At 55.0% G+C, this 57,671-nt stretch carries 35 protein-coding genes (2 of these 35 cut by a window edge); 19 read left to right on the plus strand and 16 right to left on the minus strand.

The genetic code is table 11. From position 1 onward, the window contains the following. From R3C20_05925 to R3C20_05955, 7 genes are all read right to left on the minus strand, one after another. Positions 1-541, minus strand: partial view of a hypothetical protein gene (locus R3C20_05925; protein ID MEZ6040022.1) — the 5' end (the start) only. The gene continues 1,304 nt to the left of window position 1, outside the view; only the first 541 of its 1,845 coding nucleotides appear in the window; it begins with the start codon at positions 539-541; its stop codon lies off the left edge, out of view. 83 nt (positions 542-624) lie between these two features. Further along, positions 625-2,244 (minus strand): hypothetical protein, encoded by a 1,620-nt coding sequence (locus tag R3C20_05930; protein ID MEZ6040023.1) that lies wholly within the window; start codon positions 2,242-2,244, stop codon positions 625-627. After that, on the minus strand, positions 2,213-2,725 hold the full coding sequence (locus R3C20_05935) for a hypothetical protein (protein MEZ6040024.1): 513 nt from the start codon (positions 2,723-2,725) through the stop codon (positions 2,213-2,215). The genes R3C20_05930 and R3C20_05935 overlap by 32 nt, the downstream gene beginning before the upstream one ends. Continuing rightward, positions 2,689-3,423: a hypothetical protein gene (locus R3C20_05940; GenBank protein MEZ6040025.1), complete on the minus strand. Its 735-nt coding sequence runs from the start codon at positions 3,421-3,423 to the stop codon at positions 2,689-2,691. The genes R3C20_05935 and R3C20_05940 overlap by 37 nt, the downstream gene beginning before the upstream one ends. A 52-nt stretch (positions 3,424-3,475) precedes the next feature. Next, positions 3,476-4,420 (minus strand): hypothetical protein, encoded by a 945-nt coding sequence (locus R3C20_05945; GenBank protein ID MEZ6040026.1) that lies wholly within the window; start codon positions 4,418-4,420, stop codon positions 3,476-3,478. Positions 4,421-4,908: 488 nt separating this feature from the next. Beyond that, positions 4,909-6,252, minus strand: a complete 1,344-nt coding sequence (locus R3C20_05950; GenBank protein ID MEZ6040027.1) for a hypothetical protein — start codon at positions 6,250-6,252, stop codon at positions 4,909-4,911. Between the two features lie 1,491 nt (positions 6,253-7,743). Next, a complete protein-coding gene (locus tag R3C20_05955; GenBank protein MEZ6040028.1) occupies positions 7,744-8,547 on the minus strand; it encodes a DUF3050 domain-containing protein in 804 nt (267 codons plus the stop codon). Between the two features lie 271 nt (positions 8,548-8,818). On the opposite strand from R3C20_05955, the gene R3C20_05960 reads away from it, so the two are divergent. Both R3C20_05960 and R3C20_05965 read left to right on the plus strand, forming a co-directional pair. Next, positions 8,819-9,364: a hypothetical protein gene (locus R3C20_05960; GenBank protein ID MEZ6040029.1), complete on the plus strand. Its 546-nt coding sequence runs from the start codon at positions 8,819-8,821 to the stop codon at positions 9,362-9,364. Positions 9,365-9,500: 136 nt separating this feature from the next. Continuing rightward, positions 9,501-9,851, plus strand: a complete 351-nt coding sequence (locus tag R3C20_05965; GenBank protein MEZ6040030.1) for a hypothetical protein — start codon at positions 9,501-9,503, stop codon at positions 9,849-9,851. A gap of 516 nt (positions 9,852-10,367) precedes the next feature. Here the strand turns inward: R3C20_05965 and R3C20_05970 are convergent. Beyond that, on the minus strand, positions 10,368-12,089 hold the full coding sequence (locus R3C20_05970) for a FecR domain-containing protein (GenBank protein MEZ6040031.1): 1,722 nt from the start codon (positions 12,087-12,089) through the stop codon (positions 10,368-10,370). Then, a complete protein-coding gene (locus R3C20_05975; protein ID MEZ6040032.1) occupies positions 12,082-12,681 on the minus strand; it encodes a sigma-70 family RNA polymerase sigma factor in 600 nt (199 codons plus the stop codon). Before R3C20_05975 ends, R3C20_05970 begins: the two co-directional genes overlap by 8 nt. A 332-nt stretch (positions 12,682-13,013) precedes the next feature. On the opposite strand from R3C20_05975, the gene R3C20_05980 reads away from it, so the two are divergent. From R3C20_05980 to R3C20_06035, 12 genes are all read left to right on the plus strand, one after another. After that, entirely contained in the window at positions 13,014-14,237 is a 1,224-nt protein-coding gene (locus R3C20_05980) for a MoxR family ATPase (protein ID MEZ6040033.1), read from the plus strand. A 173-nt stretch (positions 14,238-14,410) separates the two neighbouring features. Continuing rightward, positions 14,411-15,349, plus strand: coding sequence for a DUF58 domain-containing protein (locus tag R3C20_05985; protein MEZ6040034.1), 939 nt, complete (start codon positions 14,411-14,413; stop codon positions 15,347-15,349). Continuing rightward, positions 15,346-16,800, plus strand: a complete 1,455-nt coding sequence (locus R3C20_05990; GenBank protein ID MEZ6040035.1) for a BatA domain-containing protein — start codon at positions 15,346-15,348, stop codon at positions 16,798-16,800. The genes R3C20_05985 and R3C20_05990 overlap by 4 nt, the downstream gene beginning before the upstream one ends. Beyond that, positions 16,719-18,110: a hypothetical protein gene (locus R3C20_05995; protein MEZ6040036.1), complete on the plus strand. Its 1,392-nt coding sequence runs from the start codon at positions 16,719-16,721 to the stop codon at positions 18,108-18,110. Before R3C20_05990 ends, R3C20_05995 begins: the two co-directional genes overlap by 82 nt. Then, complete coding sequence (locus tag R3C20_06000) at positions 18,107-20,692, plus strand: hypothetical protein (GenBank protein ID MEZ6040037.1); 2,586 nt, start codon at positions 18,107-18,109, stop codon at positions 20,690-20,692. The genes R3C20_05995 and R3C20_06000 overlap by 4 nt, the downstream gene beginning before the upstream one ends. A 119-nt stretch (positions 20,693-20,811) precedes the next feature. After that, entirely contained in the window at positions 20,812-24,996 is a 4,185-nt protein-coding gene (locus R3C20_06005; protein ID MEZ6040038.1) for a DUF4175 family protein, read from the plus strand. Beyond that, entirely contained in the window at positions 24,993-26,114 is a 1,122-nt protein-coding gene (locus tag R3C20_06010) for a prenyltransferase/squalene oxidase repeat-containing protein (protein MEZ6040039.1), read from the plus strand. Before R3C20_06005 ends, R3C20_06010 begins: the two co-directional genes overlap by 4 nt. A gap of 192 nt (positions 26,115-26,306) precedes the next feature. Next, positions 26,307-27,296 carry a hypothetical protein gene (locus R3C20_06015; protein MEZ6040040.1) on the plus strand — a complete coding sequence of 330 codons (990 nt, stop codon included), beginning with the start codon at positions 26,307-26,309 and terminating at the stop codon, positions 27,294-27,296. 501 nt (positions 27,297-27,797) lie between these two features. Then, positions 27,798-28,403: a sigma-70 family RNA polymerase sigma factor gene (locus R3C20_06020; GenBank protein MEZ6040041.1), complete on the plus strand. Its 606-nt coding sequence runs from the start codon at positions 27,798-27,800 to the stop codon at positions 28,401-28,403. Further along, positions 28,400-30,973: a protein kinase gene (locus tag R3C20_06025; protein MEZ6040042.1), complete on the plus strand. Its 2,574-nt coding sequence runs from the start codon at positions 28,400-28,402 to the stop codon at positions 30,971-30,973. Before R3C20_06020 ends, R3C20_06025 begins: the two co-directional genes overlap by 4 nt. Positions 30,974-31,165: 192 nt before the next feature. Then, positions 31,166-34,903: a DUF1559 domain-containing protein gene (locus R3C20_06030; protein ID MEZ6040043.1), complete on the plus strand. Its 3,738-nt coding sequence runs from the start codon at positions 31,166-31,168 to the stop codon at positions 34,901-34,903. Between the two features lie 265 nt (positions 34,904-35,168). Next, positions 35,169-35,735, plus strand: coding sequence for a hypothetical protein (locus R3C20_06035; GenBank protein ID MEZ6040044.1), 567 nt, complete (start codon positions 35,169-35,171; stop codon positions 35,733-35,735). A gap of 33 nt (positions 35,736-35,768) precedes the next feature. On the opposite strand, the gene R3C20_06040 is transcribed toward R3C20_06035, so the two are convergent. After that, positions 35,769-37,094, minus strand: coding sequence for an alpha/beta hydrolase (locus tag R3C20_06040; GenBank protein MEZ6040045.1), 1,326 nt, complete (start codon positions 37,092-37,094; stop codon positions 35,769-35,771). Between the two features lie 439 nt (positions 37,095-37,533). On the opposite strand from R3C20_06040, the gene R3C20_06045 reads away from it, so the two are divergent. From R3C20_06045 to R3C20_06055, 3 genes are all read left to right on the plus strand, one after another. Then, on the plus strand, positions 37,534-38,811 hold the full coding sequence (locus R3C20_06045) for a metallophosphoesterase (protein ID MEZ6040046.1): 1,278 nt from the start codon (positions 37,534-37,536) through the stop codon (positions 38,809-38,811). A 66-nt stretch (positions 38,812-38,877) separates the two neighbouring features. Beyond that, entirely contained in the window at positions 38,878-40,494 is a 1,617-nt protein-coding gene (locus tag R3C20_06050; GenBank protein MEZ6040047.1) for an FAD-dependent oxidoreductase, read from the plus strand. Between the two features lie 662 nt (positions 40,495-41,156). Beyond that, the gene (locus R3C20_06055) at positions 41,157-42,725 is read left to right on the plus strand and encodes a hypothetical protein (protein MEZ6040048.1); all 1,569 of its coding nucleotides are present in this window, start codon (positions 41,157-41,159) and stop codon (positions 42,723-42,725) included. Positions 42,726-44,030: 1,305 nt separating this feature from the next. Here R3C20_06055 and R3C20_06060 read toward each other — a convergent pair. Next, positions 44,031-44,501, minus strand: a complete 471-nt coding sequence (locus R3C20_06060; protein ID MEZ6040049.1) for a hypothetical protein — start codon at positions 44,499-44,501, stop codon at positions 44,031-44,033. Positions 44,502-44,614: 113 nt separating this feature from the next. Between R3C20_06060 and R3C20_06065 the strand changes: the two genes are divergently transcribed. Next, entirely contained in the window at positions 44,615-45,241 is a 627-nt protein-coding gene (locus R3C20_06065; GenBank protein MEZ6040050.1) for a sigma-70 family RNA polymerase sigma factor, read from the plus strand. Further along, positions 45,241-49,629, plus strand: coding sequence for a DUF4159 domain-containing protein (locus R3C20_06070; GenBank protein MEZ6040051.1), 4,389 nt, complete (start codon positions 45,241-45,243; stop codon positions 49,627-49,629). The genes R3C20_06065 and R3C20_06070 overlap by 1 nt, the downstream gene beginning before the upstream one ends. 112 nt (positions 49,630-49,741) lie before the next feature. Here the strand turns inward: R3C20_06070 and R3C20_06075 are convergent, their stop codons facing one another. The 5 genes from R3C20_06075 to R3C20_06095 all read right to left on the minus strand — a co-directional run. Continuing rightward, a complete protein-coding gene (locus tag R3C20_06075; GenBank protein ID MEZ6040052.1) occupies positions 49,742-51,418 on the minus strand; it encodes a sulfatase in 1,677 nt (558 codons plus the stop codon). Between the two features lie 43 nt (positions 51,419-51,461). After that, on the minus strand, positions 51,462-52,799 hold the full coding sequence (locus tag R3C20_06080) for a DUF1501 domain-containing protein (GenBank protein MEZ6040053.1): 1,338 nt from the start codon (positions 52,797-52,799) through the stop codon (positions 51,462-51,464). Positions 52,800-52,866: 67 nt separating this feature from the next. Continuing rightward, positions 52,867-53,232, minus strand: a complete 366-nt coding sequence (locus tag R3C20_06085) for a four helix bundle protein (protein MEZ6040054.1) — start codon at positions 53,230-53,232, stop codon at positions 52,867-52,869. A 34-nt stretch (positions 53,233-53,266) separates the two neighbouring features. Then, positions 53,267-56,239, minus strand: a complete 2,973-nt coding sequence (locus tag R3C20_06090; protein ID MEZ6040055.1) for a PSD1 and planctomycete cytochrome C domain-containing protein — start codon at positions 56,237-56,239, stop codon at positions 53,267-53,269. A gap of 69 nt (positions 56,240-56,308) precedes the next feature. Then, on the minus strand, positions 56,309-57,671 hold the 3' portion of the coding sequence (locus R3C20_06095; protein ID MEZ6040056.1) for a LamG-like jellyroll fold domain-containing protein. It continues 320 nt past the right edge of the window; only the last 1,363 of its 1,683 coding nucleotides appear in the window; its start codon lies off the right edge, out of view; its stop codon occupies positions 56,309-56,311.

Raw genomic sequence — 57,671 nt, forward strand, 5'->3', positions numbered from 1 at the left:
CTCGGACGGCCTGCTCCAGCTGAGACTTGAGTTCTTCCAAGCGAGTCCGTTCAAATTCCAGTAGGTCTTTTTCCCATACCGGATTGTCCGGGTCTTTGGCGCCCAATAACCGTAACGTCTTGATACGCTCGGCCATCGGAGCACGGGATAATGACTGCACCCGAAATCGATTCAACAGGCCTTCGACAGATGAAACCGCTGAATAAGCATCATTCAGTTCAGCGGCCAGATCTGACGGCAACGATCTAACGGGACTGATTTCCGACTGCTCAAGACGCTCGTTCCATGCTTCGAATTCCGGAAAATCCAGGGCCGTAATCAGTTCGTTCAGATTTGGTTCGCGTTCTGCAAGGTCAATGGCTTCGGATCGCAGCCCCTGGCTTAGCAGCAACTCGACCTGCCTCAATCGCTTGCTGACGCCCGACACAGCCTCCTCCAGACGCGCAGCAAGATCCATCAACTCTTCTTCAGGCACCTGAGTTTCACTGGAGAGGATTTGCTGAATCTCTTCGACCAGGTCGTTGATATCGTCAAGCATCATTCCTGTACCTCCTCTCGTCGATCCTCAAGGATGAGTACAAGTTGCTCCAGCGGATTGGATGTATTTGATTCAGATGCAAACGGCTATGAAATCTTGACGCGTACACGAGTTGGTGTCAGATTCTCCTCAATCAACTGGTTCAACTCATTTTTCAAGAAAGAATTCGTCTCTTCTAACCTAGCGAGTGCATCTTTCAACCCGGCCTTTGCCTGAATGAGACCGTCTTCAAGGGTATTTGAAGGCTTCTGCGGCTCCGAATTGGAAGCTGGATCCTCATCGACGATCAACGAATTCTTGGCATTATGTTTCTGCCATGTATCCAGCAGTTTCTGACGGGATTCGATTGCTTCGGCGGCTGATCTTGTTTGTTTCATTATTCGCCGCAGGCTGCCGTTGTCAGGGATGACTTGCAGCGATTCCTTTGAACGCTGTGTTAGTTCATTCAAAAGTGTGCCCAGATCTTGTGCCCAGAGCGTGGTGGTGCCGTGAGCCTTGAAGCGATACTTCGGGGGCCGTGCTATAACCGTTTGAGTGTATTTCAATCCCCATTTGCTGTTCTCATATTTTTCGGTATTGGGATTAAAGTTCAAAGGAGCATCTTTCTCCATCGCGGCGTGTATCGCGTAGGAGTTGAAATGAACTGTCACCGTCTGGTCTAAGCTAAGTTCCTGATCGTTCACGCTCACCACGACGTGATATTGCCATTCAGGCTGAAATGCATCCTCGTTGCCATCTTTCAGTTTCCATGTGGTACGTCCTTCAAAACGATGACGTGTATCGGGTTGGAGATTGAGCGATAGTGTCTGGAATTCACTCCCGTCGTCGTGTTCGAGTTCTACGTCAACTCTTATCGACGTGTCACTTGAAACCGCGTTGATCACTGTGGAAATGGACTCTGGAATGGCCACACGCTCAGTATCTGATGCGCCATTCCTAATGTGGCGCCAATCTAACAACCGTTCAGTGTGAATGCTTTGTGGTTTTGACAAGGAGAACTGCTCATGCACATCGCCAATACGGACATCCAACGGCACAAATAGGATAAGATGTCGAACTGTATCTGAAGCATCCCGTTGCCAGCGAAAGGACAAGTCATACATGCTTCTGTCCTTTTCGCCGCGTCGAGCTTTTAGCGTCATTTTGCCAAAGGTCTGTTCCGGACCACCATTCGACACATCTCTGCCAACCTTCACGTTCCACTCGCGCTGCTCTTCGCTTCCGGCTCCATTCTCGGAAGTGAGTTCTTCGTATTTCACGGTTAGTTCGCTCGGGTGGATAATTTCGAGGAATTGAGGGGACGCCGTAACCGTTAAATTTCGGAATTCAGAGTCAGTCAAGACCAGCGGCAAGGTCCGTTCACCACTTGCATTCGAAGCACTTGTCTCATCGGGGAATCCGAGATGCCCTGATTGGGTTCTGAACGAATTGTCATTACGGATAAGTTGAAATGGATCTCGAACGACTTCCGCCTCTGGAGCCGCTGCGTCTGTGATTAGCATTGAAGACTTTGGGATGTCTTGGGGTGGAGGCGTCGAATTCCCTTCGTCTTTCGATGGCCCGCTCGCCGGATCTGGTTCTATTAGTGGTGCGAGGTGAGCATCAGGGGCGGAGGAAGCCAGTTCTGTTCGCTTTGCAGGAATTTCCTCAGCAGGAGTTTCATTAATGCCCTTCTCATTCTTTGAAGCTGTCGGCGTCGTTGCCACCTGAGGTCTCTTTACGCTGCAGCCACTGAGGGTTTTTCTTTACGAGCCATACTGCTCCGGCAATGCCACAAAGAATGAAAACGACCAACGTAACGGCAAGCAATGCACCTGCGAGTTGACCATGAACTGCACGACGCGGTTGCATTAGATCATCAATTCGCTGTTCTGCGTTTCGCCGCTCTCGAAGACCTTCGATCGGAGGTGGGGATGATGGCGATGGCGACGAAATTGGATACGTCATCGGTTCGTTCGGTGCGTCCTGCGCATCAGACGCAAGATCGTTCCAGTCGGATTCCGTTACTGGTACTAAGTTTGGTTTTGTCGCTTCGGCCCCTGGCAGTTTCGGCTTAGCAGGTCGAGTGACGGCGGGAGTGGATTGCGTTACGCATCCGCTTCGAGCCAGTTGAACTAGTGAGCCACCGGTGGCGGCTGGCAGGGGCTGTGTCAGATCGACAACGCGAGCCTTGGCGTTATTGCGCAACGTGGTTGCCTCAGGCGTTCCGTCCAGTACAAATCGTAACTGACATTCAATCCCCGCCAACAGTCGCGTGAAGTACGTACTAAATGTAATGTTCCAGCGTTGCGGCACAGCGGTAGCACGTCCAGCACTTCCCTCACCAGTCCCAGCGTGTCCATTCCTGGTCGAAAAATGACAGACACAGGAGAGGGGTCCTGCAACAACATTTCTGCGATTGCCCCTGCCCAGCCACCATCGCCAACCTGTGAATTCCAGATTTTCAGGACTACCGATTTCGGCAAGGCGGGCGACGCGATCGTTCGCGGTGGCACATTGCGAACGCTCCCATCCCATTTGTTCACCACTGTCCCCGATTCCGCCAGCAACCTAGCTGGCCCCACTGTCATCACCACCGGATTATTAATCACGACATGATGAGCCAGCTTGTTACTACGTCCGGTGTAATCCTGACCGGCATCAGCCACACGAGAAATCACATTCAACTTCCTGCCAGCCAGACGAAAGGTCACATGAGCGTAGTTGACTGGATTCAGTTTTGCATTGGGATCGTTCAGAGGAAACACATGCCGATATCCGCTCATCGCTTCAAGTCGTTCGGCCAGATTCAAACCCATTCCAGCTGTGCTGACGACCGTACAGAATCCTCGACTCCCACTCTTTAACCCCTTTTCAGCTGACGTGTAGATGATCTCTTCAACCATGTCGTTTCTCCGCGTTCATCTGACGATTCAGATCAGGACGGCAAGTTCCGTACTAATGGACGTCAGGAGCCTGAGCGATCAATCCTGGGATGGTACGTTGAATTGCATAAAGCAGCGGGATTTCAGCCCAGGCGGGTTTGATGTCGGCTGGCCGCACTCCCAGTGCCATCCGGCCTGTTTCGGAGTCAATCTGAGAATCCGGCATCGACTGTGGCGAGCAGCCCAAAGCGCTGACCGGGATATATGTGACGTCCTCGGAAAACGCCTCCGCTGAAGAGACAATCTCGGGTGCAAGCTTCATCATCAGCTTTCGAAACGACTCCGAAATCTTCTTCAGTTGACGCACATCAAACTGATACAGCCCGTCAGCTCTTTGCTGCATCACCCACTCCTGCTTCAGTGGTTTACCGTTGGCGATCGGCGACCATGCGTCGTACTTGGACAACACTACGATGAGCGGACGCTTGTCTCGCTGATCCTGGCCAAGCCCCAACTCAGCACGAATCCGTCGCGTGGCTTCCGTCAAAATGTGATCCTGTCGATACGCGTTCGCAAGATCCTGCAGTTGTGGATCACTGGATTTGCCGCCAAACATTTTGCGAACCTGTGTGTGCTGCGTTGGATCAAACACAAACAACAAGGCACGGGCGACGGCCAGATGCCGAGTACCGGGCGTGTTGGCGTTTTGCCCTCCTGGCAGAAAATGTTCGCCAGCATTGTCATACAGACAAATGGCTCGTCCGTTCTTGCGAACTTCTTTGGCTTTCGGGTGCGAGGGCATTAGTCGTAGCCGAAACACAAAGGGCCGCGGCAGAAGCATGATGCGGTCCCGTTCAATCTCAATCTGCTCGTATAGATCACCATCCAGTTCAGTTTTGGGGAGGGCGGCTAGCTTGTCGCGGCGAGAATTGAGGAACAACGTCTCTTCATACTCGTGGAGTTTATGATTGGCTTCAGGATCTGAGTCCTCAAAACTGATTGAGAAGTTTCGCGACAATGTGGTACGCAATTGCCAGAGAGACGAGGAGAGGAAGTAGGACTTACCTGAGCTCGGTGACCCTAGAATCGAAAAGAAAGATGAAGGCAACTCGATCACATCTCGAGGAATAACCAGATGGCACCTAGGACACGCCAATTCACTACACTTCTCGCCCAGCGAATCAATGGCCTGACCTGTCACGCTAAATCGCGTGGGCAGGAACCGGCGTTGCCCTTCCGGGACCTTTGGATCGTCTCGCAAGGATGGATGGGACGAAATCCACTTAATCTCTTGCGGCTTGAATGTTAGCCAGCAATGCGGGCAGGTGATTTTTGCAAGCAAAGACTGTTGCTGAACGTTGGTCATGGTGGAATCGGAGGTTCGTTAGGATTAGGCAAGTCCCTGGCCGGAGAGTCTGCAGAACAGAAAACCGAGCCCCGGCAGTCTTCAGAGTCGACGAAGGCAACTTGTCGCGTCGTCTTCCACCAAGCCGCGAATGCCTGAGGTTATTCAATGGTGGCAGATTGATCTTCCACCGACTCATCGTCTTCTGTGACGCCTCTCGCAGCTTCGAAGATGTCCTCGATCGAAATCTGCAAAGATGCGGCGACTTCCATCGCAGTCGCCCCTTTGTCGATCCACGTTTCCGGTAATTTCGGCACCCGACTCGCGTGAGACGCTACTTTCCGTTCGGCATCAGCCATTGCCGCTTGAGCACCTCTGTCCTTTGCCAACGCTTCCGCGTATTGCTCCTTCGCGGCAGTTAATTGATCTCTGGCAGCTTGTGCTGCCCCGGACATTCGGATGACAGCCGTCTTCATTACCGATTGTTGCCGGGAGTATGCGTTGGCAGCAGCTCTCATCTGATTTTCAGCCTGAGCGACGGCCCCTTTTGAAGCCATCGCTGCCGCAAGCTGACTGGCATTCCCTTGACGCGATGCGCTAACCTGTTGAGAGACGGCGGTAGCATGCGCACTTCTGGCACTATCGTACGCAGATCTGATTGATGGAAGGCGGGCATTCGCTGCGTCGTAGGCCTGCCGCAGCGACATCATATTCGCATCGACCCTTCCAACAATTAGTTCAATCGCGCGTTTCGCTTGTTCTGGGTCTTTGTTTTGTTCGGCAAGCTGTTCGTTCTTCTTTTCTCGTTCGGCTGCCAACTGCTGCTTGAAAGCCTCGACATTGGCAAGTTGAGCCAACATTCGCTCGGCCTCTTCGCTTTTTACAATCGACTCGACCCAGAGTTCACTTGCGTCCTCCAGATCTTCCATTTGGTGACAAGCATCACGAATCCAGAAGATCTCCCTCACAAGATCCTGATTCTCTGAATTGGCCTCGCGTTCGACAAAGATCTTCAGCACTTTTTTATGGTAGTTCTGCAGCGCTGTCATTGCCTGTTTCTGACTGTCGAACAGCAGTGACGCGGTGACATAACTACGCCATGCTGGCCAGAATTCCGGATCGCGATTTGTGATAGCTCTGATCTCACGAACGACGTCAATGCCCCGATCTGCTTTGATCACCGCGATCAGCAAGGACACATGCTTATCCCGCTTAACGGAAGGCGACAAAGGCCTCACAATCTGCGTTAGCTGATCCGTGAAATCTTCCGTTGTCTTAGCTGCCGAGGACGAGTCCAACTGAAGATTGTAAAACTCTTCCAGTTGTGACAACGCATTCAACACCTTTGCGTCGGCAATCGCTGATTCTTCTGACGTTGAGGCTGACGCCACGGAAGCTGATAACGACTTCGCCGCCATGACAGCTACGAATCCAGCAAGGACGCACCTAAGCAGCCAATCAAAACGCATTCGACCCTTTGTTACCTCGAGACTGAGATTTGACATCAAAGTCATCCCCTAAGACTAAACAGCCCTGATATGCGAGTATAGCTTTTACGCATTCGTCGTGATGCAGGAAAGCACGTAGTTAGAGAGTACCAAAACGGCCATTGGGCATCAACGGACTACATGTTTAACTCGACCGATGTTCCTGTCAACGAGTTCCGAACAATCCCTGACTTCACCATTGCGTCGCGGACCCGCTTCAGCGGGCGGAATTTGAAGACTTTCATGTGGCTGTAAAGCTGATCGGCGGTCTCTGCGCAGAATGCACAGCGCTGACTCCCGAAGTTTGCTACCCATCTTTGCGATATTAAACCTGACAGTGTTCCAGATAAGCGAGGCACAACTGGGCAACCGTTAGTTGCTCTTGAGTCGGATTCTTCTGTCGCGCCCTGAAGGCGGCAATCGGCTTGTCGTATCGCTGCCGAGATTCCTTCGATGTCTTTCTTCAGTGCATCCGCGTTCATGGGAGTCTCGTCAAAATGAGATTCTCTTCCCTGATCCGGCAACCAAGCCAATCAGAGTACGAATGCAGATGGTACCCCCTAAGGGAGGTCTGTTCAAATCAACGGCAAACTCTATTCACCTCAACTAATGGATATGCCAATGACCGCAATCGTCTCGCAACGCGGTGGAATTATCTGTGGCTTCTCAGGCCAAAGCCGGAAAGCTCCTCACCGTACCTGAAACCGTACCTACTTCCCGTTGACCGCTTTGCCCCTCAGTCGAACACAATATCGAGAACACCGAGAAAAGCAGACATTCAAACCCCATTCACACCCAAACAAAACCCAACAAAACCCAACAACAAGACTGGCGGTCAAGAGGTCGCAGGTTCAAATCCTGTCAGCCTGACTATCTTTCTGAAGAAGCCCTTTGGCCAAAAGGTCGAAGGGCTCGCTCATTATGGGCCCGAGAGTTACGTCATCGAGATCGCGTCCCCGAGTGTTTGTCTGTGTGCCCGTACTTGTCAAAGATGCGTCGTATGGTCCGGGCATTCTCGGGGTGAACCTCAATGCTGCGGCCATCGATCCGGATATTGTGGTAGCCGTAGGGTGGTCGGCTCGGGAACAGGCCATTTTCGACCTGACGGTTGAGTTGATACCTTCAGATCAATCGACTGCTCTTCCGCATAGACGACGCCATGCTCGCCAGCATCCGCCGCTGCTTCCGACCGGCTGGCTTGTTCAAAGTGGGCTGAGCCACGGCGAATGCCGAACGCAATCGGAGGGCCTGTTGGTCGATCACGGGGAATCAGATGTGCATACAGTTATTCGTTATCAATCTTCCCGATCGAAAACGTCCCGGCGTCCGGCTGCTTCGGGGAACCAGAGACTTATGCCACAGTCGCGATCAACACGGCAAACACCTTGCCAGTGCGCATTGCAGGGCAATTGAAAATGGGCAAATGCCGTTCGTGCTTGTCGGCTCATCCTTTTCATCCGCTCCGTGAGCGCTTCGATTTCGTGAGGTGGTACAGGTTTCAGGGACAGGTCATTCCCGTGGTTTCAGCGATCCTGCTATCGTAGCTTCCCTGCTGATCGCATCGTAGATTCCATTCCAAAGTTCTTGCCGAGCAAGTAAGCAGTCAACCGCTGCTTGTTCAGCGGTTTCCCAAAGTGCATCGTCGGCTGCGCAAAGGGACTGAAGCAGACGGGTAGCCATTGGACCATGTTCGTCGCCATCCAATCCGATATGGCGATCAAGGTAATACTTGAAGTCGTCCAGTTGCCCGCCAGCTCGCGTATTCAACTCATCCACGATGCATTGAAACACGTCTGGCAGCAAATCTTCCCGACCAAACGTGAAAGCTGAAGCAACCGTACAGAGGTCGCCAGTCTCGATAATCCTGAAGGTCTGCTCAACAAAACGACGAGCCGCTTTGGGGACTGCGGGTGATGCAAGGGCCTTCAGCACTGGAACGCCCCCGCGAAGATCACTGAGGAATCCATCAATGCCAGCGGTGTTGGCCCCGCATTGTTTCATCGAGCGATAATAAAGTTCAAAATGGCTGGCGAACCCGCCTCGGCCATCATGGTCCGATTCCTCGGCAAGCACGATCTCGTTGATGAAGCGGCACGCCTGCGAATCAACGGGGACCACCCACGGCACTTCGACGCAGCAGAGTCGCTGTTGCAACACCTTGAGTAAAGACATGAAATCCCAAACAGCGAAGACGTGGTGTTCCATGAACAATCGCAACACATCAAGGCGTTCCATTTCGCCGTAAATGCGGTGGTTGAGCAGAGCCTTTCTCAACGGGTTCAGCCGTTCTTCAAATCTGGGTCGGTGGAGCAAGTTGTTTCTCTTTCCTGAAAACTGCACGAATCGCCAACCCGAAAAGTTGTGGGTTGGTTAAGGCACCATTTTGGACATTTAACCGCACGGAGCGTGAATCTTTAACATCAACAACCGCCGCTGGCCACTCCAGGACGGTCACCGGTGAGATCCATACAAGAAAGAACTCTACAGTTCCGGGTAGCGGATTGGGCGGAAACTGAAATCCGAGCCGCCGCCATACGCCGCTGTTTATGGTTGTTATGTCAATGATTAGGCATCGGGGTGAAGGATGAGATGGCTAAGAAATCTGCGTATGACGCCAAAGCCACAGCACTGTGTTACTTCGGTTCCAGATCCACGAATTCGAGCCACTGTCCCCACCTCGATGCTGCTGGGGCGAATACTCGTATCGCTCTGGGGCTCTCACTGGAACAGCGTTACGTGCAATCAGGCCCGGTTTGCGTACGGACTTGACGACGGCGCATTCGTGATCTTCCCTGTGGTACCCACGGAAAGTGCTTTTCTCGAATGCTGCCTGATCGACTTAGATGAATCATTTGCTCCTATCTCTCAAGTCATTTATGGCAACCTTAATGACACTCGTTTGATCGGTTGTGAGATCACGGATCTGTTAGTGCCACGTGATCCGACAGCTCGATTCCCTGATTCGCAGATCGTACAGATGGCATCGGGATTTGGTATCGTTCAGGAATCGGACGCACCTGTCGGAATCCTGCCTTCCCTTTACCTCACTCATGGATCTGTGGAAGGTATGGTCAGCTTATTCGCGACGACCGAGTGGGATCATTATCAAAAGAATGGCAAGCTGGCGTAACCATCGCAACAAAGTCAGCGGTTGGACTGGTTCCCAGGTCAACGCATCTCGTACCTGCCAGCGGATGCGTGTGGTTGGCTGGCATATTGCGAAGCAACCTGGCTTCAAATGTTGTTCAAGGTATTAACAGGATTCGATGGCAAAGAACTCTGACAAAAATCGTATGCTTGAACGACGCCGTGTCCAGTTGCTTCAGGCGATTCGGATCGGAGCAGATCACGACATCCTGGAGAAACGCGTCAGCGAATTGCTGCGGGCGGTTTTAAGCGTGGTAAAGAAACACCATACGCGTTACTACCCCTTTCAGGACTTCGATGAGAACGCCGAATGGAAAGCGGTGGTTGACCACTGGACCACAATGAAGACAGACGACATCATTGCCGTTGTTTCCGCATGGCGCGAAGGGCCTTGTTATACGCAAGTCCTTCATGCTTGTGACGTTGACGGTCCGTTGAAAAACCGGGACAGTCACGTTGGACGGCTGTAAACCGTCCAGCCAGCCTGATGGCAGTCAAGAGGTTATCTGACCCAGCAGCTTTCAACTTGTTGGCCCGGTCTGTGGGCTGTAAGCTGACAGCATCCCTGACCAACACCTTTCCCGTTTGTGGATCACCATCAGGTGCCGATCACCCAGTTGCGAAAGGATAGCCATCTGGCAGCTCGGACACCGCAATTCGTTATGCACCAACAGTATCGTGATAGAGTTTCCCACTGACGTCCGAAACTGGCTTGCTGGGCACTGGCGAATCGCTTGGCAGTGAGAGACGGATTCGACGAAGCGTCTTCGATCTCTTCGACATGGATACGAATGCAACCGAGCGGTGAAAGCGTAATATGGATTGATCAATCAGAAATCATTAAGGAGTCAAATCGACGCCTATTCGGTGCTCGTGGCTGATTGCAAACAACGAGATGAATGGGGGTAGAAAGAGTCTGCTGCGTGCCTGTCTCGGGTTTTCAAGAGACAGTCAGATGCAGCCCGATTGAGAACTTCCCTGGAAACTTAATGCTTTGTTCGGTCTTCTTCGAACACGTCTCCGATGCCGAAGGTGGCGGCGGGGCCGAAGGCGGTTTGGCGGGCGGCTTCGTATTCTTCGCGCGTTTTGAAAGTGATGACCTTACCGTTCACGTTGATCGAACCAGTGAAGTTCGGCTGGCCCGAGTTACCTCCAGCCTTCTGTACGTTCTCCAGCATCTGACGTTGCATTCGCATGACATCCTGAAGGCTGCCGAAAGGCATTTCCTGTCCGTTGAAATTCATGGTTCCCTGCATGTTCTTCTGCATCGAATCCACGAACTCTTTCCATTGCCTTAATGCTGTCTGCTGAGACCGTGCCAGTTCTGTGACAGCGCGGCGGCGGACATTGTTGAAGGCTTCCGGGGAAGAAAATTCGGCCGTTTGTCCGTTCAGCGAAACAAACCCCTGAAACTGACCACGTGGACCTCGAAGTGAAGCCGAGATCGGCGTTGGTCCCTGCATTTGGGGCCGTGCGTAAAACGAGGCTCGATCAAACTTGCCGGGCAGCAGTCGCCACTTCTGGAATTCTTCGCCGTCCGCGATGACCGGGCCGACCTCAATTTCTCCTCTCAGAACCTGAACGTCCGACTGACCCTCGTCATTGACGGCCACTTCAAACTCGGTGCCAAGATCAACGACTTGCGAAGTCGGTGTTGAGACCGTGAAACCGATGGCCTGTTGAGGAACGCTGGCGAGAAGTCGGCCGCGTCTGAGTTCGAGCTGGCCCGTTGACAAGGGGCGGAATTCCACAGGACCATCCACAGTCACAACTGCGCCCTGATCGAATGTCAGTTCGACCGATCCTGCAAACAGCCGAACGATCTCGTCACCCAGTCGATCGCCGATTGTGCTCGTTCGTTCCCAGACGGGATCTTCGACTTTTGTGAATGTTACAAACTGCAGCGGCGATTTCGCATCGGGAAGATTCACGATTGCTTGCTGTGGAACATCCGGAATCATCTGCGGAGTTTCAGCGTGAGCCGGCGTCTGCACTTCCATCGCATTCCGCGGCTGTTGATTCGCATCGCGCGCGTTCGAGGCGATGGAATCGGGCGACGCCGAATTCTTAATTGCCGGATCTTCACTGGCGGGACCTTCAAACGACGACGAGGCAACGTCGTGATTGGTGGCGACTGCTTCCGGTTGCTGCGACTGCTCTGGATCTGGTGCCTGCACAACGTCCGTTGCTGATTCATTGCCAGTTTGGCGTACAGGAGAACCCAACTGCGTCCAGACAATCACGCAGAGACAGGCGAATACGGCGACCGTGGTAGCGATTGCCGACCATGCCGAGGATTTTCGCCGCTTTCGATAGTCCGTGCCGCGTTGTCCGGAACGATTCGCGACGAGTAGCGGCGATGTCTGGTTGACCAACGTTGTCTCCGGAATGGTGTTGGCAGCAGCGACTTCGAGGGCGACTGTGTCCACTTCGCTTTCAACTGGGTTTCTTTCCGCGCTTTGCCCGGCATTAGCCTGAAGGGAATGGCAGCGCTCAAGGACACTCCGCGCGAACTGATCTTCTGTTTGCCGAATTTCCTTCATGGATCGCAGCAGCGCGTGCAGGGTTGCATCCGCTTCGATTTCTTTTCGCAGCGAGGGATCGTGTTGCGTCAGATCGATGAGTCGCCGCAACTCGACTTCTTCGAGCGTTTCGCCTGAAATCAGGCGGCTCCAAAGTGTGAGTGCGGCAGTCCGAGGTTCAGTCATGAGTTTCCCCGTTCCTGAGGCTAAGCTTGCTTCGAATGCATTTGCCCAGTTGTTTTCTGATTCTCATTAGCATCATGCGGATGGCCCCTGCATTCTTTTCTGTTTCTTCAGCAATTGACTCCGCAGACTGTCCCAGAAAATAGAAGGCTTCCACCAGAGCTCGCGGCTGGTTGTCGAGACGCTGCAGGCAGTCCTGAAGTGCGCTGAGTTCCGCGTCCGCCGATTCGTGTTGAAACGGATCGGCATCGCCCGTTGTGGCCTCGACTTCCAGTAGTTCCGGCGGAATCACGCTGCCCGTCAGACGTCGGCGCCGGGATTCATTCCGAAAATGCAGCAGGATTTGATTCCTCGCGATCGCCAGAACCCAGGCGCGAAGGCTCCCTTCCTGTCGGAATTTGGCCATGCTCTGATACACCTGCACAAACACCTCCTGAGCCACCTCATCGGCTTCTGCGGAATTGCCGAAGTGCCGCCGCATCAACACACGAACATCAGCCTGATACAGGCGCAAAATGTCTTCGAAGGCTTCGCTGAGGTTCTCGCGAGCCTTTTCTGAGTGTTCGGTTTCGATCGCGTTGCTGTCAGCGGTCAATTCTCAGCCATTCCTGTTCCGCCATTGAGAGTGATGGGCGAGGACTCTTGTTGGTTGCTCCTCAGGCCGGAGCGTCACTCAGTTTTTGGCATATTTCTAAATCTTTCTGTTTTCTCCGAAATCCGCGTGACGCTTTGGTTCGGGAGGAAACAACACATCGAGTGCTCTGTCCAAATGGCTCAGAAAAGGGGCTCAGAAAAGGGGTCAGGAACCAATAGCCAAATGGCCCGGAGGGTGCTTCGCACTATTGGTTCCTGACCCCTTTTCTGAGCACCGTTTTCTGAGCCTGAGCCCTGGCCCCATAACATTCTATCTATGGCGAGTGGATGCCTGTGAATAATTCTGTGATCTCTCCCGAAGCGGGAATGCAGTGTATCGCCTGCGGTCGAGTCAGAAGGGTAAATCATGACCATTTGGGTCGCCGCCTGAAATGTAAGTGCGGCAATATCGCTGTCGCTCAGCAGCAGGATCTGATTCCGCTCACGGCCAGAACCCTTCGATCAAAATCCCCAGGACAGCTTGTATCTCAAGTTGAAAGCGGACGATCCCCGCTTCCCGTCGATCAACTTGCCGTCATTGAGTCGCTTCGTGATTCGTTCCGCGAAATTACGACACAGTTATCGACTGTCATCGTGGGGCAGCAGGACGTCATTGAAGAAGTGCTGATTTCGATTTTCTGTCGCGGTCACGTGTTACTCACGGGCGTTCCGGTTCTGGCAAAGACGCTGTTGATTGACAGTATTTCCAAAGTTCTGGACCTGGACTTCCGTCGGATTCAGTTTACGCCCGATCTGATGCCGGCGGACATCACCGGGACAGAGGTTCTTCAGGAAGATCGCACGACCGGAACTCGCAACTTTCAGTTTGTCGAGGGCCCGATCTTCAGCAATATGGTTCTGGCCGATGAAATTAACCGAGCCCCGCCGAAGACTCAATCGGCGCTGCTGGAAGCCATGCAGGAACGGCATGTCACTGTTGCAGGTCAGACGATGGAGTTGCCGAAACCATTCTTCGTGATGGCCACTCAGAACCCGATTGAGCAGGAAGGAACGTATCCGTTGCCCGAAGCGCAGCTCGACCGTTTCCTGTTCAATTGTGTGGTCGACTACCCCGAAGCAGCGGACGAATTTCAAATTATCAAACAAGCAACTTCCGGCCACACGCCGACGCTGTCCAGGCTGCTCGATGCCGAACAAATCCAGACGCTGCAGGAAACGGTGAGAAATGTTCCGGCCGCCGATCATGTCATCACTTATGCCCGAGATCTCGTTCAGGCAACTCGGCCGGGTGGTGGCGTTGCGCCTGGGTTCATTAAAGAGATGGTCGGCTGGGGCGCTGGTCCTCGCGCGGGGATCGCGCTGATCATCGCGGCGAAAGCTCGTGCCGTTCTGCACGGTCGCCTGCATGCGACGACCTCCGATGTCGCATCTGTCGCGTTGCCGGTTCTGCGACATCGGATGGTGACCACGTTCCATGCGGAAGCCGCGGGAATAAAGCGCGATGACGTGATCCAAAAACTGATCGAAGTGATTCGCCCGCAAAAACCTCGAGCTTGAATGGACCGAGCCTGAGGCGTGCCGGACGCAGATGGCGTTGTTGTTGAACGAGGTAAAACGCAAACCCTTTCAACGAACGGAAAAAACGTAGTGGATCTCGCCAGAGATCCCTGTGGTTTGAGGGAAGTCTGGCGACTCCCACTACATTTGAACGGGACCGGAGATTTTTCCTGATGTTGACTCTTCAAATCCCTGATTACATGAAGTTGCTGCCGGCTGAAGCTCAGGCTCAACTTGCGCGGATGACGTTTCCTGCGCGGGGGCGTGTTGAGGGCTTCAAGTCGGGAAGTCATCGCAGTCCGTATCTCGGATCGTCGACAGAGTTTGCTGAGCATCGCGAATACAGCCCCGGCGATGATCCTCGCAATCTGGACTGGCGAGTGTTCGCCCGGCAGGACAGGTACTGTGTGAAGCAGTATGTCGAAGAAACGAACCTGCGTGCCACCATTCTGCTCGATTCTTCTGCCTCAATGCGATTTCAGGGGAATGCCGCCAGCGCTCTGGATGGATTCCAACTCTCGAAGTTCGACTATGCAAAACACATTGCTGCCATGCTGTCGTTTCTGTTTGTGCGACAAGGTGACGCTGTTGGGTTGATTCAGTTTGATTCCGAAGTCCGGTCTCATCTTCCAGCGCGAGGAAGTGCCAGCCACTTGCGAAGAATGCTGCAAGAGTTGGATGCGGCGATTCCGGAAAACTCTTCCGATGCGCCGTCGGCACTGCATGAGGCTGCGGAACGAATTCCTCGTCGCGGGATTGTGATTCTGTTGAGTGACCTGTTGTTGGATACGCAGAAGCTCATGCAGGCACTGCATCACCTGCGTTACCGAAAGCACGAAGTGGTGGTGTTTCAGATTCTGACCGAAGAGGAACTGACCTTCCCCTACAACGATGCCGTTCAGTTTCGAGATCTGGAAGGGGCTGTTGATGATATCGATCTGGATCCCGCGTCGATTCGGGCCGAGTACCTGCGTCAGTTCACAAGCTTCGTCAATGACCTCGAACAAAACTGCCGGCGAATCCCGGTCGACTATATTCGACTGAATACGAAGGACTCGTACGTCAGTGCCTTGAGCAACTATCTCGGACAACGAAATGGAGGTCGCCGATGACGCTCCTCAATGGTGCTGCGATGTTCGCCGCCATTGCGGTGATCGTGCCGATCCTTGTCCATCTGCAGAAGCGCCGCAAATCCAAAGTGGTCGACTGGCCCGCCATGCAGTTCCTGCAGCGAACAGTGACCAGCCGCCGTCGCGGATTGACGCTGGAAAATCTGCTGCTTTTACTGCTGCGTTGTCTGCTGGTATTGTTGTTCGTGCTTGCCATGGCACGACCGGCCATCGAATCGGGGCGGATGTTTTCGTGGATCTTGTTTTCACTGTTGGCTGGTTGCGGCCTGCTGTTGTTGACTGCGGCGGTCGTCGGCAGATGGCGACTTCGCAGCCGATGGATCGCAGTCTTCGCTGCTGTAATTCTGTTTGGAACTGCAGGTGCCATGCTTTCCACGAGCCCCGAGTCGCTCGTCGATTCCGGAGCGGATCGCGACGTTGCGATTGTGATTGACCGCTCTTTGACGATGACTCTGGGAGACGATGAATCATCCCACTTCGACAAATCGATTTCGCAGGCGCGATTGCTGATCGAATCACTGTCGGGGAATTCCACCGTCTCGATTGTGCTGGCTGGCCCAATCCCCGAAACAGTCGACGGTTCCCCCTTCCGCAATCTCCGGAGGGCCGAAGAAGTTCTCGACACGATTGAGCAAGTTGCTGGCGGGTCGGATTTGGAATCAGCCGTCCGAAAGGCCACGTCGCTGGTCAGGAAGGCTCCCAATACTCACAAGCAGGTTCTGCTGCTGACAGACGATCAGCTCTGCACGTGGGAATCGATCGATGAGATGCGACTGGCCCGTCATGCGTTCCTCACGAGCCAGGCCACAGACGAGTCTCGTTCAGATTCCGGAACGACCAGTGAAATTGACCGTGTTGACGTCGCGGAGAACGGAACAGACTCATCACCTGAGATCGCCTGCGGGGCCATCGTTTCGAGTTTGCCTGAAAAGAAGGAGAACATTTCCGTCGATCGTGTTCTCGTCGATGCGTCGCTTGTGACGGCCAGCCGGCCAGTTCCGATTGAAGTGGAAGTTCGCAACGGCGGTTCAACGACCGTTCGCGATCTGGTGGTGAAGCTGCTGGTTGATGGCAGAGAAGCCGCGACCGAGTCGCTCATTCAGATCGAGCCGGGCGTCCATTCGACCGTTCGATTTTTGCATGCGTTTCCGAAGGCGGGACAACACGTCGTTTCGGGAAGCGTCGAGATCACGGACCAGTTGCCTGCAGACAATCGGTTCGATTCTGTCGTGGACGTGATCCCGCACGTGTCGGTTCTGGTCGTCAATGGAAGCACCGATGCTGACCCCGCGCGCAATCAGCCACCTTCGCGCGACTCGCACTTGATCCGGCCGGTCTTCGCGAACCGAACATGGCTGACGATGGCGGCGATCCGGACACAAAGAATTCAAGCCGCGCGATCATCGCGACGGCAATCGAAGCGGCTCGTCTGAACGAAATGGAATCGCTGGATGACTTTCAACTGATCCTGCTGTGCGACGTTCCTCGCCTTCCCAACGACATGGCCGAGCGCATCGCAGGCTTCGTAGAAGACGGCGGCGGGTTGTGGGTCATTCCGGATGAACAGTCTGATGCGTCGTTCTACAACAACTGGCGTGTTCCACTGACGGACGAACCCATCATGCCAGCTCAGTTGGGGGAATGGAATCGCTGGATCGGCAAGGCCGACCATGACGGTGACGTTTCTCGGCTTGGCGTGGCTCTCGACGCCGCTGGCAGACCTTTTATCAGCGACCTGTTCGAACGCGGTGACCACGATCTTGCCGACATCTCTGTCGTTCAGTTCTGGAGTACGACTCCCGCCGATCAGGCCATTGTCGCAATGAAACTGACCAACGGCGAAGCACTCTTTGCGGAACAGGCCATTGGTGGCGGACGAGTGCTCCTGCAAAATCTCTCGTTCGCACGACGCGACAGCAACTTTCCGGCCAACCTGGCGTTTCCGGTTCTGATGCATCTGTGGACTTACCACCTGGCAGCGTCCCACGAAACGGCGACCAACTTTCAGCCGACTTCTGATCTCGTGACTCAGCTGCCCGCGCGAATCGATGCGGCAGACAGAATGACGACGCTGCAACTGATCGAACCTGGTGGAACGAATCGCGACGTTGCCGTTTCGTGGCAGCGGGAGACTGCGTTCGCCCGCATTGGTCAGGTGCTCGAACCCGGTGTTTACGGTTTGCAGAACCATCAATCCGCGGCATTGGTTTCCAGCTTTGCAATCCACCGCGACCGGGAAGAATCCGATCTTTCGGTAGCTTCGGCCGACCGGCTGCAGGAGATCAGTCGGGGACTGGGCATCGAGCTCATCGATGATGTGAGCCAGTTGACCGCGCCGCTCGCCACTGAGTCCGTTGGTACGGAGATCTGGGACTCTTTGCTGTTCACTGTGCTGTGGCTGCTGGCTGCAGAGTGTCTGGTGACGAAGTGGATTCGAAGTCGCCGGAGAGTGGCTCCGATCGATGCCTCTGTGTCGAGTGGCCCTTTCGACGGGAGTGCCCTCGTGGTCGATGACAAGTCAGAAAGAGGGTTGGAGATCGTAGCTGGAATCGCCAGAAGTCAGTCACATGCCAGTCGAACCCGAAGTCTGGCGACTCCGGCTACCACGCAAACTAACTGTCTCAGACCACTGGCTCCGCTAAGAAATCCAGAGCAGCTAACCACAAGTTTAACCCGTGGTCGAGAGTCCAGGCCGCAGCAAGTCGCAGACGAATCCGCGAACGTGTTCGAGGGGGCATCATGACAAACGAGCTCGAAATGTTTGCCATGGCGCCGCTGCTTTGGTGCGGTCTGGCGGTTGTCGGCTGGGTCGGCATGGCCTGTTTGCAACGATTCGTGCTGGCGGTCTCGATTCGTCGTCTCGCGTATGGACCACGATTCGGTCTTGCGTTCGCCGCCTGGTTCTTCGCGATCGACGCACTGAGCCAGGTGCTGGAAACGGCGACTCATCGACCTCAATGGCTGATTGCTCTTTCGGCTGCACTGGCCTCGGAAGTGGCGCTGTTCTGCTATCGGTTGGAAGGGTTGGTCGCGACGTCTTCGCGGCGAGTCAACGTGCTATCGGGGCTGCTTCCATTGCTTCGAATAGCCTTGATCGCGGTTGTGTCCGTGCTTCTTTTGGAGCCCGTCTTCACTCACGAAGACGAGCATGAGGAAGAACATGCCGTGGCTATCGTGCTGGATGCGTCCGATTCAATGAATCTCCCGGCACGGCTGGAGACGGATCCGAATCGATCTCGCAGCCAGGCCGCGCACCAGTTGCTCGTGGGGGATTCGACAGATTCGAACGGACTTCTGGAACGTTTGTCAATGGACTACGACGTCCGGCTGTACGAACTGGGAGCGTCAGCTCGGGAAGTCGATTCGGCGCAGTTCTTCGCTCGAGCGGACGATGGGCCATTGCTCGAATCAGGTTCATCCGTCTGGACGGCATCGACCGACTTCGCAGACGCATTGCGGCAGGTGCGAGGCGACATTTCCGCAGCAAAGCTTTCCGGAATTCTGATAATCAGTGACGGCAGAGACCATTCCAGCGCGGACCTGCAACAACTGTGTCAGTCGCTGGGTCAGGGCAGTATTCCGGTGAACTCGATTGTTATCGGAAGCCAGCAGCCGCCCAAAGACTCACAGATTGTCAGCGTTCAGGCCCCGTCGCAGATTTATCACGGCGACAGTGTTTCGTTGACGGCCTCCATCAAGGTGGATCAGTATCCGGGCGAGACTACGGCGGTCCGATTGTTTGATGGCGACGAACTGATTGAGGAACAGTCGATCGCGATCACGAGCGACAATCACCGCCAAACCGTTTCGTTCCGTCATCAGCCTCAGGAGCCGCGAATTCACGAGTACCGTGTGGAACTGGCCGAACTTCCGAACGAAGAATCCGCACAGAACAACCAATTGCTGAAACCGGTGTGGGTTTCGCAGGACCGGATCCGCGTACTGCTGATTGATGAGCGCCCTCGCTGGGAGTTCCGCTATCTGCGAAATCTGTTCGCGGGGCGTGATCAGACCGTCTTTCTGCAGGCCGTGTTGTTGCAAGCCGATCGTCTCGCCGGAGTCCCCGCGCCGCCCATCATGCGAGCTTCCGCTCAACGCGCCTTTGACGACAGTGAAGCCAACGCACTGCCGCTCGACGAAGCAGAATGGCTCAAATTCGACGTCATTATTCTCGGAGATGTCTCTCCGCAGAAACTTGGAAACAACGGCATCCAGGCGCTGGAACGTTTCGTCAAAGACCGCGGCGGCGTACTGGTGGTCATCGCCGGACCCAATCAGATGCCTCATGCTTATCGAGCCACACCTCTGGCCGATGTGCTGCCTGTGCTTCTGAATCGCCCTGCGATCTCCACAGCGCGCAGTCCCGATCCGAGCTTTCATTTCTCGCTGACTCAGGAAGGCCTTTCCGATGAAGTTCTACAAAGAGCAGCCGGAGCCAATGATACCTCTTTTCCGGAACTGACATGGAGGCATCCGGACGGTGAAGCGAAAGCCGGAGCGAGTGTTCTGGCGTACGCTTTGACCAATCGAGAACTCCCCAACGACGCGAAAACCGGTGTGGCCGATCAGCGGCGGCGAGCACTGATGCTGTGGCATCGGTTCGGAACCGGCAAAGTGCTGCAACTGAACTTCGACGAAACCTGGCGACTGCGTTATGGGATTGGTGATCAACGGCATCATGAATTCTGGGGGCAGATCATTCGCTGGGCCGTCACGGATCGGCTGTCGGCCGGGACTGATTTGGTGCGGATGGGAACGGATCGAACGCTGTACAAAAGCGGCGAGCCCATTTCGATTCAGGCACGGCTTCTCAAGGCAGATCGCAGCCCGATGATTGATGCTCGAGTGCAGGCAAAGGTCTTGATTGACGATGAAGTCGTTCGGACCGTGGACCTGACTGCCGATCCGCAGAATGTGGGAATGTTGCACGGTGAAATTCGCGATCTCACACAGTCGGGCAGGTACCGCGTGGAATTGTCTGGAGAAGTCGTCGACAAGCTGCTGGCACTCGAAGCAACGGGAACTCAAACGGTAGGACTGGAAATTGGCGTCGAAGCCAGTGCCGAGAATCTCGAACAACTCGACCTTGTCGCCGATGACACGGTCCCCAGGCAAATCGCGGACTGGACCGGGGGAACTGTGGCGGACCTGGCCAATGTCGACCTGAGCAATGTCGAGTCGGTGCTCTCGAACTTTGGGCCGAAATCGACGTTCGTGCGGGAACGCTGGACGGTGCCGCTCTGGAATCGGTGGCCGGTCATCGGTCTGTTTCTCAGCGGGCTAAGCGTGGAATGGCTGCTTCGCAAATGGATGGGACGAATTTAGATGGGTTCAGAAGCGGGGGCGGGAACCAATAACCAAATGGCCCGAAGGGTGCTTCGCACGATTGGTTCCTGACCCCTTTTCTGAACCGGTAAACAACTTCACAGAATCTGGTGATTCAGATGACAGCAACAATAAACGTCTCAAACAAAACCCAAGCCTCGCCACGCAAAGCGGCGGCGGTCGAGCAGATTCAGCGTGAACTCGATGAGATGGTGGGTTGCCTTCGGCGCGACATCTGGATGGGGGGAGCTCTTGTCGTCGGAACGGCGGCGATGATGTCACTGCTGACGCTGGTGATTGTTGACGCAGTCTTCCAGCCCGAATCACTCTGGTTGCGGTGCGCACTATGGCTGCCGATCATCGGGATTGTTGTCACAGTCATTCGACGGTTTCTCGTCGTGCCGCTCAGGCAGGAGTGCAACCGCCTTGCGATGGCGTGGACCCTGGAACAGACACGGCCAGCGATTGAAGAACGCCTGACAACGTCGCTGCAGTTGACCTCAACCCCGAATGCTCAGTCGAACGCGATCATCGAGGCCGTCGCACAACAGGCGCATGGTAGCCTTGCAGGATGCCGGGATCAGGAACTGCGGGGACAAGAGGTTCTCAACAGGAGTATCGTCGCAACAACCTGCTGTGCCGCCTTTCTCATGTCGATGTGGATCTGGGCTCCCTATCTAATCCCTTCCCTGAAGAACGTGCTGAATCCCTGGAGTGCGCGAGTGCTGCCGCACTTGAGTGCGACGATCGTCCCCGGCAACACGGTTGTCGGGGAGGGCAGCGACGTTCGAATTGCTGCGACAGCCAGTCACCTGACAGATGCGGTGCTGGAAGTCATCGAGCATGATGCCGTGATCGCGTCATATCCAATGGCAATCGAAGCCAATGAAAGCACCGCCGCATTTACTCTGGCGGCGTTAAAGGCGGACCTTCAATATCGCGTTCGTTCCGGCGGTTTGTTTTCCGACAGTTACCAGATCTTTGTTGATCCCAAACCGGTGATGGAAGGCATTCAACTGAGCCTGACGTTTCCGGAATACACACGACTACCTTCCCAGGTTATCAATGAGCTGACTGAACCGATCGAAACGATTCACGGCACGCGAATCCGCATCGACGTTGATTCCACACTGCCTTGTGCCGAATCTTCGCTGAGCCTCAACGCAACCTCGATCCCGTGCGAGCAAGCGGCTTTTGTCGACGAAGTAAAACGGTGGCGGCACAGCTGGGAGTTCAATGCAACGGGAGGTGATTTGCAGCGCGGCACGATCACGCTGGTCAGTGAAGCGGGTGTCCCGAGCGATCCGATTCTGTTTGAAATGCGAGTTCTGCCCGATCTGCCACCATCAATCATCATCGATCAACCAGGGCTATCCGAAATCGTGACGACGTCAGATCGCAGCATCGACATCGCCTATCGTGCCTTCGACGACTTCGACTGCGGCGCCCTGCAACTGATCTCGCAAAAGAACGGCGAACAGCTTTCGATCAAAGACGTTCCGCACGAACGGCTGCCGGAGTTCACAGGCGAACTGGCCATCGATCTGAATCAACTGGAAATCACCACCGGAGACCAACTGATCGTCTGGCTGTCGATCACTGACATTCGGCCCGATGAATATGGCGGACCACAGATTTCTGAATCTCGGAAGATTCATCTTCAGATTGTTGACGAAGCGGCTCCCATCGGTCAGCAGGCTGTGCGGAACGAAGCCCAGTCCGTGCTGGTCGATCTGACCGAAGCTCTGGATGGTCTCACCACAGCCAAACAAATGGCGGATAACCTTCAGAACGAACTCAGTGAAATCGCCGACGAAGCGGAGGCTCCCGAAGCTCCCGCTGATGCAGCGGAGAAAGCGAAACGACTTCAGGATCAGATCCGTGAAGCAGAGCAATCATTGCGGCGATTGACAGAGCAGAAAGAACTCGCGGAGCAACGCCTGTTCCAACCGGAGATCGAACGAATTCAGCAGGTCGCTGACAACGAGATCGTGGAAGCGAAGAAACAGACGGGGCTCGTCCCGCTATCCGACGATCTCGCTCAACAACAGGAAGCAGTCGCGGCAACGAAAGAATCGCTCAGTGATGCCATCGACAAACTCGCGGACGTTCGGGAAGACATTGATCAGCGACGTCAGCAAATGGAACTGGCCGCTCAGCTGGATGAACTCGCCCGGCAACAGGAACGGCTTGCACAGAAACAGAAACCGGATCCAGTGCAAGACGGGCAAGACAACGGCCCGGAAGTTCAGGACAAACAGCAGCAGGTGGCCGATCGGTTGCAGGAAGTCGTCGAACAGGATCTCGACGCCAGGAGTGAACAATTTGCTCAACGAGCAGAAGAGGCTGCCGAACTGACTCAGGCAGCGGCCGATCTGCAACAGCAGCAGGACGCATTAGCGAAACTCGATCAGGCTCGCAGCAAAGAGGAACTGGACGATCAGTTGCTGGACATGATTGCTCGGGAGCAGGAACAAATCGCGAACGAAACCCGAAAGCTGGAACAGCAGGCGAGCGACGTTCAGCCACCAGCCGCCGATGCCCGCGAACAGGCTCAGCCGGATCCCAACGAAGCAACTAAAGCCGCACAGAACGACAAGCCCAATGGACTCGCGGACGCCAGGGAGCAGATGGAAGCCGTCCCGGAGAAACTCCGACAGAAAAATCTGGAACAGGCAGAAGCCGCGGCACGGCAAGCGGGCGAACGTCTGCAGCAAAAAGCCCAGTCGAAGCCAGAGAATGCCGCTGCGCAGCCCAACGGTGCCAGGGACAGCAAAGCGGCGCCTCAGGAAGATGACCTGCAGCGACTTGCAAAGCAACAGAAGCGAGTCCGCGATGCTATCCAGGCGGTTCGCGAAGACCGTCCTGAAGAAGCGGCTGCGAAGTTGCAGGAACAGATCGCGGAACGAACGGAAGGGCTCCGAGACAAGGCCGACGAATTGCTGCAACTGCCAACCGACGATCCAGAAAACCAACAGGCCGTTCGCGAAGCCCGGGAAAAGCTGGAACAAGCTCAAAAGGAAACCAGGGCGGCGGAAAAACTGGCGAAGCTACAGCAGAAGAAGCAGGCCGGTGATCCGAAGCAAGCTGGTGATCCGAAGGAAGACGGTGATCCGAAGCAAGCTGGTGATCCGAAGGAAGACGGTGATCCGAAGGAAGCCGGTGATCCGAAGCAGGCCGGTGATCCGAAGGAAGACGGTGAGCCAAAGCAGGCCGGTGATCCGAAGGAAGCCGGTGATCCGAAGCAGGCCGGTGATCCGAAGGAAGACGGTGAGCCAAAGCAGGCCGGTGATCCGAAGGAAGCTGGTGATCCGAAGGAAGCTGGTGATCCGAAGGAAGCTGGTGATCCGAAGGAAGCCGGTGATCCAAAGCAAACCGGTGATCCGAAGCAGGCTGGTGATCCGAAGCAGGACGATGATCCGAAGGAAGCTGGTGATCCGAAACGAGCCGATGAGCCGAAACAAGACCGTGAGCCCAATCAGGACGATGAACCCAAGCAGCAAGGTGAGCAACAGCAGCAAGCTGCGAAGTCGTTGAAGGAAGCGACTCAGTCATTGGACATGGTCTGCCAATCCTGCAAGAAATGTTCGAGCTGCAACAAGCCGGTGATGCCAGGATCAAGTGCGTTTCCGAAGCCAGGAGATGCGAAGCCAGGAGACGCGAAGCCAGGAGATGCGAAGTCAGGTGATGCGAAGCCAGGTGATGCGAAGCCGGGTGATGCGAAACCGGGTGATGCGAAACCAGGCGATGCAAAACCAGGCGACGCAAAGCCGGGTGAAAAATCCGACGGGCCTGCCAGCGGATCAGCAAATCAGCAACAGTCCGTCAGTGAAAAGCTCGCTCAGGCCGCAGACAAGGCTCATCAGACGGCTCGTGCACCTTCACCCGAACGCACTCAGCAACTCGCTCAGGATCTCAACCAACTTGCCGATGAAGCCGCCCAGCAGGCAGGATACCCGAACCGGAAATCGAAGCCGCAAGGTGATCAGGCAAACTCATCAAAGTCATCGAACTCATCGAATCAGGCTGGAAACCCGCGTCCCGGCAGCCGGTCGTCAATGCCTGTTGGAGTTCAGGGCAACGCCGCAGCCGGTCAAAGCGAAGTCGCTCCGATTCAACTGCGTGGTCGTTCGACATCAAACTGGACACAGTCCCGTCGCAAGTTGAAAAGCAAGGTGCTCGACAACCACGACGGCAGGATTCCGGAGGAATTCCGTGGAGTCGTGAAAGACTACTTCGAGCAACTGTCTCGCCTGGAATCGTCTCCGGACAACGTGAACGACACAGCGGAGGAACAGAAATGATCACACAACCATTCTCCTGGATGTCCGTCATCGCCATCTTGCTGGTGTGCCAGATCGTCAGCGCTCAAGACGCCGATGCGCTCCGCGTTCGTTACCAGCCTCACCTGGACGCAGCCGTCGATCGAGGACTGGAATACCTTGCGGGAAAGCAGATTAGTCGTGACGCCGCCGCAGCGATGGGGCGTCCCGAGCTGGCTGGGTCCTTCGAGGAACCGGCCAGCGCGGGAAACACCGGAATCACTTCGCTGGCCGTGATGGCGTTTCTTGCCAGAGGGCATCTTCCCGGTCGTGGTCGCTATGGAGAATTGATCAACCGAGGAATTGATTATGTCCTCAGTCAGCAGCTCGAAAACGGTTTGCTGGTGAGCAACGATCGGCAGGGCCGCACGACCGGACTCATGTACGAACACAGCATTTCGACACTGCTGCTGGGCGAAGTTTCGGGAATGGTCGACCCCGTGCGTCAGCAAAAACTTGACGACGTTCTGTCCCGCGCTTTGCTGGTCCTGTTGCAGGCTCAAAAGGTTCCCAAGTCAGAAGCCGACACTGGTGGCTGGCGATATACGCCCGGCACCACCGATAGCGATTTGTCTCTGACAGGCTGGTCGATCATGGCCCTCCGGGCCGCAAAGCTGAACGGCGCCTCCATTCCCGACGAACATATTGAGATGGCGGTTTCGTATATTCTGAATTGCCAGACGGCCGGCGGTGGCTTCGCCTATATGCCTGCCGGCAACTCGGGCAGCACTTCGATGACCGGAGTGGCCGTACTGTGTCTGGAACTGTGTGGCGAACACGGCAACGACGACTTGCTTGTTGCTGGCGACTTCATCCTGAGTCGACCGCCACGAATGGCTGAGCCCGACGGACGGCCCGTGCGATTCCGGTACTATGCATGGTATTATTGCGGACAAGCTATGTTTCAACTGGGTGGAAAACACTGGACCGAATTTGCCCCCATCATGTACGACAACCTGCTGCAGGACCAAACGCTCGACGGAAACTGGGAGTATCCCGATCAAACGCTCGTCTATAACACCACGTATCCCACATCACTGGCAATTCTCACATTGACGGTTTCTGCTCGTCAACTGCCGATCTATCAGCGTGAAGAATAGTCGACCTTTTCAATCGACTGCCCATCATTCCCATCGCACTAGTGGTCTGGGACACTTAGTTTGCGTGGTAGCCGGAGTCGCCAGACTTCGGGTTCGACTGGTATTTGACTGAACTCTGGCGAGTCCAGCTACAATCCCCAACCCTTGCTTTAAGATGTCACAGACCACGAGATGTTTTGAAAGAGGTTCACTATGAAACTCGCACAGCTCTTCCTTCTCTTTGCAGCAGCATTCACACTGTGGAGCGGCCGCATCTGCTTCGCTGATGACAAGACTGATGGCGATAAGGCCACAGATGCGACCCAGCCACAACAGATTGATGAGTGGGTCGCGCAACTCGGTCACCAACGACTCACGGAACGAATCAAGGCCGAGAAGCAACTCATCGCTGCGGGGAAAGCAGCCATTCCGGCTCTCGCCAGGGCAGCCCTGGCGGGGAATCGCGATACGATCGAGAAGTCCATCGACGTGCTCGGCAAGCTGGCGCAATCCAAAGACGCGGAATCCAAAGAAGCCGCTCGGATTACGTTGCAGATGCTCAGCGAAAGCGACCAGCCTTCCACGGCGGAAAGGGCAAAGATCGCGCTCAACACCAAAGAAGCCGATGGAATCAAGCCGTTCGAAGGTTGGGACAAACCCGGCAACCAGTTTGCTGGCGGCAATGTGAATCGCAGTGTGTCGATGACGAGTATCAACGGGATGCGAACGATCAACGTCAAAGAGGGTCCACTTGAAACGACTCTGCAGGAGCTGCCGGGAGGCCGAATTCGGGCTCAGATTACAGGCGGCGAGAAGCCTGTTGAGCTTGTTGCGAAGAATGCCAAAGACCTCAAAAAGAAGCTTCCCGAAGCGGCCGCTTTGTATGAACAGTACACATCGAACACTCCGGGTAACCTGGGCTTCGGGAACAACATGGCATTCGGGAACAACATGGGTCCCGGGAAAAACCAGGGGAAAGCCATGCTGTTTCCGGCCTTTGGGTTTGGCAACGTAGAGGGCGGTCAACAGGCATTTAGTTCAAGCGTCACCATTCAGGGTGGAGGCACCGTTGGAAACGCCGACTGTCAGGAAATGCTGCGAAAGCAACTGACCGAACTCAAGGATCGAATGAAAGGAAACCCAGTCATGCAGCAGATGCTGGATCAACAAATCCAGGCTCTCTCAGGAAAAGAAGTCCCCTGAGATTCAGCAGAGAAGATCTGGAACGAACGAGAATGGAAAGCACGAGGAAATCGGGCGCGGCATATTCAGCGTTGTGGTTAACGCCAGAACTGCGGGCGAACCCTCTTTGACGTCGGGGCCGGCGATGCGATCCGATTGCTCGATCTCAACAAACCTTGCCCACAGCCGGGCATCGAGGCAGCGCTTGCGGTTCGACAAAAGTCTGCCCGATGCTGCAACGCCGCAACTCGCGGAATCAGGACGTTGCAGCCACAATGGGCGATCGGAACGATCCGAATCATCTGGGTAAGCCCGCAAAGACAGCGGGACTCGCACTCCGCAACACACACAGCGGCAAAGATGTACGGTCCATGACTCCTGCAGTGGTTTCAGGTTCGCGAGAAGTTTGACCCGTTGAAAACGCCAGGGGAGGCGAATTTTCGTGTAAGGATTTCGAAATCGCGTGTTTAGCCGCTGTAGGATAATCTGTTTTCTCCCGATCCCAGCAGCGGAAGCCCCTGAGTGACCCAGTTCCCCGAAACACGTGAGAGCCTGATCATTCAGGTCCGGGATCCGGAAAACCGGGTGGCGTGGGAACAGTTCGTCGCGATTTATCGGCCAGTGATCGTTCGCGCCGCCGTGGCTCGTGGGATGCAGGCGGCCGACGCACAGGATCTGGCTCAACAGGTTCTACTGGCTGTAGCATCGGCGATCGGCGATTGGGAAAGACGCGATCAGTCAACACGCTTTCGGCATTGGCTGCGCAGGGTCACTCGAAACGCCATCGTCAATGCATTCTCGCGCGGTCCGAAAGATCGGGCGGCTGGCGGCTCATCGATCCACGAGCTTTTGGCTCAACATCGGCAACCCGCCCCGGAAACCGAGTCTTTGATTGATATTGATTGGGAATATCGTCGTGAGCTTTACCTGCAGGCAGCCAGCATCGTTCAGCGCGATGTGCAGCCTGAGACCTGGCGAGCATTCGAGCTGACGGTCATTGATGGCGTTAGCAATCAGGCGGCTGCCAAAGAACTCGGAAAATCCCTGGGAACGATCTATACGGCTCGCTGCCGTATCATGCAGCGACTGCGGAACGTGATTGCCGAAATGGAGGCAGCGGAAGAATGAATCAGCAACTATGCGATCCCAATCGTCTTTCTTCGTTCGTGCGTGGAGAATTAAGCGACGAAGCTGAGCGAGAGCTGACCGCGCATCTGGATGAATGCGAGTCGTGCGGTCGGGCGCTTGAGCGGCAGGTTGCTGAGGAATCTGCATGGCGCGAAGCAACTGTTTTCCTCGGTGAGCGTATCGTCGAAGATCACGACGCTGACTTTTTCATCGCGCCACCCGACGCACAAATCGAACATGTATTGTCTCAACTTTCCCCGACCGACGATCCGGATTCGCTGGGGCGTATCGGAGGCTATGAAGTCACCGGCGTGATCGGTAGCGGCGGCATGGGCGTGGTCCTGAAGGCCAGGGAGCACGCGCTCGATCGCGTGGTGGCGGTCAAGGTCATGGCACCGCATCTGGCGGCCAGCGGTTCGGCTCGCAGGCGGTTCGCTCGCGAAGCCAAAGCTGCGGCAGCCGTTCTGCATCCCAACGTGATCGCAATTCATGGTGTGTCCAACGAGCAGGCGCTACCGTATCTGGTGATGCCCTATGTCGCGGGGGCATCGCTGCAGAAGCGAATCGACGCGGAAGGACCATTGCCGCTGGTCGATATCCTGCGAATCGGTGCCCAGGTCGCCGCTGGTCTTGCTGCCGCCCACGACCAGGGTCTTGTTCATCGCGACATCAAGCCGGGCAACATCCTGTTGGAGCAAGGCGTAGAACGCGTCACCATCACTGATTTCGGCCTGGCTCGTGCCGTGGATGATGCCTCAATGACTCGCAGCGGTGTGATTGCCGGAACACCGCAGTATATGTCGCCCGAACAGGCTCGCGGTGAACCAATTGATGCTCGAAGCGATTTGTTTTCGCTGGGTAGTTTGTTGTACGCGATGTGTACCGGACATTCGCCGTTTCGGGCAGAAACCAGTTTCGGAGTCCTGCATCGCATCACACACGACGAGCCGCGACCGATCACGGAAATCAATCCCGACATTCCGCTTTGGCTGGAAGGCACTGTAATGAGGTTGCTTGCCAGGAACGCAGACGATCGCTTTCAATCGGCAGGCGAAGTCGCTGAGCTTCTGGAAGGTTGTCTCTCACACACACAGAACCCTGCCACAACACCCTTGCCGGAGACGGTCATCCAACTGTCTGCCAAACCGTCAAGGTATCGTTTGTGGCTTAAGTTCGCTGCATCTGGTCTGTTGATGTGGTTGTTCGCCTTCGCCGGTGTCCTGATCGTTCTTGAATGGAACAAAGGTACGCTGCGAATCGAAAGCCAGGCCGATGACGTTCCGATTCGTATTGTTCAGGGCGCGAACGTCGTTAAAGAGCTGACGGTTTCGAAATCCGGCAAGTCGGTTCGCATTTCGGCGGGGAACTATCAAGTCGAAATCGGCGGAAAGTTCGATGGTTTGATCGTCGATGACGGATCCGTCACGCTGCAGCGTGGCGGAGAAGACGTTGTCCGGATTGTGGAAGTTGCCCCGGAGACGAACGCTCCAGGCGACTGGCCGTACGGCCGCTTGCTGAAAGATCTCCGACAAATCAAGCCGCCCGGCGGTGTGCCGGTCGTTCCGTCCGGCGTTCCGATTCGCGTTGCCATGGGTGACGAGCTGAGAAGACGTTTGGAAGCGGTGCCGGAAGGGGAGTTGGACAGGTGGATTGCCGAACTGGAGCGAATCACGGGTGACAAACTAGACGGCGAAATGGCACGGCAGGCGTGTCGAACCCATATCGTGAATCGAATGAGCATCTTGTTCGAACACGGCGAGTGGAACGCACAGAGAGCGAACCGATTATTCAGGCAGCTCCAGTCGCTGACGACATCGGAAGTCACCGCGTGGAAGAAAGCATTTGAATTAGTGCTCAGGGAAACAATCGGCCAGAACGACAAACAAGTGTTTGACGGAGGCCCGAGCTACGCTGTGCCACTTGTGTTGATATCCGTTGATGCGTTGTTCGATGACGCACCAGGGCAATTGAACGACGAGCTAAGTACGTTGTCGCTCGCAACCGCGCCGACCGACGCGATCGCTCCGCCAATCGCAGCCGTCAAATATCGAAGTCGCCTTGGCCAACTCTCCGCACAGGACATCGCCGCGTGGAGTAGCAAAGTCGACCAGTTCGGAGGGACAAAGCTCGACGCTGCCATCAACATCATTCGACTGAACGACTACTTCGTCGACGAGACGTTTCAGGACGGCGATTTTTCAGCCACGCTTGCAGGTGCGGAACCAACGCGTTCGATCGGGCAAGTTGCTGACTTCGCAAGCGAACAATCGACAGTCCCCCAAACGCGACTTGAGCCTGAAGATCATGCAAACGATCGCCCATTGATGGTTGCCGTCGGTGAGTTCAACTCCGCATACAAATTGGAAGACCAACTGCCGCTGACCGAAGACGAGATCGTCGCGTGTATCTCCTGGATTCTTAATTTCGACGAACCGCCGGAGAGCAAATTGCGGCCAGATCTACGTTTGCTGGTCGAGCAACGTCAATTGCCTGAAGGTTGGGAAATCACTGCAACAGAATTCGTCGACACCAGTCTCCGTGGAAGTTTCCGCAAAGCAGTTGTCAATTAATCTGTGTCACCAAAAGTCGGAAGGTCGCGTTATACCGATTCGACAATGGGCAGTACCGCCGCCGAAGAGAATTCTGCTGAAGCCAACTGAGAAAACGGCGTCGAGGAAAACGGAATCCCTCTGCAAGCAGCGATCAACGCATTCAATGCGTCACATCACACGATTGATGGTGTCCGTCAGCCGCCGCTTACGTTGAAAGAAGTTTTAGCTTCTATTGCGATTTGGAAGCAAAAGCGAAACGAAGCTGGAGTCGACGACGCGACGTTCGACAACTTTCAAAGAATCGCTCGCACGCATTACCTGCCTGCGGATACACGGTTTGAGGTGATACCGCGATTTGAAACGTCATCGGGTGTCTATTCGATCTGGTCCGTGAGGATCGTGATGCCGCAAGTCAGCAAACCGGAATGGACCTATGCGTTTGGGATTCGACATCAGTTTGTCGCATGGAATTCGAGGATGGCATCGCAGATCCACTGGGGAATGCCAGACAATGGTTTGCAAGCTGGCTTTCGACTGATCCCTGCACAGAATGATTATCGCGTGGGACAAGTCGTTGATGTCGAGTTTCTTTATCGCAGCATCTACGGTCCGGCAATCGTCTCGCTGCCGAACGCCTTCATGCATCAGGAGGCGCATCTGCGACGGAGCGAAACAAACGATGCGCTTGAAGCCATTGTGGACGAGCAGGAAAAGATCATCGGCGGTTGGATGTCGCATCTTGTAACCGAAGAGCCCATCGCCCGCAGGGGGCAAAAGATCGGGTTCACGGATGATCCGAAGGCCGACTTCAACACGAATGTCGGCACCCGGCTGATCGTCTCGCCCACCGATGGCAAGCTGAGCCTCTCCTTCACCGTCGCCAATCCGGCAGATGGTGCGGAAGGACAGTCTTTAGAAACAGGAGAGCTACACTTCCGTGTCGTCAGGGACGAGTTGTCACAAAGGGATCCGCAAGCCGCGAGTGGCATTGATGCGACTGCAATGCCGGTTCAAGTGGAATCCACCGACGGTAACTCAAGCCAACCAGCGAAGCGATCCTCGAATTCTGCCCGTCAGGGAACCGTCGAAAACCTGACGAAGATCATCTACGCACTGCACCGTTATCACGATGCGCACGGGCACTTTCCTCCGGCAACCATTCTCGGCAAGGACGGCCAAGGTGGACCGCCGCATAGCTGGCGAGTCGAATTGTTGCCGCTGCTGGGCTACCAGGAACTGTATGACGATTATCACTTCGATGAACCCTGGGACAGCGATCACAATAAATCGCTGCTCGCGAAGATGCCCGACGTGTATCGCTCACCACTGGATAGTGCGGATTCGGTCAATACGTCGTATTTGGGAGTCGTGTCGGATGACGTTTCGAAGCGAGCAGCAGAACTTCAGGAGATGCGGGACCAGCGCAGTGGCGTTCTGGAGCCTGAATACGAACAGTACACGCCCGAAGCGACGGTGTTTTGGAAACAGCGTGGCGCGTCTTTCATCGACATGCATGACGGAACGTCAAACTGCATCGCCGTGATTGAAGCCCAACGAGACATTCCCTGGACCAAGCCGGCCGACATTGACTACTCCGCCGAGCAACCGTTGCCCGAACTCGGCGGCTGGTTTGAGCAGGGCGTGCATGCCGCGATGGCCGATGGGATGGTTAAGTTCCTGGCCAGCGACAACGATGAACAGACCATTCGCAACCTGCTGACCATTACCGATGGCGTTCCCACCAAACCGCTGCTGGTCCGACGATTGCGGATTCATGGTGCCATCGCGGTCGCTGAAGGCGAACCGGAAGCGGCCGCTGGTCCGGAGTTCTGTCAAGTTCCCGACGGACCATTGCTGCGGATTCTGCCCGACCAGCGTTCGATCATTACCGAAGCCGATATCCTCGAAGTCGCCGCCACCACCGCCCCGAACAATCCTCCCGGAGGTGACATCGTTGCCATGACGTTAACCGAAGAAGCCGGCAAGCGGTTTCTTGACGCGACGACGGCGCTGAGCGAGCAAGGAACGAACGGGTACATGGTGATCATGCTTGACCGAAAGGTCGTGAACGCACCGAGAGTACACGGACCGATTAGCAGTAAGCTGACCATCACTGGCAAGATCGACGCAATGAAACTCGCCGAACAGATTCAGGCGGCCATGGACGAAGTCAAATCAGTTGACCTGGCTCCCGCAATGAACGGGGGAGATGACGAGTTAGCTTCCATTGACGAGGTGTCACCAACAACCGACGTTCGGCAAGGAAACGCGGCACTCACGGAATCAGGCTCCTTCGTCAAAGTTCCTCTCATGGTCGAGTGGCATCCAGAGTCTGCAATGAAGAAGCACCTCGGGAAACGTCATCTGACCATGCTTGCCGATGGCAATATGAAGGATGAACGATATCCGAATGCGGTCAGCAGAGTGCTGCGGAGTATTTTCCATGACTGTCGTCTGGAATCCTTTGACCGGATAACCCGCGACGGGGTCGACTACTGGGACGCGAGAATTTTCGTGCCTCTCAAAGCGGAATACTCTATCGGGACGCTGTGGTACAAGGATCCCATTCGCACGCTTCGAATCGGAGACCGCCACACCCCCGTTCCCGCGCCAACGCTGACACAGGATGATCCTCAGGCAAAGCTCGACGAAGAGCTGAAAAATGGATTTCACCTGCGACTGGATGATTCGACCGAAGGAGAGACAGGGCTGGCGTTTGACGGTGGTTCAGCAGGAAACAACTCGGATTACTTCGAAACGCGGATTACCGAACAACACGGTTTTCTGACAGCGAAGCAATCTGTATCTCTCAACGAGGCGGTCGCTGCGTTCAATGGGATGGCTGGCGAGAACGCGGTGGGCAGAAAGCAACCGAAACTGACCGCTGACGAAGTCGTCGCCTCGATTCGTAACTGGATCGATCGAAACAAGGGGAACGCCGCCACGCGCAAGGAACTTCAGCAGATCATCGACACCCAGACGCTCCGTGCCGGGCACCAGTTGTCCTTTACCTCACGGTACGTCAGCGAGGGCCACGTGTTCGATGTCTGGGAAATCGGATTCGGTGACGATGCCTCGGTCCCCTGGCTCAGAATTCGCGACGTTCTCCTGGCGTCACGCCCGAAAACTCAGCAGGAACGAGAGCTGTGGGAACAGATCAGGACGGAAATGGCAGAGAGCTTTGATCGCGTCAGACTCGGTGGCTTAGACGCGTCTTCGCAGCGTTCACCTGAGGAACAGACAAGACTCGGAAAGCTCCTTGATCAGGCCTATCAGCCACCGGTAGTCATCCCCGGCACTCGTTCCGCTGCCGATGAGGCGGCTCTTCACAAATTTCGGCCCTACCGAGCGACTCGAAGAGCACAGGTGGAAGACGAGATTCACAAGATGCTTCAGCAGCCAACGTTGAAATCCATCAGGAAGTTGCCGCTTGCTGAAGTCGCCAAACAGTTTGGCAGATTTCACGATGTAAAAATCGTTTTCGACCCCTTGTGGCTGGAGGATGAAACGCCCGATTTGAATCAGCCAGTCAGCGCAGACCTGGGCGACCTTTCGCTGGGAGCGGCTCTCGACTTCATCCTGGTACCGCTTGGAATGTCCTACATCGTCCGCGACGACGAAATCCGAATCACTTCGATCGACAGGGCGGAGGCCTACCAATACGAACGAGTCCATGAATTGCCGCCGCCATTGAAAGGGCAGGAGGAGCAGGTCATTCAGGCCTTGACGACGAGAATCACTCCAGACAAATGGTGGGTTGCTGGCGGTGAATATGTTGCCGCGGCAACCGACGGCCGGTTGACCATCAGTGCAAATCGGGATACTCAGATGGCGGTTGTGGAACTGCTGGAGGAGATGCGGTCAACCTACGACTCACTGCCGACGTCAGATTCTGCCGACGGTGACCGGACGGGTCTTGAGGAATCGCTCGAACCGATCAAAAACTGAATCAAGCTTTGAAACACTGCATCGAAGTTCATTCTGAACTCATCCCATCCGTGATATAACCATTGCACCAAAGGACGGTACTCATGCCAATTCGCTGGCCAACGCTCTTATTGTTCGTTACATGTTTCGTTGGCTGTGACAATGCTGCCAGACAACAAGGAGACACCTCCCGGGCGAAAACGAAGCCCGGGCGATTTGTCGATTCTGCGGCAAAGCCGTCTTGATTTCGCAAACCAATGCTCAGTCCAAATCGGGAGTGTGGATCATGTGGAAGACACGAGTATCGATTGTCGTCCTCGCATTGCTAGTGACGAGTTCAACCGCTTTCGCACTCTATTCGGTTTCCAATACGGGCAATTGGCCGAAAGACTGGCCAAACGAACTGGAACCGTTGCGCAAGCAATCGCGCACTTTGGTTGGCCCAACGTTGGAGGCTCAGCATTTTGCGCTGCGATTCAAGACTCGCGAAGAGTTTGAGGCCGCCTGGCCACACATCCTGAAAGTCAAAAGCCAGGGAGCCCCAATCTTTCTGGTGAAAGGCCCCAACTTCTTTCTCGGCAAAGAACAAGCAGGAGTTGTCGTTCACTGTCCTCCCAAAGGTCAGTGGGACAACCCGAAGACGCCCGAAGCGCCCATCGAAGGCTACCCCATGGAATCTCGATCGCGCTGGCAATGGACCAACTACATCGAGCTGCTTGTTGACGGACAGACAGTCGATCTCAACTGCATATCGCTACCACTTGATACGCCCATCATTGACGAGCGATTCAAGGCGGAGAAAGCAAATGGTGACGCCAGCTCACCCAAGCCGGAGAACCCCAAACCTAATTAAGAGAGGCCGGGGCATCCAAAATACACACACTGGCTACTGGCGTTGAGCAGAAATTCCCAGAGTTATGCGCCGCAGTGGTTGGGTGAGCTGATGTAACTGGTCGAGTACCTGCGGATGGCTTCCGTAGTACGAATGTCCCAACAGATCGTTTGATCCCGGCACGGATACTCGAATAACCGTTATGCCTTCGATGTCCAGATTCGCTCGGGCATCACCGGCACGGTATCTGCCACCATGCACTCGCCGCGATGCTTCCAGGGCCAGATCGCTTTCGGAAGCATAGACAGTGATGCCGCTACAGACTTGTTTGATGTCACCAACCAGTTGACGAAATTCCACAGCATCAACATCGGGAGCGGCAAGAATCAAATTCGCCAGCGGTGCCGTTGAGACATTTCGTTCTCGCCACGAAGCCCAGATAGGAAACCGCTGCGGAATTTCGTGAGTTCCATTCACGATGCTGGTTCGGGTGCTGTCGATCGCCGCAAAGACGTCGCTTACATTGGCTGCCGATTGGAGACGAGCTCGCACGAACATGTCCGTCGGCTGCCCGACCGGGTCAATGGTGCCAGTCAGAGCGTTGATGGCGCGTAACGTCACTCGATTACCCATGCTGTGTGCAACAACATGAAGCTTGCACGATGGTGCAAGGTTGGTCCGCAGTCCATGAAGTAATTCCGCAAGACTCCAGAAGTGCCGTTCGGCTGAATGCTCATCCTGCTGATACGCCAGAGTCTTCGCCTGTGAGTTCCAGCTAAACACAACGACTGGACCGGCAAAGGGCATATCCTCTGCAACCTGAGCAGCTCGAGCCACGGCTTCGGGCAGACGCACATTAAAGCCATGAATAAAAATCAGAATATCCTGCGACCCACTTTGCTGGCGCAGCGTTTCCAGTTGAGGAAAAAACGTCTCTGAGACAGATTGTTCAATGTGCCTGAATGCAATGCCTGGTTGTTTGTCATTCTGTACGGGACATGTGCCGCGTCGACGATTGTTGGGAATGACGACATCGCAGAACTGAAAGTGCGTGTCCGCCGACCTGTAGATCGCATCAACCACCTGCTCCGAAAGCGGCTTTGTCGCCTGAAACGGCAGTGGCTCGTCGGGCTGCACCATCGGCCGATTTGTTACAACGGCTACCTTCCAGGTTGTGGCTGCATCCAACACTTCCCGAACTGGCGGGGAAGCTCGTGGAGCGGTTAGGTAGTCGTCAATGAGCATGCCCGCTTCGCCGTGGCCGGGAAGAGGGTCAACGTATGGAAACAGCCACTGTGGAGCAGCCTTCAAGACGAAAGCAACGGCTGACAAGGTCAACGCCGCCGCAATTCCTTTTCCGTAACGAAACATGCCATTCATTGGCCCGTATCCTCCTTTGATATCCGCCAAAGGCTAACGAATTTTGGGCACAGCCGAAATACCGGACTGAAAGGCATGACGCATGGAGATTTCCGGAGTCATCTGCTGTCTGAATTTTGTCAGGAATTGCAGGCGGGATCCTGCCACATTTGTTTGTTCTTGATCATGGCGTTGAGGGTGATGAATAGTTTTCGCATTACGGCAACGAGCCGTCCTGCGTGCCGGTCCCGATTTTTCAACGGACCGTTAAGTTAAGTTCAGGTCCCGCGACACAGCCTTGCTCGAGGTACTCCGTTTGGGGATACTCACTGGCAGACAAAAAAACGGCTGTAATCCTCAGTCTTGATTCTTCGCTTCGACGTTGAGGCAGGCCAAAGCAGTCAAGGTGAAACGTTTCCTTTGCGATTCCCCTTTGCCATTCTTCAAGCAGGAATCCACGATGTCCGTTGATCGCAGAAGATTCCTTTCTAACTCGATCCTTGCCACATCGGCGGGAGCACTCGTTGGAAAACGATCAGTTACGGCTCAAGATTATTCTGACTATTCGAAGGACCCGAGGCCGGATGTGGCGGAAGGCGCCTGGACCGCTGGCGGACCTGACGGACCGGTGTTTGCAGGAAGCGCTGTCGTCACTGGTCCGGCTGCGGATGAAGTTTGCATCCTCCAGCCGGTTCAGCGGCTGGCCACAGGATATCTGGAATACGCAGTCGAAGACGGCGACTGGCAACGGGTCGATGCCGACGATGATGGTCTGGCACCACTGGCAGAACATGTCCTGAAATTTCGCCTGCCACCTCTTCCGCCGGGAAAGGTGATTCGGCATCGAGTGGTTGCCCGCACTGCGGGCTGGATTAAGGTCAGGCAGTTCTACCACGGTGAATTCAAAGTCGGCGAGCCGCAGACCAGTGAGGAGTTCCGTTTTCGCACTCTTGATCCGACCGCTGACCAGACAACCTTTGCCGTTTGGAATGATACACACGAAAATGAAGAGACACTCAAAGCACTTGATGAACTGACGAATGCGTTCAAACCGGACTTCATGCTTTGGAATGGAGATCAATCGAATGATGTCCACTTTGAAAATCAAATGGCAGGCCAGTTTCTCGTGCCGGAAGGGCTCGCGATCGCAAACAAGTGGCCGATGGCATATGTGCGAGGCAATCATGATTGCCGTGGTCCCGCGGCGCGTTCTGTGGCCAATTTCACGGGGACGCCGGGGGATCGATTCTATTATGCTTTTCGCAGTGGACCGCTGGCAGCGATCGTACTTGACACCGGTGAAGATAAACCCGATGACAGCCCCTATCTAAGCGGTATGGGAGCATTTCAAAAGATGGCGCGCGAGCAGGCAGACTGGCTCAAACAGTTTGTGAAGACTCCGTGGTTCGTCGAAGCACCACATAAAGTCCTGTTCTGCCACATCCCGCTCTGGTTCGATCATCCTCGAATTCCGGGAAGCACTTCCAACGTTGCCGCGTATATTCGCAGCCTGTGTATCGACACGCTTACCGAAGCAGGAGTGAAACTCGTCATCTCCGGGCATACTCACGACTTTTTGTGGATGCCGAAGAAGGCGAGCCAGCCAATTGCCCAGTTGATCGGCGGTGCTCCACATCCGAAGTACGCAACGCTCATTCAGGGAGTCGCGACACCGGAACATTTGCACCTGAAGATGATGAAACTCGATGGGACGATTCTGACTGACGTCACACTGTGATGCGGATGGTCGTTTTCGCAACTGATCGGACAATGAAGATACGATATTGTTGAAGGGAGTGAACCAATGCCGGTGCAGCAGACGCAGATCGATCGAAGAGAGTTTTTGCAGTCGACGGCTCTGGGAGGAATCGCTGCAACATGGACGACCTTAAGTGCAGGATCCTCAGTTGAGGATGTCAAACGCAACTGCGACACGTTCGTCTACGGCAGCACGCCGGGAGGAATTGCCGCTGCCATCGAGGCGGCACGGCGAGGGGATCATGTCATCCTTGCCTGCCCGAAACGTAATCCGGGAGGTATGGCGGCGAGTGGTCTCTGCACAACCGACGCGGTTCGACGTCATCTTTTTGGCGGGCTGGTCCTTGAATTCATTAATGGCGTTCGTGAGCAGTATCGTCGAATTCTGGGAGAAAACGCGAAGCAACTGGCCCTGACGCGAGACGGCTGGCACTACGAACCCTCTGTTGCTGAAGCCGTGTTCAGAGAGATGATCGAGAAGGAAGAGCGGATTACCTGGCTGCCTGGAATGTGGCTTGAAGAATGCACTCTTGAAGCACGATACGTTCGGTCCGTCTCACTCGAATCGATGGATAAGTCTGCTACGCAATCTCGCACCATTATCTCTGCCAGAACGTTTGTTGACTGCACCTATGAGGGCGATCTTGCTGCCAAAGCAGGTGTTGACTATCGGGTAGGGCGCGAGGCATCCGACGAGTTTGGAGAGTCCAAAGCCGGCATTCACTACATGAACTGGCGAACCGGTCAACAGATCATGACACCAGATACCGGCGAACCCTCGGAGGCGATTCAGGCATTCTGCGCTCGATCGATATTCACGAATGACCCCGGGCATCTGATTCCCATCGAGAAGCCGGAGTCCTACGAAATGCACTTGCCAGATCTGCTCCCTTTGCGTGAAGATTTCCGAAGTGGACGGCAACGGAACTGGGGGAGAGGAACGGAACTGCCACGCAGCAAATATCAGATGAACGGCAGCATTACCGGGCTGACGAGCACCAATTGTCCAGGAGTGAACTGGGGATACCCTGAGGCCGATCGCTTTCACCGTCAGCGGCTCGACGACTTTCATCGTGATCATGTCGCAAGTCTGATCTGGTTCCTGCAGCATGACAGTGCCATTCCGGACAACGTGCGAAACTATATGCTGGGCATTGGACTTCACGATGAGGAATTCGTCAGCAACGACCATTGGCCCTGGCAGCTGTATGTCCGACAGGGCCGACGCATCAAAGGCCGGGCTGTTCTCACACAACACAGCTTCACACCTGACAATGCGACTGGCAGGACTCCCCAGGTCGAAGGCGCAGTGGCGATGGGTGAGCATTCGTTTGATGTTCACCCGTGCCATGATCGACGATTTCTTGTGGACGGTTTCATGGAGGGAGTTCTCTGGTATCCGAAGAAAGCCGATGGCCCAGCGCAGCCAGGACAGATCCCGTATGGAGCAATGTTACCGAAATCCCTTGATAACCTGATTGTCCCTGTTGCGATGTCAAGTACGCATGTCGCGATGAGCGTGTTGCGCATGGAGCCGGTCTGGATGACAACGGGGCAGGTCGCCGGTCTTGCTGCCGCGACGGCCCGCCAACAATCACTCGATGTCGCCGAGATTGATCCGAACCCCCTACCGGAACGACTTGGAATTCTGATTCACGCATAAGACGGTTGCTGCGGAAATCACGATGGGCGTAGACAGGCGTTCGTAGGCGGGGGCAACCGTAGACGGGGGCCAACCAAAGTAGATGCTGATTGAGACTTTCCGTCAACCGTGGTTGTTTTCGCTCCAACAATGCGGGCCTATTGAAGGATTGTTGATGGCATCGGTGGTTTTGCCGTGGCGTTGAATCGGGAGGCTGGCGTCACGCGATTGGCGGCCCGGCTTTTGGCGAATTGTTCGACGGTGTGCAGCCAGAGTTCAGCCGACAGATTCAGTCTGTCCAGAATCGGCGGAGCGTTCTTTGGAATTGAGCACGGGTGCGATGCCCTCGTGGAGCGTGTGAATGTTCGTTCGGTCCATGTGTCGGATTGTTGCGATTGCAATAACTGCTCGACCCCCGGTCACTTCAGAAGGTTCGCCCGTGCAAAAGTAGCATGTCCCTTTTGTGGTCCGCAGGATCCCATCAGCCGGTCGATTTGAGGCTGAGCTCCACTCGCATGGGCTTCCAGCCGCTGATACGCTGCATCGATCGCGGTCTTAGAATCTCCTTTTCTACCGTCTTTTTGTGGCGATTCAGTGATGCTGAAGAACATCACTTCCCCTATTGAAATCCCGACACATCGCGAGGGTTTTCCCCGAGAAATACGAAACGGAAGAAGGTACTCATGATGCGTAAACTGTTGATGATAGCGGGCCTGTCTGTTGGCCTTGTGCTCGCCGGATGTGAAACGCACTCCGTAAAGAACGGAGAGATTCAGCAGGGTGAGTTGGTGGAAAGCGACATACTAAAGTCAGCTTTACGTAATTCCGTGATGACGATGATGGAAGAGCAATACAAACGCAGCGGCAAGACAGAAGCCCCGCCTCACGAGACTGTCGAGAAGATCACCAAACAGTTAATCAATGTGGGGCGGCACTTCAACCCAGAGTTTCTTTACGTTTTGCCATCTACTGAAATTGCACTTGCGGCAGGAAAAGGAACAAACGACATGCAATCCCGGATCCTGTTCGCGGGGAGAATCGCACTTAATGAGGATGCAAAACCAAGGGTTGCCTCGCATGAAGTACGATGGCTGCGTGAAAAATATTTCCGTAACGAGCTGACATTAGCTCAAACTGAACTGCTGGCTCATTGGGCAGACGCTGAATGGAAGAATCACCAAGCAGAAGATCGCATCCGCCAAAGAGAATCTCCGGCGGAAGTGTTGGAACTTTTGGACAAAGAACGGCGACTCGGCCTGTTGAAAATTGGCATCCAATGGAATTCACCCGCTGCCTTCGTGGCTCAGCCAGTGAAGGAAATTGAGACATCCCCGGAGACCAGCACACGTACTGCGATTGACTGTAATGGGGTTTCTGGATTGGCATGGAATCCTTCCGGGCAAAGCTTTGTCGCGGCGACCCGCCACCAACTCCACCGTTTTTCCTTCCCAGAGATGAAAGAAACGCATTGTGTGAAATGGCAGGCAGCATCGGAGGGGATTACGGGCATGCAGTTGATTCCGACTTCTGCCGGGCTGTTGGTTCTCCAGAGCGGGCGAATGGTCCTGCTGGATTTCGACTCCCTTGAGACGAAGTGGGAAGTGTACGGCCCTTTTTCAGATCCAGCAGGCAATGCCACGCACAACGAAGTTATGGTTGCCTATGGAGGATCGAACGACCTGGTGATTTTCGATGCGGAGACTCGTGCAGTACTTGGTCGCATGCCTCGCGAGCGTTTCAATGTACTCTTCCCGACGGACCACAACAGCAAGAAGAGACTGTTGTTTACCTGTTATCCAACGCCAGGGAAGTTTCTTTGCATTCGCGATGAAGTTGTGGCCTTGACGCACAACCAGAAATCGGTTGATGTTATACCAATCGACAGACAGCTGGAAGAAGACGTGTCCCTGCCATTCCTTTCCATAGACTCAACGGGAAACTATTGCAGGGTCGGTGACAGAGTGTTTTCTTTAGAAACCGCGCAGGGTTCTGGTCGGGCGCTCAGCAAGCAGTCCAAGTGGGTCTTTGGTGCGGAAGGTACACTTTGGGAAGTCAGGTGGACGAGAAAGAACCGGCAGCTTGCCGTCTCCCGTGGTGATGGTCCGGAACTCGCAAACATGGTTCTGACACCGCGTGACCCGGACCATCCTCAAGTTGCCGACGTCACCGCAATTGCCCCCCACCCCACAGATGGGAGACGGGCGATTATCGCTCACGACTCACAAATTAAGCTGGTCGAATTAGAGTTCTGACACGAGCACGGGTGCGATGCCCTCGGGGAGCGTGGGCATGCTCGTTCGGTCCAGGTGTCAGATTGTTGTAGTTGCAATAACTGCTGGACCCCCCGGTCACTTCAGAAGGTTCGCCGGTGCAAAAGTAGCATGTCCCCTTTTGTGGTCGTCAGAAAGTGAACGTCCCCGTGGGTGTCGTAAATCCTGCGTTGCTTTATGGAGGGTAGCGAACGTACGAAGCATGCCCACGCTCCGCGAGGGCATGGCACCCGTGCCTCAATCTCACCCTCGCAATGCCTGTTCTCCCCAGTCCACCTTGATCCAATTTCACTTGACGATGCGGAAGCCTACCAATCAGACTCCACTCGTCAATGAATTTTCGATGGACCCACTGTTTCAAGGACGACCAAAACTCAAATAAACGGTTTCTGCACCTTTGTGCGTTCCGTGAGAAATGTGAGGTATATGTCAATGTCTGAAAGGAACAAGGCTTGCTTCCATGACTAGTCGCCAACAGAGAGTTATATTGTTGCTACTCGGAAATGTTGTTTTCTTAGTTGCAATCGTCTTCTTACTTCTGCCGGTGCTCAGCACACTATTGTTGCATCGTGGGCTTCCTGATCACATTCATGGTCAGCACGATCTACAGTTTGAGATGGTGTATTCAAGCCGTGAATTCGGTCCGGAATCTGTGCACGAGATATATTTTGGAGAATTCCTTCTTGGAATCTTTCTGTGCGGCCTTCACCTTGGGCTGGTGTTCGGGGGAATTAGTCGATGGTGTGCAAGTCTGATTAAGGCAGCATGATAGAATTGGAAAGGCAGTTCCGTTTGCGTGTTGACGATCGTAGGCTTCATGAAATTGCGGGACGGTCACGACTCGGCAGAGGCAATCGCCGACAACACGAAAACGTCAGAAAGTGAGCGTCCCCGTGGGTGTCGTAAATCCTGCGTCGTTTTCTGCGCGGCTGTGTCATTCATAGAGGTTAACGAATCGTACGAAACATGCCCACGCTCCGCGAAGGCATGGCACCCCGCGCCGGTCGTCGTCCCAGATCGTCGGCGACCTCGACACGCAGCGACCGATTGATGCCATGAAGTGCTACACCTTCGCCACGCTTTCCAAAGAGATGTTGACAAACGCGACCGCGGGAAGTGAACCATCGTCTTCGCAAAAATTGATCGATGCAATTTGCCCGGCGTTTGTGTTGGTCATCGGCTCTTCCAGGAACAAAAGACATTTGGCAGTCGCAGACTGTTTCAGGTGACTGGTGCTTCGTTCAACCCATGAACCGGATAGCGCATTCTTTTCGTTGACGAGGACAGTTACCACCAGTCGACGACGACGGATCCGAGACGAATATCGGCGGCCAGGATCCTGACTTTGACGATGTCGCCACTCAGATGCTTGTGCGATTTCGCCGGAATCATTGCGTAACTTCCGGGAAGCAACTCAATCAGATAGCCCGGCTTGCCGTCGCAGCGGTCCGCGGTTTCCACAAACCGGACGACACGGGCTTCATACTGAGCGCCGATAACAATTTTTCCCGTTTCCCACGGATCTGGATGTACGTCTTTCACACTGGCTGCAATTTTCCCCGTTGCCGGATCGACATGCCTGATTCTGACAGTCAATCGATCACCGGGTTCAGCAAACTGGAAACAGGAATTGAACGAAGCAATCCACGATGTCTGCGGAATCACGACGAGCATGTCATCTGAACCGTGGCGACAGAAGACCCCAAAGACCTGAGGAGAGACCACGTCAACAGTGACGATATCACCGGCAGACAGCATCAGAACCTTTCCGGACATCAGGTGTGCAGTGTTTGAAACATTCTAACACGCGGCCAATCAGGATTTCGTGTAAGGAATCTGCAATCATGTGTGAAATCCAATAGAGGACACACATGAGCGATTGGCCGGAAACGAGAGAAAGCCTGATTTTACGGGTCAAAGATCCAGAGGATCAGCTTGCGTGGTGCGAGCTGATCGCTGTCTACCGACCGGTCGTTTGTCGAATGGCCCGGGCACGCGGGTTGCAGCACGCTGATGCTGAAGACCTGGCTCAGAATGTTTTCGCCTCTGTGGCCAGGGCAATTGAAAGCTGGCAGCCCATTGATGGCGGGCCACGGTTCCGAAACTGGTTGGCCAGAATCAGTCGCAACGCAATCCTCAATGCGCTCACGCGGTTACGTCCCGACGCGGCGGCGGGCACGTCCAGTGTTGCGGAGGTTCTCGACGAAATCCCGGCTGGCAGCACTGAGCCAACTGACGAAGACCTGAAACTGGACCGGATACTGCAACGAGAAAGTCGCCTGGAGGCCATTCGCTGGGCAGCGAACGAAATCCAATCCGAATTTACCGAAACGACCTGGTCGATCTTTCACGCTACCGCCATGGAAGGCCGCGCGGCGGCACAAGTAGCTGCCACGTACAAGCGTTCGATTGGTGCTGTGTATGCCGCACGTTGTCGAGTTGCCGCTCGACTGAGACAGAAGCTCGAAGAATTAACAGATCTTTGGAGAATAATCTGATGCAAACGTCCGCGACATGCATTCCTGACGACGCATTGCGATTGTTCATCGCCGGCGAATTGCCTGAAAAGCGGTTGATCGAAGTCGAAACACACCTGTCGAACTGCGACACCTGTCGGGCGGCATTGGAGGCAACGGTGGGTGATCTGGACTGGTGGAATGATCTTGAAGAGGCATTGGGGGCAACGGCTCCCCAGGCGTGTGATAACGAATACGCGCTGGACGCACCTGTTGATCAGCGAACGCAATTGTTGGAACTGCTCGGCCCGACTGACGATCCCGCCATGCTGGGGCGTATCGGTAGTTACGAAATTGTCGCACTGCTTGGACAGGGAGGAATGGGGGCGGTGTTCAAGGCATTTGATCGTTCGCTCAATCGATACGTGGCCATCAAGATGTTGCTGCCTCATCTCGCAGTGTCTGGCGCTGGCAGAAAGCGATTCGCTCGCGAAGCTCAGGCAGCGGCGGCCGTGGTCGACGATCATGTGATGGCGATTCACGGAGTCAGCGAGTGGCGCACGGTGCCCTATTTCGTGATGCCTTATTCACGTGGTGTGTCGCTGCAAAAACGACTCCATGAAGAAGGGCCGTTGGAATTAAAAGAGATCCTGCGGATTGGTATGCAGGCTGCAAGAGGACTGGCAGCGGCTCACGCCCAGGGCCTGGTGCATCGCGATGTAAAGCCGGCGAATATTTTTCTGGACGAAGGAGTTGAACGCGTACAGCTGATGGATTTCGGTTTGGCTCGCGCCGTCGACGATGCAAGCCTGACCCGATCCGGTACCCTGGCTGGGACACCGCAGTACATGTCGCCCGAGCAGGCTCGCGCCGAAACCGTTGACCACCGCAGCGACTTGTTCAGTCTTGGTTGTGTCCTTTACACGATGTGTACCGGCCGCGCACCGTTCCGCGCCGAATCTTCCTACAGCGTTCTGCGATTGATCACTGACAAAGAACCTCGCCCTGTTCGTGAGATTAATCCTGATATCCCGGAATGGCTGTGCGCCGTCATCAGCAAGCTGATGGCAAAATTGGCAGACGACCGGTTTGAATCCGCTACGCAGCTTGCCGAACTACTTGAAGATTGCCTGGCTCACGTACAGCAGCCCACTTCGTCACCGCTACCGACGTTCATCAAGACGCTTGCCGAACATGATGAGCATGGAAGAACGACGTTACTCGGCGGCCCGGGCCGGCACCTCGGAAAACATATCGCAACCGCAGCTTTCGCATTATCCATGCTCTTCTTCGGCATGCTGATTGTGCTGGAGTTAAACAAGGGAACTTTGACGATTGATTGCGCGGCGGATGATATTCCCATACGGATCACGCAAGGCGAACAGATCGTACAACGATTGACCGTTTCGCGTCAGGGCGCAACACACCGGATTGCGGCAGGTAATTACGTGATCGAGCTGGATAGCGATGGCTCGGAGATGTCCGTCGAGAATGGAGCCGTGACATTGACTCGCGGCGGTACCGCGGTCGTGAGCATCAAGGTCAATGCAACAGATGACATGGCCCCAATGGACGGAGCGGGCGAGTCGGTCGACTCAAACAACCACCTTCACGACCATTCGCACAAACAACTTACGCAGTTTGTACCAGACAACTCAAAGCTACTGGTCATCAATGACGATTCGCAGCCGGTCGCGGTTGACGCGATTGTCCGCGCCGAATTCTATTCAGGCAGGGACGATCACTGGTCGAAGTTCCCCGATCGTGACAAAACGATTTCACTGGCCGGCCTTCCATCCGGTAAGAGTCTTCTCGCCACTCAGCCGCAACACAATGTCATCTCAGTGGTTTCGCCGAGTAGCGAAGCCATTACCATTGGCCGTGTGAAGCCGGAACAACCGGATCGTTTCAAGGACGTAACCATCAGCGTGGATGTCCAAAAGGTCCATCTGCCTTCGCCGACCGAACCGAACTACTGGATTCGACTGACATTCGACAACGCGTCTGGACAGACTTTCAGCGTCACCGAACGGGACTTCACTCTAACGACGGTATTAAATCGGCCCGAGAAATTTCAACAGTTCGAAATTCTTTCGCCCCACTGGCGGCGCGATGCGTCACAGATGCCGGACCCGATTGAGATCCCGCACGGAGCGTCCGCGACGTTGATTTTGAACTGGAACCAGTGGGTCGCCGGCGGTCTCTGGATCACTGGCGGCGCGGTTCGAGAAGCTGGAACATGGCCACCGGAAGACGAGCCGGGCAAAGTGTGGGTGCGGATCAATGCTTCTGGTTTTGCAACCAGACCTTTGGCCCTGCCTCATCCGGAATCGCTCGATGACGTCCCCCATTCAATTCAAAGAGCTTCAAAAATGATGTCCTTCGATTGGCCAATCGAAGTCGCCAGTCCCGAAACTTCGGTCGCAGAGCAGGGCCAACGAACCTTATCGTTGCAATTCCGCGAATGTCCCTGGCGAGAAGTTTTGCAACATGTCGCCGATGAGCTTTCTTTGACGCTGAACATCGAAACCGAACCAAAGGGCACAACCACGATAAGCGAATTGAGCATCAGCGATGACGCTGCGATCAAGTTACTCAATCGAAGTCTGTGGGAGCAGTCGCTGGTGATTCGACGCTCGCCCACAGAATTGAAAATCACGCCGCGTACCTTGGGCGACAAGCTGTTCACAGACAGCGCACTCTTTCCGACGTTCGTCGTTGTGCCAGACAAGTCTGGAACTACACGCCCACCCGTGACGATTGCGGCTCGCGACGCAGTGGTGCACGATCCGCCGAAATGGCTGCGCGGTGTGCCCTTTCCTAAGTTGAAGTTTGCTTTTACGCGAATTGAATTCGATAGCCAGGGTAAGGAGAGTGCCTGGCGAGCAGGATATTCGGAAGCTGATCGTATGATTGCAGGATACCTCTCGTTTCACATGGGGTTTGCCTATGAAAGACCAAATGCGACCATGCGGCTAACCGACCCCCGACTATCTGAACAACGGTTCGTTTACCTCTCGAACCCTGCGGACATGTCTCTTAGTGACAACGAGGTTGCGGCCCTTCGCGACTACTTGCTCGGCGGCGGTTTTCTTATGGTTGATCGTTCCTGGGGCGCAGCAGACCTGGAGGCTTTCCGTCAAACGATGAAGCGAGTCTTGCCGACCCACGATCCCAAACCTCTCCCCATGAGCCATCCCATCTTTCATGGAGTCTACGACTTGCAATTCAAGCCACAGGTTCCGAACTACACCGACTTTGGTTTCGCGATGCGAGATGTCTCGGTCTCATCTGCCCTCAGCGGAGAGCGCGCCACCATGCCAGATATGAAGTTAGAACCTGCTGAGTACGACGGCTATTTTGATCATGAGCGATTGATGGTCTTACTGTGCCATAACAACGACTTCATGAGCGCTTGGCGACACAGCAACCTAGGTGCACCCGGGGAGCGATTCCCGGGGCTATTCTCGTCTGTCGACGAATACACGAGGATCTATGGGAGATCGCAAGCCTTTCCCATGGCCTTGAATGTCATCTATTACGCGCTGACACAACGCGCCACGGCTTTGCGCACAAACAGCAGCGATTCGTCCAATATTGAGATGCGAGACCTGTTCGACCAGTACGTCAACAAGAACGGCAAGATTCCAGCCGACGTGTTGCAATCTGCCATCGATCAGGTCGCAGCACTGGGGGCAAGTGACTATCGATTCCGGGATATCGTTCTTGATGAACTGAAAAAACAGTGTGGCCCTGATGGCGACCGAGCGATTCGTCGGAACCTGCTTCGGCTTGTAACCAAATGGTTGAGCCAGGCTGGTGAGAGTTCCTGGAAAACCGAGTTTGTCAGGAGTCAGGGCGTTGTCCCGGCAGAAATCAGCTCAGCGCGGCACGATGCTGACTCGAATCTGTTGGCAATGGTCATGAAACTCGCCCGATCGAGTGACAGCGGCGACATCGATATGTTTGTGATGGCAGCTCGTGCGGCCCACGATCCGCTGACAAAGCTGCTGTTCCTGGAAGTGCTCGGCAATCGATCCGCGGGCGGAGATCCATTTGAGTATGAAAAGAGTCCCGCTGCCATCAAGCCAAGTGACGGGCCCTGGTCGGATCGCATGGGCGGCAGTTGGCGGGATGCGAAATTTCATGCGGCGGTGGGCCTGGCTGAACTCGGTGATCCCAAAGGCGTTGAGTGGCTGATCGCAGGCGCTAGGCGCAACGACTTTGGCATCGATGAAACCGTCTTTCGTGGTGCCCATGTAGCAGCCAGGACCGGAAGTCTGCGAGAAAACTGCAAGCTGGCTTTACGAGATCTGTTTTTCGATCAAGACGACGACAGACAAACGCAAAAGACCATCGACTGGGAGAATTACTGGGCCCAAATTCGTAACGACTTTGTCCCACATCCCGTAAGACTCATCAACCAGTGAGAGGTTCGCCACTGATTTACAGGTCACCCACCACGTGATTGAGTTTGGGGTGCAGATCGCCGCCGCATGAACCTGACGTCCCAGGAAGCGAATTGAGCCGTGCAACGGCAGACTACGGACCTCTATGGGTCTGCACGTTGCGTTGGCCTGCTTCGAGTTCTTTGAGGCGACGTTGCAGATATTGATGGGAGATCTCGACGGCTTTGGCGCGGTCGGCTGCGTCGTAGTCCCAGAACTCCTGGACGACTTTTTCGCATTCGGGGAAGTGCGTGCCATCGTCGCCGATCTTCGTCCGCAATTCGGCGAACTGACGCTTCAGGTCAGTTACAAGCATTGCCTGATCGGGGTCATCGTACAGGTTTCGTGTCTCGTGGGGATCATTGACCAGATCGTAGAGTTCCCAGCCGGGAGGCGTCTGGTAGCCACCGTCGTAGTTGCAGCCGTAGTAGTAGATGAGCTTGTGCGTTCTCGTGCGGATGCCGACATGCGCCGGGTTGTCGTGGTGCACCATGTGCATCCAGTAGCGATAGTAAGCGGCCTGCTTCCAGTTGCTCGGCTCCCGTCCGGTCTCCAGCAGCGACTTGAATGAACGACCTTGAACGGAATCGGGTATTTGAGCACCAGCGAATTCCAGCATCGTCGGCGCGAAGTCGACATTTTCGACAACGGTATCCAGCTTCTGGCCAGCGGGGATGGATTGGGGATATCGAACCAGAAACGGCATGCGCTGCGATTCTTCATACATCCAGCGTTTGTCCTGATAGTCGTGCTCACCCAGCATGAAGCCCTGATCGGCGCTGTAAATGATCAGCGTATTGTCGAGCTGGCCGGTCTGCTCCAGATAGGCGAACAGTCGTCCCAGATTGTCGTCGATTCCCTTCACGCAACGCAGGAACTTTCGAAGGTACGCGTTGTACGCCATGCGCGTGTTTTCTTCATCACTGTAGTTCGCAGGGTTAAAGTTCGCCGGGAACTCTTTCGGGTACAGCGCAGGAAGGTCGCCAAGGTACGAGCGACGTGGATTGCGTCCGCCAATGGAGGTGCCGATGTGCGGGATCAGTTCGTCATTCGCACCACGTGTGGCGATGGAACCGAACTTGGGATCGCGAATCCACAGCGTCTCCGGCTCCGGGATCTCAACATCGGCCAGATAGGTTTCGTATCGCTCTGCGTTTTCGAAGTAGTCGTGTGGAGCCTTATAGTGATGCATCAGGAAGAACGGCTTGCCTTCCTCTCGCCCGGTTTTCAGCCAGTCCAACGTGATGTCGGTGATTGCGTCCGTCGAATGCTCGTCCGGGAACTTGATGACGTTCTTTCCAAACGGCTTGTCACCTCGAATCAGGAATTCGGGATTGTGGTAATTTCCCTGGCCGGGGAGCACACAGTAATAATCGAAGTCGGCCGGTTCGTCTTTGAGATGCCACTTGCCGATCATGGCGGTCTGATAACCGGCCTGTTTCATCTGGATGGCCAGCATCTGCTTGCCAGGCGGAACTTTCCCAGCCAGATCAAACGCACCGTTCGTGTGGTTGTACTGGCCGGTCAGCACGCAGGCTCGTGACGGTGAACAGATCGAGTTGGTACAAAACACATTCGTCAGCAATGCACCCTCATTCGCCAGCCGATCGAGGTTTGGCGTTGGAGCAATCTTCGCCAGCCGGCTGCCATACGCCGAAATCGCGTGCGCTGCATGATCGTCCGACATGATGTACAGGATGTTCGGTCGCTCGGCAGCGGTGGCGGCAGCGGACAGAAGAAGTAGCGGAAGAAGAAATATCCCGTGTCGCATGGTTTCGTTCCAGGTTGAGAGATCAGCGATAAGTCCGTTGGCTCTATGTGATCATTTCCTGAATCACTTCGCCACCAAACTGGCTGAGTTGTTTGAAGCGGCCGCAGTGGAAATAGGTCAGTTTATTGTCGTCGAGGCCGAGGAGGTGCAGCAGTGTGACATGCAGATCGCGGATCGGATGAACGCATTCGACGGCGGAGGCTCCAAGTTCATCGGTGGCTCCCACAACGCCTGGCGTCACGCCGCCGCCGGCAAACAGCATCGTCATGGCGTTGTTGTTGTGGCCACGGCCGAGCGAGTATACACCGCCGCGTTTGTTGTTGTCCGGCGTGCGTCCAAATTCCCCGGTCCAGATGACCAGTGTATCCTTAAGCATGTCGCGCTGTTTGAGGTCGCGAATGAGTGCTGCGATCGGTTTATCGACACTCTTGATGCGGGAAGTATGTCCACGTTCAAGATAGTCATGGCTATCCCAGCCACCACTGAAAATCTGGACGAAGCGAACACCGTTCTCCACCAGCCTGCGGGCCATCAGGCATTGGCGACCAAACGTCTGCGTATCGGGATCATCGAGACCGTACAGCTGCTGTATCTGTTGCGTCTCTTGATTGAGATCGATGACATTGGGAACTTCAGCCTGCATGCGGAAGGCGAGTTCATAGCTTTCAATGCGGGCTGCAAGCTTTTCATCGGCCCCCGAACGGTCGAGATGTTGTTGGTTCAGCCAGGCGAGTTCATCGAGGGCACGGCGTTGGTGATCACGCGACTTGTTGGGCTGTGCGGCCAGGTCGAGCAGCGGTGAGCCTTCCGGACGAAGCCTGGTTCCCTGATAATACGGTGGCAGAAATCCGTTGCTCCAGTTGGTCGGGCCACCCTGCGGTAACGCAAGTTCCGTCATCACGACGTAGCTTGGAAGATTCTGATTCTCGGTCCCGAGTCCGTAGGTCGCCCAAGCGCCGAGTGCCGGATCACCGCCGAGTCGGCTGCCGGTGTTCATGTGGAACAGGGCTTCGGGATGGTTGAGCGATTCCGCCTGACAACCGCGATAGTTGCAGAGTTCATCGGCGACATACGGATCGGACAGGTGCTGCCATTGGTCGCACATCTCGATGCCGGTGTCGCTGACCTTCCGAAAGGAAAATGGGCTGCCAACGAAGAACTTGAAACCCGTTTCCAGCCCGCCCTTCAACTTCGATTCCGACTTATGCAGACGCGTCAATTCCGGCTTGGGATCGAACGTATCCATGTGCCCTGGGCCGCCCTCCATGAACAGCATGATCACGTTCTTCGCCCGCGCGGGGAGCATGGGCTGCTTCGGCGCCAAAGGAGGAAGGGTGAAGGCGGAAGGCGGAACATCGTCGGCGCGAAGAAGCGACGACATTGCCACAGACCCTAGGGACATACCGAGTCCGAGCAATGCTTGCCGTCTAGAAAAGACTGATTGTGTTTCAGGAATCATTTCTTCGCTCCGCCTTTGACTTTGCGTTCTTGATGCAGGTTGTGAAGATTGCGTTCAACTCTTCCGTCTCAGCAATCAGGTTTGTGAGTAGCTCAGGATTGACGATTTCCGATTCCGACAGAAGTTCCAGCCAGTAGGCAGTCTCTTCCAGTTCCTGATGGCCTCCGCCAAGCTTGCTGATGAACTCGGCGTCGGATCGGGCTCTGGTTCCTTCCCGATAATGTGCTCCAACGGATGTCCCAGACCGCAACAACTGTTTTCCAATGACTTGAGCCTCTGTGCTCTTGGGAAGTCTCCCGTAAAGACGTATGACCCGTAAGGCAAATTCCTTCGTCCTCTGTTTCAAGTCCCTCATGGTTCATCCTTCAGCCTTCTACCTTCATCCTTCTTCAGTTCACATACAAGAACTCATTCCCATTCAGCAGCAGCAGACAGACATCCGCCAGTGCTCTGGTCTCTGGAGCGACATCCGCGGGTTTTCTGTCCGGTACGTAGCTCTCGAAGACCGGCAGGATTTCCTGATACTCGAAGACCTGACCAGAAAACTCTTCGACCAGCGAACGGGTGATTTCCGTCGGATACGTCACGGGCTGAGCGGGCGTCTGGCGGTGATAGGCCACCATGTCATGGAAGTAGCTTGAGAGTCGTTCGACCTCGCTGTCCGTTGCATCACGTCCGAACACGAGTTCAAACGCACGTTGAATCTGCGAACCAGGATCTTTCGATTCCTGCTGCAGTCTCAATGCGAACGCAATGGAACGATCCGTCATTTGATCGCTGTTGAGCAACGTGAAGACCTGTGGAGTCACGGCTGCCGACTCGCGCACTTCGCACGATTCATTTGGATTGGGCTGGTTGAAGAGTTCCGTGAAAGGATCTGCCTGTCCGCGCACATGGTAGGCGTAGATCGTGCGGCAGTTGCGTTCCTGAGGTGTTCGCGATGGCTGATAGGCAGGGGCCAGTGAGAATTGAATCATGCGAGGCTGCAGCGCAACTTCCATGTTGATCTCCGGCATGATGGGCAGTCCGCCGCTGCGATCCTGAAGTTCTCCCGTGATCTGCAGAATTCCATCACGGATCTCTTCTGCGCTGAGACGTCGTTTGGGGAAGTGGGACAGGAGTCGATTGTTGGGATCGGTCGTCTTCCAGGACTCGTCATGCGGCGGTTGAGATGATCGCTGATAGGCATCCGTCAACATGATCAGCCGATGCAAACGTTTAATCGTCCAGCCATGCTCCACAAAATCCGATGCCAGGAAGTCGAGCAGTTCCGGATGTGACGGCCTGGCTCCTTTCGCACCAAAGTTGTTGGGATTTGCCGCCAGTCCGACTCCGAAGTGCCCCTGCCAGATACGGTTGACGATCGAACGCGTGGTGAGCGGATTAGCCGGATCAGCGATCCAGCGAGCCAAACCCAGGCGACGGCCATCGACATCCTGGGTCAACAAGTAAGGATCATCTGCTTCTTCCCGGTTTGCTGTGACTGACACAGCACTCAGCACCCCCGGTTGCACGACATCGCCCGGTGCCGTCAGTGCTCCGCCGGTAAGAATATGGCATTCAGGGGGCGTGCCTGGTTGCTTGCCGCGTTTGATCCGTAACTTACGAGCACCGTTCCAGGCAAGTTCAAAGTTCGCCGCGTTATAAACGCTTTGGACCATCGGCTCATAGCGTTCGAGCTGCCGAGTCCAGATCCATTCATCCTGCTCGCGGACTTTCAGTTGCCCCTCATCAACATGATCCAGTCCAACGGCGCGCGGAGGCTTTTCCTCATCCGGGAGATCCTTTCGGGCGGCTTCGTCCTTGTAGGGCAGGTTGTGTTCATCGAACCATTTCCGGGCTGCGGTCTCACGTTTCTCGACCAGCTTGTTCTTCTCAGCGACGGTGAAGTCGAGCATCCGCTGTGCGTGGGCACGTCCGGTCTCGAACCCGTCCTTGCTCTCTTCGGGAAGAAACGGCGCGGGGCGTTCCGCCATCTGTGTGGTCGAAAAGGCTGCATAAATCCGGTAGTAGTCGCGAGTCGGGATCGGATCAAACTTGTGATCATGGCATTTCACACATCGCATTGTTGTGGAAAGAAATGCCTGGCCCGTGATGTTGACCAGATCATCCAGCCACATCTGGCGGGCTTCTGCTTTCTCCACCATGGCATTGTCCCAGGGACCCAGACGAAGAAATCCGGTTGCGATGATCCACTCTGATTCTTCAGCGGTGTAATCTCCGGCGAGCTGCGTCTGGTGAACTGCCGCCGCTCCCTTGCGATCCCGCACCGATTGATCCGCCAGTTCATCGCCGGCGAGCTGCTCAATGATGAAGTCGTTGTACGGCTTATCGTTGTTGAAGGCTCGAATGACGTAATCTCGGTAACGCCACATGTTGGAACGTTCGTAGTCGTTCGACATACCTCCGGTGTCGGCATAGCGAGTGACATCGAGCCAGTGTCGGCCCCAGCGCTCACCATAGCGGGGACTGGCCAGGAGTCGATCAATCAGTGCCGTCCACGCGGTATCGGCATCTGTCTGAAATGCCGCCACAAAGGAGTCAACCTGTTCTGGTGTTGGCGGCAGGCCATACAGATCGAACGTGGCACGGCGAATGAGCGTGCGAGCGTCAGCACGGGGGGAAGGAGACAAGTTGGCCTTCTGAAGCGACCGAAGGATGATCGCGTCGATGATGGCAGTTGATTGACGATTGATGATTGATGATTTTTGATTTGAGAGGGAATTGGCAGTTGAACCTGCGTCCTGACTACTTCCCTCTTCAATTAACAGTCGTAACTCGTCACTCGTCAATTTCTTAACCGGCTGAAACGCCCACAGATCATCTGGTTGATAACGACGATTGGTCCAATCGGCGGAAGTTCCTCCACTCGTTGCAAATCGCATTCCCTCTTCGGTGACAGCTTCCGGACTCTCTTCTTCCCGAATCCGTGCTTGTGTCTCTTCATCGGGCCAGGGCGCCCCCGCCTTGATCCAGCGTTCGATTGTGGCGATCTGTTGCTCTGTCAGGCGATCATTCTCTTTGGGAGGCATCTCCAAATCGTCCCAGCGAACCGCTCGCAGCAGAGTGCCTTCGTCTGGCTTCGACGGGACAACGGCAGGGTCCCCCGATTCTCCTCCGGCCAGCAAATGTGCGCGGTCGACAATGCTGTATTCGCCTTTGATGTCACTCGGGTCACCGCCATGACAGCCGAGGCATTTTTGTTTGAACAGCGGCAGGACTTTGAGTGTGAAGTCGCGTTCGGCGGCTGTGTTGTCGGCGGCACGCAGCGGGTGAGCTGCCAGCAGAACGGCAGTCAGCCAAAACAAATTGATGAGCGGTGATTGTTGATTGATGATTTTTGAACTGCTTTCTTTTCGCATCAGTTTCTCCGCCTGGGAACCTCTAAATTCAACAATCAACAATCGGGAATCGCAAATCAAAGCCAACAGTCACGGCATTGACACTTCATACAATTGTCGAATCTCTTCTGCCGATAACGGAGCTGAGAACATTAGAAACTCGTCCATGCTGCCGTTCAGATTGCGGACGGCAAACCGCGGTTGATCACGCTCGGGCAGTCCCCAGTTGCAAAGCGATGCATCGCCGATCCGAATGCTGGTCACCAGGTAGTCTTCCGGAATCGCTTCCTGACTGAGCACTGCTCCATTGAGGTAGTGATTGACCTGTCGATTCGTCCCGTCATAGACGGTCGCAATCATCAGCCAGCGACCGCTGAGTGATGAATCCCAGAATGGTGGCGAGTAAAAGATGTGCTTATCTCTTTCACCCTTCGCGGCATCCCAGACGTTATTCTTCTTGACGGAAAAGAACAGTCGGCCATCGTCCATGATCTGCCAGTGCGGTTCACCCTGCTCGTGGCCGTCGGTTAAGAACAGAGAGTTGTACCAGCGGTCAAGGCTGTTGATTCGCACCCAGGCGATCAGAGTGAGATTCTGATACTCACCCGGCACCTGCAGCCGCACCCGACTTCCCGCCGGGCTGAAGTCCAGGGCGCTGGCTGATTCTCCCCAGCGGTTCTGAGCACTCGCGGCGGCAACGACCGCACCAGCACTTGCACGTTGGACGCCTTGCAGTGACAGATTTGGCAATCGGCGCTCGGCAACAGAGGCGGATGTCAGCTGGTAATGAGCGATTAACCGGTCGTCAATTGAGAGCGATTCGCTCGTCTTCTGCCACTCTTCAAGACGAGTCTGCTGCTCGTTGCGGATACGGCGCTGGAAATCCAGGTTTCCGACAAACGTCTTTGGATCGGCAGTGAATGAAGTTTGCCCCAGACGACTCGTCCGAGTGGCGTCTCCCTGTTTCAGTCGTTGAGCGGGCAATCCTGCCGGATTCCATTCGATCTCCCCCTCGAGGACATGCACTTCGGACTGATCGGCGGAAACATTGACAGCGAACTCGGTCCCCAGATCAACGACTTCGCCTGCCGTGGTCAACAGCCGAAAACCCTGAGCTGGCTCGGGCACCCGAGCACGCACCTTTCCACTCGCGACGGAGACTTCCATCGGTGAGAGAATTGAGAATTGGGCCTCGCCCTCAACAACCAGCGTGACTCCACTGAACAGTTCAAACTGGGCCAGACCTCGCTCCAGGCGGATCTCGCCCGGCGGAACGATTCCGCCAGGTGAAAGTGCGACATCCCCCCAGACCGCATCGGCCTGTCCAGAGAGAATCGCAAAGCCGGAGGACTGCTGCTCTGAGGGTGCCGAGACTCTTGATGAACTTGATTGATGATTGACGTTTGATGATTGTTGATTTGCGAGGTTGGTGCCTGCGACTTCTTCCTTCAGC

It is taken from the genome of Planctomycetaceae bacterium (genome assembly GCA_041398825.1).
In the GTDB taxonomy this organism is placed as follows: domain Bacteria; phylum Planctomycetota; class Planctomycetia; order Planctomycetales; family Planctomycetaceae; genus F1-80-MAGs062.

What these genes read in the sequence shown, in the direction of transcription:
- R3C20_05940 (MEZ6040025.1), bottom strand. Translation starts at nt 3,423, where the DNA reads ATGGTTGAAGAGATCATCTACACGTCAGCTGAAAAGGGGTTAAAGAGT.
- R3C20_05950 (MEZ6040027.1), bottom strand. Translation starts at nt 6,252, where the DNA reads ATGTCAAATCTCAGTCTCGAGGTAACAAAGGGTCGAATGCGTTTTGAT.
- R3C20_05960 (MEZ6040029.1), top strand. Translation starts at nt 8,819, where the DNA reads ATGAGATGGCTAAGAAATCTGCGTATGACGCCAAAGCCACAGCACTGT.
- R3C20_05965 (MEZ6040030.1), top strand. Translation starts at nt 9,501, where the DNA reads ATGGCAAAGAACTCTGACAAAAATCGTATGCTTGAACGACGCCGTGTC.
- R3C20_05970 (MEZ6040031.1), bottom strand. Translation starts at nt 12,089, where the DNA reads ATGACTGAACCTCGGACTGCCGCACTCACACTTTGGAGCCGCCTGATT.
- R3C20_05985 (MEZ6040034.1), top strand. Translation starts at nt 14,411, where the DNA reads ATGTTGACTCTTCAAATCCCTGATTACATGAAGTTGCTGCCGGCTGAA.
- R3C20_05990 (MEZ6040035.1), top strand. Translation starts at nt 15,346, where the DNA reads ATGACGCTCCTCAATGGTGCTGCGATGTTCGCCGCCATTGCGGTGATC.
- R3C20_05995 (MEZ6040036.1), top strand. Translation starts at nt 16,719, where the DNA reads ATGGCTGACGATGGCGGCGATCCGGACACAAAGAATTCAAGCCGCGCG.
- R3C20_06000 (MEZ6040037.1), top strand. Translation starts at nt 18,107, where the DNA reads ATGACAAACGAGCTCGAAATGTTTGCCATGGCGCCGCTGCTTTGGTGC.
- R3C20_06005 (MEZ6040038.1), top strand. Translation starts at nt 20,812, where the DNA reads ATGACAGCAACAATAAACGTCTCAAACAAAACCCAAGCCTCGCCACGC.
- R3C20_06010 (MEZ6040039.1), top strand. Translation starts at nt 24,993, where the DNA reads ATGATCACACAACCATTCTCCTGGATGTCCGTCATCGCCATCTTGCTG.
- R3C20_06015 (MEZ6040040.1), top strand. Translation starts at nt 26,307, where the DNA reads ATGAAACTCGCACAGCTCTTCCTTCTCTTTGCAGCAGCATTCACACTG.
- R3C20_06025 (MEZ6040042.1), top strand. Translation starts at nt 28,400, where the DNA reads ATGAATCAGCAACTATGCGATCCCAATCGTCTTTCTTCGTTCGTGCGT.
- R3C20_06035 (MEZ6040044.1), top strand. Translation starts at nt 35,169, where the DNA reads ATGTGGAAGACACGAGTATCGATTGTCGTCCTCGCATTGCTAGTGACG.
- R3C20_06040 (MEZ6040045.1), bottom strand. Translation starts at nt 37,094, where the DNA reads ATGAATGGCATGTTTCGTTACGGAAAAGGAATTGCGGCGGCGTTGACC.
- R3C20_06045 (MEZ6040046.1), top strand. Translation starts at nt 37,534, where the DNA reads ATGTCCGTTGATCGCAGAAGATTCCTTTCTAACTCGATCCTTGCCACA.
- R3C20_06050 (MEZ6040047.1), top strand. Translation starts at nt 38,878, where the DNA reads ATGCCGGTGCAGCAGACGCAGATCGATCGAAGAGAGTTTTTGCAGTCG.
- R3C20_06055 (MEZ6040048.1), top strand. Translation starts at nt 41,157, where the DNA reads ATGATGCGTAAACTGTTGATGATAGCGGGCCTGTCTGTTGGCCTTGTG.
- R3C20_06060 (MEZ6040049.1), bottom strand. Translation starts at nt 44,501, where the DNA reads ATGCTGTCTGCCGGTGATATCGTCACTGTTGACGTGGTCTCTCCTCAG.
- R3C20_06065 (MEZ6040050.1), top strand. Translation starts at nt 44,615, where the DNA reads ATGAGCGATTGGCCGGAAACGAGAGAAAGCCTGATTTTACGGGTCAAA.
- R3C20_06070 (MEZ6040051.1), top strand. Translation starts at nt 45,241, where the DNA reads ATGCAAACGTCCGCGACATGCATTCCTGACGACGCATTGCGATTGTTC.
- R3C20_06075 (MEZ6040052.1), bottom strand. Translation starts at nt 51,418, where the DNA reads ATGCGACACGGGATATTTCTTCTTCCGCTACTTCTTCTGTCCGCTGCC.
- R3C20_06080 (MEZ6040053.1), bottom strand. Translation starts at nt 52,799, where the DNA reads ATGTCGTCGCTTCTTCGCGCCGACGATGTTCCGCCTTCCGCCTTCACC.
- R3C20_06085 (MEZ6040054.1), bottom strand. Translation starts at nt 53,232, where the DNA reads ATGAGGGACTTGAAACAGAGGACGAAGGAATTTGCCTTACGGGTCATA.
- R3C20_06090 (MEZ6040055.1), bottom strand. Translation starts at nt 56,239, where the DNA reads ATGCGAAAAGAAAGCAGTTCAAAAATCATCAATCAACAATCACCGCTC.